The organism is Arthrobacter sp. TS-15 (assembly GCF_006964045.1).
Classification (GTDB): Bacteria; Actinomycetota; Actinomycetes; order Actinomycetales; family Micrococcaceae; genus Arthrobacter.
Genome location: NZ_SDXQ01000039.1, coordinates 1 through 57,671 on the forward strand (window position 1 = coordinate 1; position 57,671 = coordinate 57,671).

51 protein-coding genes and 1 pseudogene (1 of these 52 running past the window's edge) are annotated in these 57,671 nt (G+C 62.1%); 19 read left to right on the forward strand and 33 right to left on the reverse strand.

Annotation, left to right across the window (positions count from 1 at the left end; genetic code table 11):
• Positions 1 to 604: 604 nt before the first annotated feature.
• On the reverse strand, positions 605 to 1,162 hold the full coding sequence (locus EU811_RS15845) for a hypothetical protein (RefSeq protein WP_142939296.1): 558 nt from the start codon (positions 1,160 to 1,162) through the stop codon (positions 605 to 607).
• A gap of 201 nt (positions 1,163 to 1,363) precedes the next feature.
• Positions 1,364 to 2,314 carry a 5'-3' exonuclease gene (locus EU811_RS15850; protein ID WP_142939297.1) on the reverse strand — a complete coding sequence of 317 codons (951 nt, stop codon included), beginning with the start codon at positions 2,312 to 2,314 and terminating at the stop codon, positions 1,364 to 1,366.
• Positions 2,315 to 2,483: 169 nt separating this feature from the next.
• Here EU811_RS15850 and EU811_RS15855 point away from each other — a divergent pair, with 169 nt between their 5' ends.
• From EU811_RS15855 to EU811_RS15890, 8 genes are all read left to right on the forward strand, one after another.
• On the forward strand, positions 2,484 to 4,418 hold the full coding sequence (locus tag EU811_RS15855) for an FAD-binding monooxygenase (RefSeq protein ID WP_142939298.1): 1,935 nt from the start codon (positions 2,484 to 2,486) through the stop codon (positions 4,416 to 4,418).
• A gap of 108 nt (positions 4,419 to 4,526) precedes the next feature.
• The gene (locus EU811_RS15860; RefSeq protein WP_142939299.1) at positions 4,527 to 5,825 is read left to right on the forward strand and encodes an SWIM zinc finger family protein; all 1,299 of its coding nucleotides are present in this window, start codon (positions 4,527 to 4,529) and stop codon (positions 5,823 to 5,825) included.
• Positions 5,822 to 7,264, forward strand: a complete 1,443-nt coding sequence (locus EU811_RS15865) for a DUF5691 domain-containing protein (RefSeq protein ID WP_142939300.1) — start codon at positions 5,822 to 5,824, stop codon at positions 7,262 to 7,264. Before EU811_RS15860 ends, EU811_RS15865 begins: the two co-directional genes overlap by 4 nt.
• Positions 7,261 to 8,367: an ATP-binding protein gene (locus EU811_RS15870; RefSeq protein WP_142939301.1), complete on the forward strand. Its 1,107-nt coding sequence runs from the start codon at positions 7,261 to 7,263 to the stop codon at positions 8,365 to 8,367. Before EU811_RS15865 ends, EU811_RS15870 begins: the two co-directional genes overlap by 4 nt.
• A 3-nt stretch (positions 8,368 to 8,370) precedes the next feature.
• Positions 8,371 to 10,776: a DUF5682 family protein gene (locus EU811_RS15875; RefSeq protein WP_142939302.1), complete on the forward strand. Its 2,406-nt coding sequence runs from the start codon at positions 8,371 to 8,373 to the stop codon at positions 10,774 to 10,776.
• Positions 10,773 to 11,999 (forward strand): VWA domain-containing protein, encoded by a 1,227-nt coding sequence (locus EU811_RS15880; RefSeq protein ID WP_165450202.1) that lies wholly within the window; start codon positions 10,773 to 10,775, stop codon positions 11,997 to 11,999. Before EU811_RS15875 ends, EU811_RS15880 begins: the two co-directional genes overlap by 4 nt.
• 55 nt (positions 12,000 to 12,054) lie before the next feature.
• Complete coding sequence (locus EU811_RS15885) at positions 12,055 to 13,362, forward strand: MFS transporter (protein WP_142939304.1); 1,308 nt, start codon at positions 12,055 to 12,057, stop codon at positions 13,360 to 13,362.
• 99 nt (positions 13,363 to 13,461) lie between these two features.
• Entirely contained in the window at positions 13,462 to 13,722 is a 261-nt protein-coding gene (locus tag EU811_RS15890; RefSeq protein WP_142939305.1) for a hypothetical protein, read from the forward strand.
• Positions 13,723 to 13,739: 17 nt separating this feature from the next.
• Here the strand turns inward: EU811_RS15890 and EU811_RS15895 are convergent, their stop codons facing one another.
• Together EU811_RS15895 and EU811_RS15900 are read right to left on the reverse strand one after the other, a co-directional pair.
• Complete coding sequence (locus EU811_RS15895) at positions 13,740 to 14,096, reverse strand: TraR/DksA family transcriptional regulator (protein WP_142939306.1); 357 nt, start codon at positions 14,094 to 14,096, stop codon at positions 13,740 to 13,742.
• A 6-nt stretch (positions 14,097 to 14,102) separates the two neighbouring features.
• Positions 14,103 to 14,585, reverse strand: coding sequence for a pyridoxamine 5'-phosphate oxidase family protein (locus EU811_RS15900; RefSeq protein ID WP_142939307.1), 483 nt, complete (start codon positions 14,583 to 14,585; stop codon positions 14,103 to 14,105).
• 248 nt (positions 14,586 to 14,833) lie between these two features.
• On the opposite strand from EU811_RS15900, the gene EU811_RS15905 reads away from it, so the two are divergent.
• Positions 14,834 to 15,274, forward strand: coding sequence for a hypothetical protein (locus EU811_RS15905; RefSeq protein WP_223942541.1), 441 nt, complete (start codon positions 14,834 to 14,836; stop codon positions 15,272 to 15,274).
• A 67-nt stretch (positions 15,275 to 15,341) separates the two neighbouring features.
• Here EU811_RS15905 and EU811_RS15910 read toward each other — a convergent pair whose 3' ends face one another.
• Both EU811_RS15910 and EU811_RS15915 read right to left on the reverse strand, forming a co-directional pair.
• Positions 15,342 to 15,962: a dihydrofolate reductase family protein gene (locus tag EU811_RS15910; protein ID WP_142939308.1), complete on the reverse strand. Its 621-nt coding sequence runs from the start codon at positions 15,960 to 15,962 to the stop codon at positions 15,342 to 15,344.
• Between the two features lie 96 nt (positions 15,963 to 16,058).
• Complete coding sequence (locus tag EU811_RS15915; protein ID WP_142939309.1) at positions 16,059 to 16,454, reverse strand: hypothetical protein; 396 nt, start codon at positions 16,452 to 16,454, stop codon at positions 16,059 to 16,061.
• 161 nt (positions 16,455 to 16,615) lie between these two features.
• Between EU811_RS15915 and arfB the strand changes: the two genes are divergently transcribed.
• Positions 16,616 to 17,035: an alternative ribosome rescue aminoacyl-tRNA hydrolase ArfB gene (gene arfB / locus EU811_RS15920; protein WP_142939310.1), complete on the forward strand. Its 420-nt coding sequence runs from the start codon at positions 16,616 to 16,618 to the stop codon at positions 17,033 to 17,035.
• Positions 17,036 to 17,147: 112 nt separating this feature from the next.
• Here the strand turns inward: arfB and EU811_RS15925 are convergent, their stop codons facing one another.
• Positions 17,148 to 17,582 (reverse strand): nuclear transport factor 2 family protein, encoded by a 435-nt coding sequence (locus EU811_RS15925; protein ID WP_223942540.1) that lies wholly within the window; start codon positions 17,580 to 17,582, stop codon positions 17,148 to 17,150.
• Between the two features lie 92 nt (positions 17,583 to 17,674).
• On the opposite strand from EU811_RS15925, the gene EU811_RS15930 reads away from it, so the two are divergent.
• The gene (locus tag EU811_RS15930) at positions 17,675 to 20,263 is read left to right on the forward strand and encodes an ATP-binding cassette domain-containing protein (protein ID WP_238703434.1); all 2,589 of its coding nucleotides are present in this window, start codon (positions 17,675 to 17,677) and stop codon (positions 20,261 to 20,263) included.
• A 1-nt stretch (position 20,264) separates the two neighbouring features.
• On the opposite strand, the gene EU811_RS15935 is transcribed toward EU811_RS15930, so the two are convergent.
• Both EU811_RS15935 and EU811_RS15940 read right to left on the reverse strand, forming a co-directional pair.
• Entirely contained in the window at positions 20,265 to 22,013 is a 1,749-nt protein-coding gene (locus EU811_RS15935; RefSeq protein WP_142939313.1) for a pyruvate dehydrogenase, read from the reverse strand.
• A gap of 87 nt (positions 22,014 to 22,100) precedes the next feature.
• The gene (locus EU811_RS15940; RefSeq protein ID WP_142939314.1) at positions 22,101 to 22,451 is read right to left on the reverse strand and encodes a DUF3846 domain-containing protein; all 351 of its coding nucleotides are present in this window, start codon (positions 22,449 to 22,451) and stop codon (positions 22,101 to 22,103) included.
• A 423-nt stretch (positions 22,452 to 22,874) separates the two neighbouring features.
• On the opposite strand from EU811_RS15940, the gene ligD reads away from it, so the two are divergent.
• From ligD to EU811_RS15955, 3 genes are all read left to right on the forward strand, one after another.
• Positions 22,875 to 24,116 (forward strand): non-homologous end-joining DNA ligase, encoded by a 1,242-nt coding sequence (gene ligD / locus EU811_RS15945; protein ID WP_142939315.1) that lies wholly within the window; start codon positions 22,875 to 22,877, stop codon positions 24,114 to 24,116.
• Positions 24,117 to 24,197: 81 nt separating this feature from the next.
• Positions 24,198 to 25,400 (forward strand): cation:proton antiporter, encoded by a 1,203-nt coding sequence (locus EU811_RS15950; protein ID WP_142939316.1) that lies wholly within the window; start codon positions 24,198 to 24,200, stop codon positions 25,398 to 25,400.
• Positions 25,401 to 25,611: 211 nt separating this feature from the next.
• Complete coding sequence (locus EU811_RS15955; protein WP_014921815.1) at positions 25,612 to 25,815, forward strand: cold-shock protein; 204 nt, start codon at positions 25,612 to 25,614, stop codon at positions 25,813 to 25,815.
• 68 nt (positions 25,816 to 25,883) lie between these two features.
• Here the strand turns inward: EU811_RS15955 and EU811_RS15960 are convergent, their stop codons facing one another.
• The 7 genes from EU811_RS15960 to EU811_RS15990 form a co-directional block, all read right to left on the reverse strand.
• Positions 25,884 to 27,080 carry an NAD(P)/FAD-dependent oxidoreductase gene (locus EU811_RS15960; RefSeq protein ID WP_142939317.1) on the reverse strand — a complete coding sequence of 399 codons (1,197 nt, stop codon included), beginning with the start codon at positions 27,078 to 27,080 and terminating at the stop codon, positions 25,884 to 25,886.
• A 4-nt stretch (positions 27,081 to 27,084) separates the two neighbouring features.
• On the reverse strand, positions 27,085 to 27,291 hold the full coding sequence (locus tag EU811_RS15965) for a DUF2945 domain-containing protein (protein WP_043470236.1): 207 nt from the start codon (positions 27,289 to 27,291) through the stop codon (positions 27,085 to 27,087).
• A 93-nt stretch (positions 27,292 to 27,384) separates the two neighbouring features.
• The gene (locus tag EU811_RS15970) at positions 27,385 to 28,866 is read right to left on the reverse strand and encodes an APC family permease (protein WP_142939318.1); all 1,482 of its coding nucleotides are present in this window, start codon (positions 28,864 to 28,866) and stop codon (positions 27,385 to 27,387) included.
• A 115-nt stretch (positions 28,867 to 28,981) separates the two neighbouring features.
• Positions 28,982 to 29,986, reverse strand: coding sequence for an NAD-dependent epimerase/dehydratase family protein (locus EU811_RS15975; protein WP_142939319.1), 1,005 nt, complete (start codon positions 29,984 to 29,986; stop codon positions 28,982 to 28,984).
• The gene (locus EU811_RS15980; protein WP_142939320.1) at positions 29,983 to 32,703 is read right to left on the reverse strand and encodes an alpha/beta fold hydrolase; all 2,721 of its coding nucleotides are present in this window, start codon (positions 32,701 to 32,703) and stop codon (positions 29,983 to 29,985) included. The genes EU811_RS15975 and EU811_RS15980 overlap by 4 nt, the downstream gene beginning before the upstream one ends.
• Positions 32,697 to 33,719, reverse strand: a complete 1,023-nt coding sequence (locus tag EU811_RS15985) for a 3-oxoacyl-ACP synthase III (protein ID WP_142939321.1) — start codon at positions 33,717 to 33,719, stop codon at positions 32,697 to 32,699. The genes EU811_RS15980 and EU811_RS15985 overlap by 7 nt, the downstream gene beginning before the upstream one ends.
• 148 nt (positions 33,720 to 33,867) lie before the next feature.
• The gene (locus EU811_RS15990; protein ID WP_142939450.1) at positions 33,868 to 34,293 is read right to left on the reverse strand and encodes a ChaB family protein; all 426 of its coding nucleotides are present in this window, start codon (positions 34,291 to 34,293) and stop codon (positions 33,868 to 33,870) included.
• Positions 34,294 to 34,484: 191 nt separating this feature from the next.
• On the opposite strand from EU811_RS15990, the gene EU811_RS15995 reads away from it, so the two are divergent.
• Together EU811_RS15995 and iolB are read left to right on the forward strand one after the other, a co-directional pair.
• A complete protein-coding gene (locus EU811_RS15995) occupies positions 34,485 to 35,225 on the forward strand; it encodes a GntR family transcriptional regulator (RefSeq protein ID WP_062065541.1) in 741 nt (246 codons plus the stop codon).
• Between the two features lie 28 nt (positions 35,226 to 35,253).
• Positions 35,254 to 36,147 (forward strand): 5-deoxy-glucuronate isomerase, encoded by an 894-nt coding sequence (gene iolB, locus EU811_RS16000; RefSeq protein WP_142939322.1) that lies wholly within the window; start codon positions 35,254 to 35,256, stop codon positions 36,145 to 36,147.
• Between the two features lie 67 nt (positions 36,148 to 36,214).
• Here iolB and EU811_RS16005 read toward each other — a convergent pair whose 3' ends face one another.
• The 7 genes from EU811_RS16005 to EU811_RS16035 form a co-directional block, all read right to left on the reverse strand.
• Positions 36,215 to 37,249, reverse strand: a complete 1,035-nt coding sequence (locus EU811_RS16005) for a Gfo/Idh/MocA family oxidoreductase (RefSeq protein WP_142939323.1) — start codon at positions 37,247 to 37,249, stop codon at positions 36,215 to 36,217.
• The gene (locus EU811_RS16010; RefSeq protein ID WP_142939324.1) at positions 37,246 to 38,301 is read right to left on the reverse strand and encodes a Gfo/Idh/MocA family protein; all 1,056 of its coding nucleotides are present in this window, start codon (positions 38,299 to 38,301) and stop codon (positions 37,246 to 37,248) included. The genes EU811_RS16005 and EU811_RS16010 overlap by 4 nt, the downstream gene beginning before the upstream one ends.
• Entirely contained in the window at positions 38,298 to 39,296 is a 999-nt protein-coding gene (locus EU811_RS16015; RefSeq protein ID WP_142939325.1) for a Gfo/Idh/MocA family oxidoreductase, read from the reverse strand. Before EU811_RS16015 ends, EU811_RS16010 begins: the two co-directional genes overlap by 4 nt.
• A gap of 92 nt (positions 39,297 to 39,388) precedes the next feature.
• Positions 39,389 to 40,312, reverse strand: a complete 924-nt coding sequence (locus EU811_RS16020; RefSeq protein ID WP_142939326.1) for an ATP-binding cassette domain-containing protein — start codon at positions 40,310 to 40,312, stop codon at positions 39,389 to 39,391.
• Between the two features lie 10 nt (positions 40,313 to 40,322).
• The gene (locus EU811_RS16025; RefSeq protein WP_142939327.1) at positions 40,323 to 41,372 is read right to left on the reverse strand and encodes an ABC transporter permease; all 1,050 of its coding nucleotides are present in this window, start codon (positions 41,370 to 41,372) and stop codon (positions 40,323 to 40,325) included.
• A gap of 52 nt (positions 41,373 to 41,424) precedes the next feature.
• The gene (locus EU811_RS16030; protein ID WP_187697224.1) at positions 41,425 to 42,420 is read right to left on the reverse strand and encodes a substrate-binding domain-containing protein; all 996 of its coding nucleotides are present in this window, start codon (positions 42,418 to 42,420) and stop codon (positions 41,425 to 41,427) included.
• 145 nt (positions 42,421 to 42,565) lie between these two features.
• A complete protein-coding gene (locus EU811_RS16035) occupies positions 42,566 to 43,579 on the reverse strand; it encodes a LacI family DNA-binding transcriptional regulator (protein ID WP_142939329.1) in 1,014 nt (337 codons plus the stop codon).
• 150 nt (positions 43,580 to 43,729) lie between these two features.
• Here EU811_RS16035 and EU811_RS16040 point away from each other — a divergent pair, with 150 nt between their 5' ends.
• The 3 genes and pseudogenes from EU811_RS16040 to EU811_RS24665 form a co-directional block, all read left to right on the forward strand.
• Complete coding sequence (locus EU811_RS16040) at positions 43,730 to 44,908, forward strand: Gfo/Idh/MocA family protein (RefSeq protein ID WP_187697226.1); 1,179 nt, start codon at positions 43,730 to 43,732, stop codon at positions 44,906 to 44,908.
• Positions 44,905 to 45,924 carry a sugar phosphate isomerase/epimerase family protein gene (locus EU811_RS16045; RefSeq protein WP_142939331.1) on the forward strand — a complete coding sequence of 340 codons (1,020 nt, stop codon included), beginning with the start codon at positions 44,905 to 44,907 and terminating at the stop codon, positions 45,922 to 45,924. The genes EU811_RS16040 and EU811_RS16045 overlap by 4 nt, the downstream gene beginning before the upstream one ends.
• Before the next feature lie 227 nt (positions 45,925 to 46,151).
• A pseudogene (locus EU811_RS24665) lies at positions 46,152 to 46,463 on the forward strand (Gfo/Idh/MocA family oxidoreductase); the annotation flags it as partial.
• Here the strand turns inward: EU811_RS24665 and EU811_RS16055 are convergent.
• The 10 genes from EU811_RS16055 to EU811_RS16100 form a co-directional block, all read right to left on the reverse strand.
• Positions 46,410 to 47,915 carry a sugar porter family MFS transporter gene (locus EU811_RS16055; RefSeq protein WP_446698055.1) on the reverse strand — a complete coding sequence of 502 codons (1,506 nt, stop codon included), beginning with the start codon at positions 47,913 to 47,915 and terminating at the stop codon, positions 46,410 to 46,412. The pseudogene EU811_RS24665 and the gene EU811_RS16055 overlap by 54 nt on opposite strands.
• Complete coding sequence (locus EU811_RS16060) at positions 47,860 to 48,732, reverse strand: sugar phosphate isomerase/epimerase family protein (RefSeq protein WP_142939332.1); 873 nt, start codon at positions 48,730 to 48,732, stop codon at positions 47,860 to 47,862. Before EU811_RS16060 ends, EU811_RS16055 begins: the two co-directional genes overlap by 56 nt.
• Positions 48,733 to 48,744: 12 nt before the next feature.
• Positions 48,745 to 49,758, reverse strand: coding sequence for a Gfo/Idh/MocA family protein (locus EU811_RS16065; RefSeq protein ID WP_142939333.1), 1,014 nt, complete (start codon positions 49,756 to 49,758; stop codon positions 48,745 to 48,747).
• 62 nt (positions 49,759 to 49,820) lie between these two features.
• Positions 49,821 to 50,738, reverse strand: a complete 918-nt coding sequence (locus tag EU811_RS16070; protein ID WP_142939334.1) for a sugar phosphate isomerase/epimerase family protein — start codon at positions 50,736 to 50,738, stop codon at positions 49,821 to 49,823.
• Positions 50,739 to 50,771: 33 nt separating this feature from the next.
• A complete protein-coding gene (locus EU811_RS16075; RefSeq protein ID WP_142939335.1) occupies positions 50,772 to 52,283 on the reverse strand; it encodes a CoA-acylating methylmalonate-semialdehyde dehydrogenase in 1,512 nt (503 codons plus the stop codon).
• A 45-nt stretch (positions 52,284 to 52,328) separates the two neighbouring features.
• Positions 52,329 to 54,275, reverse strand: a complete 1,947-nt coding sequence (gene iolD / locus EU811_RS16080; protein WP_187697228.1) for a 3D-(3,5/4)-trihydroxycyclohexane-1,2-dione acylhydrolase (decyclizing) — start codon at positions 54,273 to 54,275, stop codon at positions 52,329 to 52,331.
• Between the two features lie 6 nt (positions 54,276 to 54,281).
• The gene (locus EU811_RS16085; protein ID WP_142939336.1) at positions 54,282 to 55,244 is read right to left on the reverse strand and encodes a Cgl0159 family (beta/alpha)8-fold protein; all 963 of its coding nucleotides are present in this window, start codon (positions 55,242 to 55,244) and stop codon (positions 54,282 to 54,284) included.
• Positions 55,241 to 56,275 carry a 5-dehydro-2-deoxygluconokinase gene (gene iolC / locus EU811_RS16090; protein WP_142939337.1) on the reverse strand — a complete coding sequence of 345 codons (1,035 nt, stop codon included), beginning with the start codon at positions 56,273 to 56,275 and terminating at the stop codon, positions 55,241 to 55,243. The genes EU811_RS16085 and iolC overlap by 4 nt, the downstream gene beginning before the upstream one ends.
• Positions 56,276 to 56,437: 162 nt before the next feature.
• A complete protein-coding gene (locus EU811_RS16095; RefSeq protein WP_142939338.1) occupies positions 56,438 to 56,842 on the reverse strand; it encodes a tautomerase family protein in 405 nt (134 codons plus the stop codon).
• Positions 56,843 to 57,117: 275 nt separating this feature from the next.
• A protein-coding gene (locus tag EU811_RS16100; RefSeq protein ID WP_142939339.1) for a LysR family transcriptional regulator crosses the window boundary here: on the reverse strand, positions 57,118 to 57,671 show its 3' portion. The gene runs 385 nt beyond the window's last position; the window shows 554 of its 939 coding nt (coding positions 386-939); the start codon falls outside the window, past its right edge; its stop codon occupies positions 57,118 to 57,120.

A 57,671-nucleotide genomic window follows, 5' to 3' on the forward strand; every position in this document is an offset into this window, starting at 1 on the left:
CATAAACCCAACCCACAACAGCCCCACGCCAGCGACACAGTCCCGCGCCCGTGGACACATTCCCGCGCTGCGTCGCAGCCCGGCGCCCGTCGGCAGAACCGGGCGTTGGGCGACACATCCGGCGCTGCACACCCCGGCGGTCACTGCACAGCTCCGCGCCCGTTGGTACATACCCGCGCTGGCGGCGCAGCCCGACAAAACTCGGCGTCGGGTCCACCCGGTTCCGCGCGCAGTGCGTGCCCCTGCCCCGTCGTTACAGGGGCCAGAGCAAAGGGCCGGCCGTACTAGTGTGAGGCCTCGTTCAACATGCCGTCTCCGTCGGGGTCGGAAAGGGAGGTTCACCAGTACCGAAACAGCTTTGCTGCCTCTTATGCGCCAGTGCGGAACTGCCAGGTTGAGGTCCGCTCAGACACCACGACCGCATCTTGTAAAAGAATAAGGGCCTGAGCACGGCTCAATACCGTGTCCAGGCCCTCGCTTCCTGGTATCCCTGCCTACTGGGCAAGTCCTGCTTTCGGGGTCCAGTTCATATCCGAATCCAGTTCATATCCGAGTCCGGTTCATATCCTGGGACCCCTTGGCCGAGATCTCCTTCTCTGTGACGTTAGCGGCCACCTCCTCCGATAACCCCGGCTTCGACTGCTTTGGTTACTGCGTCAGCTTCGGCTTGCGTCAGCTTGCCGTCAGTGACCGCTTTGTCGAGCTTGGTCTTCAGGGCGGCGGAACGTTCTGCCTGGCCTGCTGCGCGGATCTCTTCCAGGGCTGTGGTGACCTTGGATTCGTCAACAGCCAGCGATTCGGCGAGCGACTTCGCCAGCGCGGCGTCCTGTGCTGCGCGGTCCGGCTTGGTTCCTTCCGCTCCTTCTGCAGGAGGCGTGGTGGGCTTGTTCGCCTCACGGAACGCTTTCAAGGCTTCAGTGACTTTGGCTTCGTCCACGCCGAGCTTTGTGGCCAGTTCCGCGGCGATCTGGCCGCCGTCCCGCCCGTGTCCGTGACCGCCGGGCCTACCACCGCGATCTGACGGGGTGGTGGCGTCCGCGGATGACGTGGCACTGGGCGATGGTGTGGTGGCAGCTGTAGCGATGCTGGTTGCACCCAATCCTGCCCCCAGCGCCAGAGCTCCGGCCGCAAGTCCCAGTGTGATTCTCTTGGTTTTCGACATATGCCTCTCCTCAATGAGCCGTTGGTACGGCTTGTGTCTGAGGGACGGTCAATGGTTCCGTCCTCTTAACACGATGGGAGACCCACCACAGTCCAGGCTGTTCTGAACCTGTCATTCGGCTGTGAAAGTGAACGGGAGTCTGTGAGGGTTGCACCCAACGGACTTGCCCCTATCGGACGTTGCTCCTATGGGATATTGCCCTTATCGGAAACGGTCCAGAGCGTCCAGCAGTCTCTTGACCGATCCACCCAGGTTCCATTCTGTGGCCAACTGCTCAAGTTCTGTCCGCGCGTCTCCTGTGACGGGGCGCAGCTCAGCGCCAGCGTCTCGAAGTGTCGGGACGTCCAAATCACGCACAACATTCACGACGGCGGGCGCCACCTTGAGATAGTCAGCCGCCGCGGACAGCTTGGCCCGCACGGTAGCCGACAAACCGCCGTCGGGAGCTTCCGCAGCCTCAAGCAGTCCCTCCAGCGACCCATGGGCAGCAAGCAGCGACGCAGCCGTCTTTTCGCCGATGCCTGCGACGCCGGGGAGGCCGTCGGAGGCATCGCCGCGAAGTGTTGCGAAGTCGGCGTACTGCTGGGGCAGGACACGGTACTTGCCCACCACGACGACTTCGGTGAGAACTTCCAGGTTCTTCATACCGCGTGCTGTGTAAATGACGCGGACCTCTCGGTCATCATCGACAAGCTGGAAGAGGTCCCGGTCACCGGTGACCACGTCCGTCGGGATGGTTGCGTGGCTCGCGTAGGTTCCCATGACGTCGTCGGCCTCGTGTTGGTCGACGCCCACAACGGCGATCCCGGCGAGGTCCAGGACGTGTCGGATCATCGGGATTTGTGCCTCAAGAGGGTCCGGAACAACCTCCACATCCGGACCGTTGGGCACAATCTCCGCCACCCTGTGCTGCTTGTAGCTGGGGATGAGGTCCACGCGCCATTGCGGACGCCAATCATTGTCCCAACAGGCCACCAAGTGCGTGGCTTCGTAGTCGGTAGTGAGGCGGGCAATCATGTCCATCAATCCCCGCACTGCGTTCACAGGCGTCCCATCGGCTCGGCGAATGGAATCTGGCACGCCGTAGAAGGCACGGAAATACAAAGAGGCAGTGTCCAAGAGCATCAGTCGCGGCATACCTGATCCTGACATGCCCGTGACCTGATGCGCAGGAGGCAGCACGAGGTTCTGGCAGAAGAGACGCCAGGGACTTGAACCGGGATGTGAGCCGCATTACGATTATGTGAGCGATAATAGAACAGGTTGTTCTATTATCGAACACCATGCTCTGTTATTGCCCACAAAGAAGTGAGGAAAGCCCGTGCAGTTTCATCACCACGGTTACGTATCCGGTGACCCGCGAGTTGAGCCGGCCGCCGGCGTAGGGATCGATCGTCCCGCCGAGCTTCCTGACGAGGTGGATGTTTTGATTGTGGGCACTGGCCCCGCGGGTATGCTCACGGCGGCGCAGCTCTCCCAGTTCCCGAACATCACTACGCGCATTATTGAGCGCCGTCCAGGGCGTTTGGCCATCGGTCAGGCGGACGGCATCCAGGCCCGCAGCGTAGAGACGTTCCAAGCGTTCGGATTTGCCGAGCGAATTATCGCGGAGGCCTACCGCATCACGGAGATGGCGTTCTGGAAACCGGACCCGGCCGATCACTCCCGCATTGTCCGGGCTGCCCGGGCCGTGGATGACCCGGCAGGGATCAGCGAGTTCCCGCACTTGATCGTGAACCAAGCCCGTGTCCTGGATTACTTCGCGGAGTTCATGGCCAACTCCCCCACACGAATGAAGCCCGACTATGGCTATGAGTTTCAGGGCCTCAACGTCACCAGCAAAGGTGATCACCCGGTTGAGGTGACCTTGGGTCACACCTCAGGACCCAATGAAGGCCAGGAACGGGTCATCCGTGCCAAGTATGTTGTGGGTGCTGACGGTGCCCGCAGCAAGGTCCGTGAGTCGATCGGATGTCACCTGGCCGGCGATCAGGCGAACCATGCATGGGGTGTCATGGATGTGCTGGCAGTGACGGATTTCCCGGACATCCGCACCAAGTGCGCCATCCAGTCCGGCTCCGGTGGCAGCATCCTGCTGATCCCGCGCGAGGGCGGGCACCTGTTCCGCATGTATGTGGACCTGGGCGAAGTCAACCCTGAGGACAAGGGTGCAGTGCGAAAGACCACCATTGAGCAGATCATTCAGAAAGCTAATGACATCCTCCACCCGTACACTCTTGACGTCCGTAACGTCGCTTGGCATAGCGTTTACGAGGTAGGTCATCGGCTCACGGACAGGTTCGACGACGTTCTGCCGGAGGACCGCGGTACCCGCACCCCGAGGGTGTTCATCACCGGAGATGCGTGTCACACCCACAGTGCCAAAGCCGGGCAAGGCATGAACGTGTCCATGCAGGACGGCTTCAACATCGGCTGGAAACTCGGCCACGTCCTGGAAGGCCGCAGCCCCGAATCTCTTTTGGACACCTACTCGGCTGAACGGCAAGTGGTGGCGAAGAACCTCATTGACTTCGACAAGCAGTGGTCAACGCTGATGGCCAAGAAACCCGAGGAATTCGAAGACCCGGCGGAACTGGAAACCTTTTACACCAGCACTGCCGAGTTCCCTGCCGGTTTCATGACCCAATACGCGCCCTCGATGGTGGTTGCCGACGCACGGTACCAGGACCTTGCCACCGGCTTCCCCGTAGGAAAGCGCTTCAAATCAGCGCCCGTCCTTCGGGTCTGCGACACCAACCCCATGCACCTGGGCCACCACGCCAAAGCGGACGGCCGGTGGCGCATCTACGTTTTCGCCGACACCGCAGAGGCAGGAGCGCCGGGCCCGGTCGCTGACTTTGCCGAGTGGATCGCGAACTCGCCTGCTTCGCCGCTGGCCGCGACGCCGTCGGACGCTGACCGCGACGCCTGGTTCGACGTGAAGGTGGTCTACCAGCAGGACCACACCAAGGTGGACATCAATGCGGTACCCGCGGCCTTTAAGCCTACTGTTGGACCCTTCAGGCTGACCTACCTCGAAAAGGTGTTCGGCACCGACCCCAACAACGACATCTTCGAGCTGCGTGGCCTCAGCCGTGACGGAGTGGTGGTTGTGGTCCGCCCTGATCAGTACGTCGCCAACGTCCTGCCCCTGACCGCGACCAGCGAACTCGGTGAATTCTTCGCATCGCTTTTAGCCGTGGAGCGGAGTAAAGGTGTCCGAACCGAGCCGGGTTTGGTCAGTAACCAGGCCTAGCGAGCGAAGGGCAGTGCCGGGGAGCCGAGTGCCGGCTTCCCGGCAGTTCCAACGCCACACCCTCACCGCTGTTCTATAGTGTCGGAGCCGTCGGGCAGAATGTGAGGCATGGGGCGTTGGAGCGAAGAGACAGTCATTAACGCGGCCCCGGACTCCTCCTCACTGGCAGCAGCACGGAAGCTTGCGCATCCGGGTCCGTGGACGGACTGCGGCAGCAACGACGACCTTGTGTGGGGTAAGTGCCAAGGCAGCGGAAAAACGCCATACCAAGTGAGCGTAGACATTGTGGCGCCCGCCTACCGGTGCTCGTGTCCCAGCCGAAAATTCCCGTGCAAACATGCCTTGGCTCTGCTCCTGCTCTGGGCACGGGGCGAGGCGGCAGAGGCGGGAGCCGAGACCGCTGATTTCGCTAAGGAGTGGGCAGACCAACGGGCTGTTCGCGCCACGGTCAAAGAACGCCGGAATGCGGTGCAGCCCGCCGATCCGGAAGCGCAGGCAAAGCGTCTCACCGCCAGACTCGCCCTGATGGACGCGGGGGTCGACGATTTTTCGCGCTGGCTGACGGACCTTGTCCGCACTGGACTTGCCGCTGCCCGCAACCAGCCCTATTCATGGTGGGATGCCGTTGCAGCACGTTTGGTGGACTCCCAGCTTCCTGGTCTGGCCGAACAGGTACGGGACATGGCTTCCCAAGTCCACGGCAGGACCGACTGGGCTGACCATCTTCTACGCCACGCGGGCCGTTGGTGGGCCTTAACCAAGGCATGGTCAGGCAGGGACAACCTCACGCCGGAAGAATTCGCGGACGTCAAGGCTGCCCTCGGGTGGGCCACGGCGTCTGCCGATGTACAGGGCACTGAATCGCTGCCGGGTCCTTGGCTGGTTCTGGGAGCGCACCGGAGCGATGACGGACGCCTGCAGCAACAACGAACGTGGATACAAGGCCCGGACGGAACGGTAGTAGTGCTCCTCGATTTCGCCGCGCAGGGCCAAGGTTTGGCGGCGCCGCAACTTGCCGGGGCTCTGCTTGATGTCACAGTTGCCCGTTACCCCGGAACAACACCGCAGCGCGGGATGTTCACGGGCCCTGTCACTCCCTTGGACGTGGCTTCAAGCCTCGGCACGGGGCACAGTATTGTGCAAGCCCTTGAGCACGAGTCTGCCGCTGTTGCCCGTTCACCGTGGCGGACCAGGATTCCCGTGCTTTTGGAGGAAGTCACGGTCAATTCCGAGGGAACCGGGTGGCTGCACGATCCGCACGGCGACGCACTCCCATTGGTGGACGCCCCGCTCGACTCGTTGCTGGCACTGACCGGTGGCCATGCTGCCAGTATTTTTGGTGAACTGGAAGATGGTCGAGTGCGTCCCCTGACCGTGGTGGTTGACGGAAGGGTGGTGACCCCATGATGTGGTTGGCGGAGCTGCGAACAGCAGCGCTGGTGGGTACCGGACGGCACGACGCCCCCCAACCGCCCGCCGAGCTGGGATTTCAAGCACCCGATGGACTGAGCCGGGAGGAATCCCTGTTGGATCAGGCCGCGCTGGCTGACATTGTGACCCGGGCGACGCGGACAGCCTCTGCCGCCTCCAGTGCAGGATTTCCTTCACCGGCGCCTGCTGACGCAGTGCCACAAGCCAGCGGAGAGGCCGCACGGCTGTTGGAACTTTTGCTGACCCAGGCACCTGTGGGTCCTGGCCTGAGGACCCAGCTGGTAGTGGATTGGCTGACGTTGGCTGAAGAAGCACGACGACGGGTCCCCCACCGGCTGCTGCCGGCGTTACTGACGTTGGCTGAGACTCAGTCCATTGTCTTCAGGCGTATGGAACCGGCAATTGGAACCCGCGGCCGGTGGATGCAGGAGATCAAAGGCCAGCCTTCTCAAGAGCCCGCAACCCAAAGTACTGGCCTCCGCGGCTCTGATGCTGCGGCAGGCTACGGACCGCTGAGAGGCCGTGATCCAGCAGCTGCACGCATACAACTTAGCGAGTGTTGGACGTCGCTCAGCGCCCGGGAACGGGCAGGCAATCTGGCGTTGTTCGCCGGAAACCTCCATGACAACGACGAAGCTCTGCTGGAGAAGGCCTTGGACGACAAAGCAAAAGGCGTACGGGACGTGGCACTCCGGCTCCTGGACCAGCTTCCCGGAAGTGCGCGTGCTGCTCGGATGGCCGCCAGGCTGAAGCCTTTGCTGCAGCTCAAAGGGCTCCTGAGCAAACGGCTGGAGATAGACCTCCCCCCGGACCCTGACAAGGAGGCTCTGCGGGACGGCGTTCCAGCGGACCCACGCAAGGGCGAACCGGACCGGATGGCACGGTTGGAGGCCATCGTCAGAGGGGCACCGCTGGACGTGTGGACGTCGGTAACAGGCCGTAACCGCCCGGCTACCGTTGCGCTGCTGCAGGACGAGCCCCGCGTCCTGAACGCGATGATCGCTGCAACTGCCGCCCGCAACGATGTTGAATGGGCCCGTGCGCTTCTTGGGGTCCTGACAGACAGGAGGCTGCTCGATTGCCTCCCTCCCGATGAGCGGGCACATTGGCTCGAGCGCCACGTCCGGGAAAGCAGTGACGAGCCACTGACACTGGCTCCACTCCTGCAAGACCTGCCGCAGCCGTGGTCCGTGCCGTTGGCAGAGGCGGTATTGACAGTGATTTCCGGCAAGGATGGGGGCCGTCTGGCCGTCATCCTGTCCGAAGGCCTGCCTACCGCGCTTCCACCGGAGGTCACCGAGCGTTGCCGGCAGCTTTTGGCACAGACTGACAAAGACGCTTCCCGGCGCCGTGTGCTGCGCGACGCTGTCCAATACCAATCATTCAAACAATCCCTGACGGAGGCTTTCCGATGACCGATACCCAGAACGCCACGGAGGTTCTTCGCGCGCACGCCGAAAACGCGTACGCCGATGAACTCAGCGCTTTGGACGCTGTTGACGACCGCCCCCGCCCACCCAGCTGGCGGCTCTCTCCCTGGGCTGTCACCACCTATATCCTGGGGGGTACGTTGGCCAACGGTGTTCAGATCAGCCCAAAGTATCTTGGCTCGGAACGCCTGGTGGAAATCGCCGTGGCGTCACTGGCCACAGACCGGGCCCTGCTGTTGCTGGGTGTGCCGGGAACCGCGAAGACCTGGCTTGGTGAACACCTCGCCGCAGCCATCTCCGGTTCATCCACGCTGGTAGTGCAGGGCACTGCGGGTACCCCTGAAGAGGCTCTGCGGTACGGCTGGAACTATGCCCGGTTGCTGGCCGATGGCCCGTCCCGCGCCGCCATGGTTGCCGGCCCGGTGATGCGCGCCATGGAGACCGGAAGCCTTGTGCGGGTTGAAGAACTGACCCGTATTCCTTCCGACGTGCAGGACTCCCTCATCACTATTCTCAGCGAGAAAACGTTGCCCATTCCTGAGCTCAACGAGGAAGTCCAGGCACGGAAGGGCTTCAACGTGATCGCCACCGCGAACAACCGCGATAAAGGCGTCAACGATCTCTCGTCCGCCCTTCGCCGCCGGTTCAACACGGTGATCCTGCCGCTCCCGGACAGCATCGACCAGGAGGTGGAGATCGTGACCACCCGTGTTCGTAGCTTGGGAGAGTCATTGGAGCTGCCCGCCGATTTGGCTGCACTTTCCGAGATCCGCCGAGTGGTTACCGTCATGCGCGAACTTCGGTCGGGGGTGACCCAGGACCAGCGGACCACCATCAAGTCCCCATCTGCCACATTGTCTACAGCAGAGGCCATTTCCGTGATGACCAATGGGTTGTCCCTGGCAGCACACTTCGGTGATGGCACGGTCCGGGCAGAGGATGTAGCCGCCAGTCTGGTGGGCGCGGTGATCAAGGACCCTGTGCAGGACCGTGTGATCTGGCAGGAATATCTGGAGACCGTTGTGCGGAACCGGCCTGACTGGAAAGACCTGTACCGGGCCTGCCGCGACCTCGAATCGTCCAACTGAAAGATGACAGACGTCCACGTTCTGGGGATCCGGCACCATGGTCCGGGCTCGGCCCATTCCGTCGCGGAAGCCCTTGCGACCCTTCGGCCTGATGTGGTGCTGGTGGAAGGGCCACCGGAGCTTGACCAGGTCATCCCGCTGATCACGGACCCGGACATGCTTCCCCCGGTCGCAGGCCTGATCTATGCGGTGGATGAGCCTCGCCTGGCGTCCTTCTACCCCATGGCCGCGTTCTCGCCCGAGTGGGTGGCAATCCGCTGGGCCTTGTCCACGGGTAAGCCCGTGCGTGCCATTGACCTGCCCGCCGCCCACACGTTCGCGCTCCGAGCAGCAGAGGAACGAGCAGCAGAGGAAGGAGCCGCACAGGAACGAACCGCACAGGAACGAACCGCACAGGAGCCAGCCTCGGCGGCTTCGGAGAAGGAAAAACCATTAGTTGCCACTTCCGACGACGGCGGCGAATATGCCGCCGTCGACGGTAAGCCTTCGGATGACATGGAGAACCCCCCGGCCGCCCCGCAGCAGGCGTACAGACCCGATGCGATTGGCATGTTGGCCGAAGCTGCGGGCTACAGCGACGCGGAACGATGGTGGGAAGACTCCGTGGAGCACCGCAACACGGACCCCGTTGAGCGCTTTGAAGCTCTCATCGAGGCGATCACGGAAATCCGGGCCATGGATCAGCGTCCCGCGGACCATCCTGACGTGCTGGAGAATAACCGCCGGGAAGCTGCCATGCGACGCTTCCTGCGGGCAGCCATGCGCGAAGGGCATGAACGCATCGCCGTGGTGTGCGGCGCCTATCACGCACCGGCCTTAGTGCCGTCGGGGTTCCCTTCGGTTTCCGCCGACAACAAAGTCCTCGCCGGTTTGCCGAAGGCCAAAGTGGCTGTCACGTGGGTTCCCTGGACATCGAACAGGCTTAGCTTGGCCAGCGGATACGGAGCAGGGGTCACTGCCCCGGGCTGGTACCAACACCTGTTCGCGCATTGGATGGCCAAGGACCCCGGGCAGGATGTTGCCACCACGTGGCTGGTCCGGGTAGCCCATGCGCTGCGTAAAGAGAATCTGGATGCATCCACGGCGTCCGTGGTGGAGGCCAGCAGGATGGCTACTGCGTTGGCAGCTGTTCGTGGGCGGCCCACCCCTGGCTTGCCGGAGCTGGACGATGCCGCGCAGACAGTCCTGTGCGATGGTTCGCCGCTGCCGCTGGCCTTGGTTCATCGCGAATTGACTGTTGGTCGCGAGCTAGGGAACGTCCCGGACTCCGTGCCCACCCTACCGTTGGCAGCGGACCTCGCCGCTACCCAGCGAAAGCTGCGCATGAAACCCAGTGCCATGGAAGAGGTCATGGTCCTGGACCTGCGCAAGCCGAACCAGTTGGCCCGTTCGGTCCTCCTGCACCGCCTGGAACTGCTGGGTGTGGCCTGGGGTCAGCTGACGGACGCCGGCAGGACTTCCGGCACCTTCAAAGAAGCATGGACCTTGCTGTGGAAACCAGAGTTGGCTGTCTCCTTGGTGGAAGCGAGCCGTTATGGCACCACTGTCGCCTCAGCCGCTGCTGCTTTTGTCTCTGAACAGGCGCAGGCAGCCGAAGGCCTGCCGGTTCTCAGCAGCTTGCTGGAAAGCTGTCTGCTGGCCGAGCTACCCGACGGAATTGCCGGCGTCGTGTCCGCTTTGGCTGAACGCACCGCCCTGCAGCAGGACGTTGCTCCCCTCTTGGAAACCATCGCGCCGTTGGCCCGCACATGCCGGTACGGCAACGTCCGTGGAGTAGACGTCAGTGATGTGGGGAAAATTCTGCAAGCCACGGTGATTCGCTCGTGCGTTGGACTGCCCACCGCCTGCGCCGGCCTTGATGATGAGGCCGCGGGTGTGATGCGCCGCGCGATCGACTCTGCACAGAATGGCTTGAGCTTACTGCCGGAACTGCCACTGGATGACTGGCATACGGCCCTCTCATCCGTGGCCAACTCTGACTCGATCCATGGCTCGGTGGCGGGCCGGGCCACCAGGCTCCTGTTGGATGCGGGCCTGGTGGAAGGAGACGACGTAGCATCACGCCTTAGCCGGCGCTTATCGATCGCTACCCCAGCCTCGGAAGCCGCAGCCTGGTTGGACGGCCTGCTGTCCGGCGACGCCACCTTGCTCATCCATGATCGGCGGCTTCTGCAGATCGTTGATGAGTGGGTGGAAGGAGTGCACGATGACGTTTTCGAGGACGTCTTGCCCTTGATCCGGCGGACTTTTTCCGCCTTCAGCAGGCCTGAGCGGCGCGAAATCGGCGAACAGTTAAGCCGGGTCGGTTCTACCGGCTACGCAGCAGACTCCTCTCCCATTGACCTGTTCGACGCCGGCCCTGCGCTGCAAACCATGGCAAGAATTCTGGGATGGAAGGCAATCGCATGAGCAACGATGCAGCTGTGACAGGTGACTCTGGCGCGCTGGAGGATTCCGCCGGGCCCGGGCGTGACCGGTTGAGCCGTTGGCGTTTGGTGCTGGGCGGGCATGATGCTGACGGCATCTCAACCGAGGAAGGGGTGCCGGTTCAACTGTCGGACGATGATGTCCGCCGTGATGAGGCCTTGGAAGAGCTCTATGGTGGCGGGTCGGCCCGGCGCGGAGGTCTAGGCTCGTCCAGTCCGCGGGTGGCCCGATGGCTTGGCGACATCCGCGGCTATTTTCCCTCCTCGGTGGTCCAGGTGATGCAGGCCGATGCCATGGACAGACTCGGCTTGAGGCAGTTGCTTCTGGAACCGGAAATGTTGCGAACTGTCCAACCGGACATCGGTTTGGTGAGCACCTTGGTGGGCCTGGGGCGGGTGATTCCGGAGGAGTCCCGGGAGACAGCCAGATCGGTCATTCGGCAGGTCACCAAAGAGCTGGAAGAACGGCTGCGCGCCAAAACAATTCAGGCAGTCTCCGGGGCGCTCAACCGTTCAGCACGGACCCGCCGTCCACGGCATAGGGATATCGACTGGAACAGGACCATTGCCGCCAACCTTAAGCACTATCAACCCGAGTACCGGACGGTGGTGCCCGAGCGGCTCCATGGACACGCACGGCGCAGCACCGAAATTCAGCGCGAGATCATTCTGTGCATTGACCAATCAGGCTCCATGGCCGAATCAGTGGTGTACTCCAGCGTCTTTGGAGCGGTCCTCAGTTCACTTAAGTCAGTAAGCACCCGGTTGGTGGTCTTTGACACCGAAGTGGTGGATCTGACCGAAGACCTGGACGATCCAGTGGACGTGCTGTTCGGCGTGCAACTGGGCGGTGGCACGGACATCAACCGGGCCCTCGCCTATTGCCAGGACCAGATCACCAAACCCGCCGAGACCATCCTTGTGCTCATCAGCGACCTCTACGAAGGTGGAATAGCGGAAGAGATGCTGCGTCGTGCCGCTTCCATTGTGGGTGGCGGGACCACCATGATCGCCCTGCTGGCTTTGAGCGACAGCGGTCACCCATCCTTCGACTCCAGCCACGCCGCAGCACTTGCGGGGATCGGTGTTCCTGCCTTCGCGTGCACGCCGGATCTGTTCCCGGACATGATGGCGGCAGCCATTGAGCGCCGGGATGTCAGCGAATGGGCAGCCTCCCAGGGCATCCCTACGAGTCACGAAAAGTAGCCCGCAACCACTGGTTTCTCTGGCGGCGTGAGGGCAACGGGACGAGAATTAGCTGGTGGTCCTTCCTGGCACGGGTGAGGGCGGCGACACCCTCAATGACGCCGCCCGAAAGATCCAGCGCGTCTACCTGACCTTGACGCTGGGCAATACCGTTGCGGCGTCCTTCATCTGGGGCATCAACACCCTTTTCCTGCTGGATGCGGGCCTGAGCAACCTGGAGGCGTTTGCCGCCAACGCCTTCTTCACTGCAGGCATGGTTCTTTTCGAAGTTCCCACGGGCGTGATTGCCGATGGGTGGGGGCGGCGCGTCTCATTCCTCCTGGGCACGGTGACGTTGGGCGTCTCCACCTATTTGTACTTCGTGATGTGGCAGATCTCCGCGCCGTTCTGGATGTGGGCCGTGGTTTCGGTTCTCCTGGGCCTGGGCTTTACGTTCTTCTCCGGCGCTGTTGAGGCATGGCTCGTCGATGCACTGCGCTTCTCCGGCTACGAAGGCGGGTTGGAATCCGTACTTGGCCGAGGGCAAATGGTTCAGGGCGTAGCGATGCTGGTGGGCTCGGTGGCGGGCGGGGTAATAGCCCAAGCCACCAACCTTGGCGTTCCGTTCCTCCTGCGCGTGCTGGTGCTGCTCGCCATGTTTGCTGTTGCGTTTGGGCTCATGCACGACGTCGGCTTCTCGCCGGAGCGTTCGACGCACCCTCTCCGCGCGACCAGAGCGGTTCTGTCCGCATCAATCGAGAACGGTTTGAAGAACCCGCCCGTCCGGTACGTGATGTTGGCAGCCCCGTTTACGGCCGGCGTCAGTTTCTACGTCTTCTACGCACTGCAGCCGTACCTTCTGGACTTGTTTGGCGACCCCAAGGCCTATTCAATAGCCGGTCTGGCCGCTGCGATCGTTGCGGGATCACAGATCCTGGGCGGCTGGCTGGCCCCACACGCGAGGCGGCTGTTCCATAAGCGCACCACTGTGCTGATCGTCGGTTGCCTGGCAGGCTGCGTCATCCTTCTGGTCCTGGGATTGACGCGTGTCTTCTGGGTGGCTCTGGTCCTGCTCGCCATCTGGGCCGTTGTGGGCTCGGCAGCCATGCCCGTCCGGCAGGCGTACGTGAACGATATGATCCCGTCGAAGCAACGGGCCACCGTCCTGAGCTTTGATTCGCTGATGGGATCCAGCGGCGGCGTCGTCATCCAGCCAGTGCTGGGCCGGGGCGCAGACCTCTACGGCTACCCGGCATCATTAGCCATGGGCGGCGTCCTTGAACTCATTGCCCTACCGTTCCTGCTGGCCAGCCGGAAGCAAGGATCACCAGCCGACAACGCCAGCACCGCGGAAACCACCCCAAACCCTGAACCGCTTCCGTAAGGACGGCGACCAGAAGCTTTGGGGGCAGCGGCCCGTTGCTGCTATTGGGGCCCAAGTACGCCAAACTGGTGGTAACACTACTGAAAGCGCGGTTGCCACGTGATCTCCCTACACCAGGACGCCCAAGGATTCATCCGGATGAAGAGGCACTTTCCCGCCACCGCTGCGGTGTCCGTGGTTTTTTCCGACGGGACCGAGGAAATCTTCACGGCGCAGCGGCTCAACCAGATCTACGACGACGCGCTGGCCGCCTACCGTGCGGCGAACCATCTGGATGCCAAGGGCTTTGACCGGGGCCCCAGGAAGAAGGTCCAGCAGGGCATTGAATTCGTCCCGGTGTCACCGGGCATGTCCAGCTGAACCACCTTCCTGGTACGTCAAGCCCGCTTGCCCGAGGCATGGTGGACGCAGAACGGTGTCCATGGCCTGACCTCGAGTCTTTCTTCGGGAATGTCTACGCCGCACACCGCGCACTGCCCATACGTTCCCTCCTCGATCCTCGCCAGGGCCTCCTCGATCTGTTCCAAGCCCACCCGGCTTTGTCCCATGAGGGCGGATGCCTGGGAAAGCTCGAAGGCGATGGTGCTGCCCTCGGGATCGTGCTCGTCGTCCACATTGGAATCCTGACGGGCAAGACTCACCGAGGTGATGTCGCTTCGCAGCGCCTTCAGCAGCTCGAGTTTACGGTTCCGTTCACTCTCCAAAAGAACCCGAAACCGTTGGATGTCAACCACGGCGGGTCATAGGTCCACGGTGCCGCTCTCGCCCACGCTGAACCGGGAGTTTGTGACCTTGGACTTGACCCACTGTAGGACCGTAGCGGCCGTTCCGCCCGGGCTGGTCCAATACTCTGCCGAGTCCGAGTCAACCCGAAGCAGGCAAACCTCCGGAGTGTCGGGGCCATCGGGGTACCACGCCTCAACTACCTGGTTCCACAGCTCATGGATCTTTTCCCGATCGGTGACGACCTCTGCAGTCCCGGCCACAGAGACCCATTCCGTGTTTTTGCCAAAGGAAACGTTAACCCGTGGGTCCTGGCGAACGTGGGCAACCTGTGAGGTTCCCAGGCCCGTAAAGAACCACATGTCGCCGTCGTCCTTGACTTCCTGAACGGCAAGCGGCCTGCTGACCAGCGCCCCTGTCTCGTTCACAGTGGTTAGCATCCCGATCTTCGAATCGTTGATGATGTCGGTGACCTTCTTAATGGATTGTTCGTCAGTCATAGGGTCCTCACTTCTCCTTTGAGACTCGACTCATCGCCGTGCCCGGGGTACTTCCCATAGCCACCCTATTAGTAAGGCTACTGATTTGCTAGGCGATCGAGAAATGTCGCTGTTGGACTTGGAAACAGGATGCGATTGATGAGGGAATCATGCTGGGGCTTCATCCGTTCACTTCATAGTGACATGCCGACGGCGGTCAGGCTTGCTCCCGGGGGCAAGCGAAAACGACGGGAAGTTTGGGGACTACCATGACGTTGAGTGAAACCATTGACCGCTTGGAAACGGCGCACCTTATGGTCCGCGACGCCGAAGAATGGGACGGACTAACCGCCGCCCTCGCGGACGCGTATCGCACCCGTGATGATGACCTCGTAGAACAGCTGCTGCCGCCTTTTCTTCAGTCCTGGCGTACCGTGACCCACTATGTCCTCCGCGATACCTTCGACTCAGCAGGCATCTCAGTGACTGAACCCAGCCACCCCTGGGGAATTGCCACGTTGACCGCCTTCGGCGTTAGACGCGAACCGGTACTCTGCCAGATGGACCAGGTGGATTCGGCGGATCAGGTAGGTGCAGCTGTCGGAGCACCCACGTTGCTCACTTTTGCCGAAGCCATGAGGTACTACGCCGGGTGCCTGGCATCTCTGCTGGAACACGCTAACGGTCAGCAGGAGCAGTACAGGAACTAGCCTGATCAGCGCGTGTATGGATAAGTACTGCGTAGGAGCCATTGTCCCAGCCCGCGCCTCCATGATCTCAACCCCGTCTTGCTGTTGGCGGCCCGTCAATCACAGTAGGAATGTACTCCAGCAACTGCGACCTGCCGTCGAACGTCCGGCTGTCCACCAGCTCCAGAGAAACATCCGGGTATCCGTCGTAGATCCGCTCCCTGCCGGTCTTGCCCGTGATCACGGGAAAGACAACCAGCCGGTACCTGTCCACCAACCCGGCCGTCAGGAGGGAACGGCAGAGGCTCAGGCTGCCCAGCGTACTGAAGGTTCCGGACCTGCTCCTTTTTAGCTCTCTGACATTCTCCACGGCGTCACCGGAGATGAGCTCACAGTTGGGCCAGGCCAAGGGCCCCTTCAACGTGGACGAGAAGACAATCTTGGGCATGTCCGCCAAACCGCCCAGACTGGCGCCCTCTTCCTCCGAAAACCCGGAACTGTCTGCGGCGGCCTGCTCCGACATACTGGACATCAGTCGATACGTGGTGGCCCCCATGAGCGTAGTGAATTCCTTCTTTCCCTCTTGCTCGAGCCACGCGAGGTATTCCGGGCCTTCCAAACCCCACCAACCTGGCCAACCATCCGCTGAAGCGTAGCCGTCCAGTGAAATGATCAGGTCCACCATCAAGGTTGCGGGGGTCTCACTCATAGCAGTCTCCTCGTTTGACCGCGGGCTTTAGCCGCGCTCATTGCCCGTGCGCGGGAAACGCTAGTCCTGAGCAAGCCTTCATTCAAGAGGTCGGCACTAGAAGAGGAGTAGGACGAATCCCCCGAGCGTGCTGAGTATCCCGACCCCGGTGAGGATCCAGCCCAGAATGAGCACCGTGTTGTCGTGACGCGGTGGCCTGAGCGAGCATCGCGACGGATGGCAGAGGTCATAGTGGACCACCACTGCACCTGAAACAACGTTGTTGTCGTGAGCCGGAATATCCAGCAGGACTTTTTGTTCCTCGTTCGATTGATCGTGCCACCGCAGCCCCAGGAATCCACCTGCGGCGAACTGTTCTCCGTCCGCGGTGGCCCACACGCAACGACGCTTGGCTATGATCCATGCGCTGATCAACAGTGGCACGCCCGGAACGAACCCCACCCACGTCATCATTTCCAGGATGGGGCCAAGGACATCGAGGGAACCGGCCATGACATGATCCTAAGCGCAAGGAATGAAAACGATGTGGGGGGTGACAACTGCAGGGCGACAATGTTGCTTGGCACCAGGCCTACCTGGAAACTGGAACCGTGCCGGCGAACGTCACTGCAATCGCGCCGGACTGGACGACCGTGACGTGCAAAGCTTGATCCATGGACCTGGATATCCCGCCGTCGCTGACTATCCCCGCCGCGGAACTTAGCTGGCGGTTCTCCCGCTCGTCCGGACCAGGCGGCCAACACGTCAACACTACGGATAGCCGGGCGGAATTGACGTGGAATGTTGCCGGATCCACAACCCTGACTGATGAGCAGCGGCAGTTGCTCCTTAAGCGCCTGGGACGCAAACTCATCGGCGGTTCCATCACCGTGACGGCATCAGAGGAGCGGTCCCAGCTTCGCAATCGGGAGATCGCCATGGCCAAGCTCGCTGAGATCATCAGGGTGGGACTCGTCCCGGAATCAATCCGTCGCGCGTCCAAGCCGACGCGAGGTTCTGCCCGGCGTCACCGTGCAGCAAAAGAAATCAGATCTGCCACCAAACAACAACGACGCCGACCCGCCGCGGAATGAGGTTTCTTCCCCTGTGACTGGAGGACTACTGGCGGGATCATACAGTCATAGCACCCGTCCAACTCACCTGTCCGGACGGGCCAGTGACCGGTGAGGCCCTGGAGCGCCACTCCTATCTGCTACTGATCTCCACCCACTGTGAACGCCATTCCGGAGCCGGAAAGGCCTCACTCCAGTAGGCAGTTTCCCTGGCGATCCTGCCGTCCCGGAACTCGAAGATGAAGACTGTCTGGTACTGAGGTCCGTCGTAGTCAAGCAACGCCTCAGCTACTACCAGATTGCCGCCGCTGAGCAGTCGTCGGGGCGTGATGGTGGGCAACTGCGGAAAGGCATTGTAAATACCCCTGCGGTTCCCGGCCCCGCGCACAACTTCCCCGGACTGCGGCCAATGCATGACGGCATCATCATGGAACAGCTCATCCATGACTTCAATATGGCGTTCGTTGATGCACTCGATCAGCCGCCTGACCACGTTCTCGTTGACGTCCTGTGGTTCGCCGCCCTGTTCCCCGAGGCCGCCCGGGTTCCCGGCGATTTGTTCAGCCATGAACCGCATTGTCCTCCCGGGGACCGGAAAGCACCATGCCTTGCGTCCTCAACGTGACCTTGCCGGGACTGCGGGCCGATAGAGTCATGTCAATGGACAGTAAACTGACAATCCCCGGGCACCCCGCTTCCAAGCAGCCGAAACCACAGTCTGCCGACTCTGAAGATGGCTTCGTCAGAGTCCGTGGAGCGCGCGAAAACAACCTCCACAACGTGGACGTGGACGTACCCCGCGATGCAATTGTCGCGTTCACCGGGGTTTCCGGCTCGGGAAAGTCGTCCCTGGCATTCGGCACCATTTTTGCCGAAGCCCAACGCCGCTACTTCGAATCCGTGGCCCCCTATGCCCGGCGCCTCATCCAACAGGGCCACAACCCCAAGGTTGAATCGATCACCGGGCTGCCGCCCGCCGTCGCACTCCAACAGCGCCGCGGCACGGCAACCGCCCGCTCCAGCGTTGGCACGGTGACCACGTTATCCAACTCAGTCCGCATGCTTTTCTCCCGGGCCGGCAGCTATCCCGAAGGGGCCAGCCAGCTGGACTCAGACGCCTTCTCCCCCAACACTGCTGCTGGAGCTTGCCCCCAATGCCACGGACTGGGTGTTGCCCACACGGTCACGGAAGAGACCTTGGTTCCTGATCCCTCGCTCAGTATCAGGGATGGTGCGATCGCCGCATGGCCCGGCGCCTGGCAAGGAAAGAATCTCCGCGACATCCTGACTCACCTGGGCTACGACGTGGACACACCCTGGCGGAAGCTGCCCAGGAAGGATCGTGACTGGATCCTCTTCACGGAAGAGCAGCCCGTGGTGGAGGTTACGCCCCAACGAGACCGCGTCGCCAAGCCCTACAAGGGCCGCTTCTGGAGCGCCAAAAGCTACGTGCTCCACACTCTGGCCGACTCAAAAAGTTCCACAATGCGTGAGAGGGTGCTGCGATTCATGGAAACCGGCCGGTGCCCCCAATGCAGTGGCAGCGGGCTTCGCCCGGAGGCACTAGCGGTCACCTTCGCCGGAAAAACCATCGCCGAACTCAACTCCCTGCCCATGACCGAACTGGCCGACATCATCCGCCCCACCACTCAAGTGACGGCGGCCAGTACTGCCTCACGGACCCAGACTTCCGGTGAAGTCAACGAAGTAGCCCTCGCCATCACCCGCGACCTCCTGAGCCGGGTCACGGTACTCCTGGACCTGGGGCTTGGCTACCTGGCGCTGGGTCGCCCAACACCAACGCTCTCCCCCGGCGAGATGCAACGACTCCGGATAGCCACGCAGCTGCGATCCGGGCTTTTCGGTGTCATCTACGTCCTTGATGAACCTTCTGCCGGACTTCATCCTGCCGATGCCGAGCCGCTTCTGGAGGTGCTGGACCAGCTTAAGCGCTCCGGAAACTCTGTGTTCGTGGTGGAACACAACATGGACCTGGTCAGGGCGGCCGACTGGTTGGTCGATGTTGGCCCGCACGCTGGCGAGGGTGGAGGACATATCCTCTACAGCGGCCCAGTAGCCGGACTGGCGGATGTACAGGACTCCGTGACGCGGCCGTTCCTCTTCCCTGAGCGCGGCGACGGCTTCGCTGGCGTTGAAGCAACCCACGACGCCGGTCTGGTCGCCTCCGGGACCAGGCCCGCGTCTCCCCGGCCACCAAAAGAGTGGCTCACGCTCCAGAACATCAACAGGCACAACCTTCGCGACGTCCAGGTTGAGTTCCCGCTTGGCGTGCTGACAGCGGTGACAGGCGTCTCCGGCTCGGGCAAGTCAACCCTGGTCAGCCACGTTCTGGCCGAGGTGGTGGGGGCAGCGCTACATCCGGAAGCCCCTGACACAAACGCCCCAAGCGCAGACACCCGGCCTATGCAGGACGCTGTGGGTTTGGTGTCCGGACTCCACCAGCTCGATCGCCTGGTGAAAGTCGATCAGAAGCCCATCGGCCGGACCCCCCGTTCCAACCTGGCCACTTACACGGGGCTCTTCGACGGAGTCCGGAAAGAATTCGCGGCCACTCAAGGCGCGCGTTCCCGAGGCTTCGGAGCTGGACGGTTCTCCTTCAACGTGGCCGGAGGCCGCTGCGAAACCTGCCAGGGAGAAGGGTTTGTTGCCGTGGAGCTGCTGTTCCTGCCAGGCAGTTACGGCCCCTGCCCCGAATGCCAGGGTTCGCGATTCAATCCAGAAACCTTGGAGGTTACCTATCGTGGACGCAATATTGCCGAGGTCCTGGGCATGACCGTAAACGCAGCGTCCGACTTCCTGGCTGATCTCCCCGGCGTTGCCCGCAGCCTGCAAACCCTGCGCGAAGTGGGCCTGGGCTACCTCCGGCTAGGCCAGCCCGCCACAGAGCTTTCCGGCGGCGAAGCCCAGCGCATCAAACTCGCCACCGAACTGCAACGCGTCCAACGAGGCCACACCCTGTACTTGCTGGACGAACCAACCACCGGACTGCACCCTGCCGACGTCCAGCTGCTCATGGCCCAATTGCACAAGCTGGTTGACGCCGGCAACACTGTCATCGTGGTGGAGCATGAGATGGACGTCGTGGCCGGCGCCGACTGGGTGATCGACCTGGGTCCAGGTGGTGGCGACGCCGGCGGCGAGATCATGGTCGCAGGCCCGCCGGCCGTCGTCGCGGGTTCGCGAACAAGCCGGACAGCACCCTACCTCGCCGCCGCCCACGGGCGGTAGCCTACCGCCGGGGAATGTTGCGCAGGTTGCTTCGTGCCATGCTGACAGCCTCCCCGGCACCACGGTTCAGGACCACTTTGGACATTGCGGTAGCGAATCCAATGACCTGCGAACCCGAAATCTTCGGCGGAATGGACAGGGCGTTGGGGTCGGTGATGAGTTCCACCAAGGACGGACCTGGATGGGCAAACGCCGCCCGGTACGCCGCCTCGATGTCAGCGGGATCCGTGACCCGGACTGCGTGGAACCCCAAGGCCTTGGCCACCGCCGCATAGTTGGCGTCCGGAACGTCCACGCCGAAGTCGGGTAGCCCGTCCACCAGCATCTCCAGCTTGACCATGCCCAGGGTGGAATTGTTGAAGACCACCACATTCACCGGCAGCTGGTGCGCGGCCACGGTGATCAGCTCGCCCAACAACATGGACAGTCCGCCATCTCCGGACACGGAAATTACCTGGCGTCCGGGATAAGCCACCTGCGCGCCAATAGCGTGCGGGAGTGCGTTGGCCATGGACCCGTGGAGGAAGGAGCCGATCAGCCGACGCGTGCCTAACGGGTTGATGTAGCGCGCGGTCCAGACGTTGCACATGCCGGTATCGGCCGTGAAAATTGCATCCTCGGCCGCAACCTGGTCAAGGAGCGACGCCGCGTATTCGGGGTGGATGGGCTGTTTTTTCTCCACCTTGCGCGTGTAGGCGCCCACGGCTTTGTTCATCAGGCGGTCATGCTTCTTTAGCATCTGGTCAAGAAAGCGCCGGTTCTTCTTAGGCGTCACCAGGGGCAGCAGGGCCGTCAAGGTTGGCAACACGTCGCCATGAACTGCAATGTCGACGTCGGTCCGCCGCCCCAGCCGCTGTGCCGCCCGGTCAACCTGGGCCGTCCGAGTGTCCGGCAGGAATTGGTCATAGGGAAAGTCTGTGCCCAGTAGGATCAGCAGGTCCGCGTCCTCAATGCCCTCAGCCGCTGCGCCGTAGCCGAGCAGCCCGGTCATGCCGATGTCGAAGGGGTTGTTGTACTGGACAAAGTCCTTGCCTCGCAAGGAATGGCCGATGGGTGCGTTGACCAGCTCTGCCAGGGCAATGAGCTCGTCATGGGCACCTTCGACGCCAGCGCCGGCGAAAATGGCAACCTTCCCGGCGTCGTTGATGGCGTCAGCAAGTTCCCGGACGCTGGCTGGATGGGGAACCAAAGCGGCCGGACGGAACGTTGCCGGCAGCGGGGTGGGCGCCGTTGCCTCAAGCCCGGCGATGTCACCCGGGAGCGTCACAACAGCCACTCCCCCAAGACCCACTGCATTTTGGATGGCGCTGTGCATGACCCGGGGCGCTTGCTCAGCGGTACTGATCATCTCCGAGTACACCGAGCACTCGTTGAACAGTCGGTCCGGATGGGTCTCCTGGAAAAAGCCACTACCAATCTGCTTACTGGGAATGTGCGATGCGATGGCGAGCACCGGGGCCCCGGTACGGTTGGCGTCGTACAGTCCATTGATCAGGTGGAGATTGCCGGGACCGCAAGAACCCGCGCAAACAGCCAACTTTCCTGTCAATTGGGCCTCTGCAGCAGCAGCAAAAGCGGCAGCTTCCTCGTGGCGGACATGGATCCAGTCGATGCCGCCCTTCGAGGAGCCTCCTGTTTGCCGAACAGCATCCACGATCGGATTAAGGCTGTCGCCAACGATTCCGTAGATCCGCTGCACACCGGCAGCTTGGAGTTGTTCGATGAGTTGGGTGGCAAGTTCCTTGGCCATAGTGTGCAGGCTCCCTCAATGGTGGTGGTGGGCTGACAGGGCCAATATAGTCGGCCCGGCCGGACGTCACCTCCGAATGCCCCCCGCTTAAGCTGCCAGCCGAGCCTCAAACAGGCGCTCCGCCAGCGTCAGCAGATGGCTCGGCACATCCTGGTCATCACCGCTTGTTCCGTGACCGAGGAAAACCGCAGTCCCGCTGACGGTGTCTTCGACCGGAGTGCCTGCTTCACGAATCAAGACCTCAGCCCGAGGGTTCAAAGGCAAAGGAACATGAATTGCCTGGTCATTGACCAGAACGTGCCATCCACGGCCGGTTATTGCTTCAACATTCCCCTCCACCAAGGATTGCTGCATTTCCATGACCGGCTCAATCCTTTCCACACGGATACACTCGTGGATACGTGCCGGGATAATGAGTACCGTGATGAGATACCGCATCGCTTTAATTTCCGTTTCTCTACCCTTACCGCCTTTCCAATTCGCAACTGGTGATGCCGGGCGGCGGTACTAGGTGGCCGGCATCACCGAACAGCATCACCGAACGGCGGCAGCAATTCGGCCCTTCCGATGGTTATCGCTGGTTTTTCCTGGGTTTTGAAAAGAGATTCTCACTACCCTCAGCCTTTGCCCTCTTTTCGGCTCTCTTTTCCAGAATAGTCTTGCCGGACTTTTTCGACCTGGCACTATTGGGTGACTTACCGGACATTTTAGGCTCCTTCAATATTTTGGATATGACAACACCATACCCACTTATTTTTTTAAAGCCAGTTACGGAATTTTGGGCTTCATGCCTACGAGGTTTCTCTGCCTTTCTCCACGACAACTCTGGCTGGGAGGGCTGTTCGTTGCTAGCGTGGCCGCATGAACCCGTCGAAGTCCCCGGCAGAGATCCTCGACATCGCCGGCAACGAGGTCCGCATCTCCAACCCGGACAAGGTGGTGTTCCCCGAGCCCGGGCTGACCAAGCTCGATCTCGTGAACTATTACCTCGCAGTCGCGGACGGTGCGCTGCGCGGCGCGGGAGGGCGCCCCATGGTGCTCAAGCGCTTCCCCAAGGGGATCGATGCTGAACCGTTCTTTCAGAAACGCGTGCCCGAGAACCATCCCGACTTCATTGACACGGCAACACTCCACTACTCGTCCGGAACTTCCGCCGAGGAAGCGGTCATCCGTGATGCGGCAGGCCTCGCGTGGGTGGTGAATCTGGGATGTCTGGACCTCAACCCGCACCCCGTACGCGCGGAGGACCTCGACCATCCGGATGAGCTTCGGGTGGACCTGGACCCCATGCCCGGCGTTGACTGGTCCCGGATCGTGGACACCGCGTATGTAGCACAGGAAGTGCTGGACGACGTCGGACTGGTGGGGTGGCCAAAGACGAGTGGCTCCCGCGGCCTTCACATCCTGGTGCGCATCACGCCGCAGTGGTCCTACCGGGATGTGCGCCTTGCCGCCGAGACCCTGGCCCGCGAAGTGGAGAACCGTGCTCCGGGGCTGGCAACGGCCAAATGGTGGAAGGAGGAGCGGGGCGAGAGCGTCTTCGTCGACTTTAACCAGAACGCCAAGGACCGCACCGTAGCCTCCGCGTACTCGGTCCGCTCCCGGCCCGACGCCCGGGTCTCGACGCCGCTCACGTGGGACGAGGTGCGCTCCGCCCGGCCGGAGCAGTTCACTGTCCGCACAGTGCCCGCGCGCTTCTCGGATGTGGGCGACCCGCACGCAGGAATCGATGAAGCTCCCGGCTCGCTCGATGCCCTTCTGGCTTTGGCTGCCGAGCTCGGCCCCGCCGAGAAGGCCCCCAGAGCAGGCGATGGCTCGGGTCGCCGGGTGTCAATGATGCCACTCATCGAGGTAGCCCGGACCAAGACCAAGCCCGAAGCCGAAGAAGCACTCGATGCGTGGAAGGAACGCCACGCAGACGTTGTTTCCCTGCTTCGCCCGGCCGACGTCCTGGTGGACGGGATGCGGGGATCGAGCTCGCTCTGGTACCGGGTACGGGTGAATCTTCAACACATCCCGGAAGAGCGACGACCGGCCCAGGAGGTGCTGATCGCAGACTACGACCCGTGGGCGGGCAAGGAGTGGCCGGCATCCGGAGGCTGAGAGTTCTGGCGCGGGCGGTGGCGTGGCGGTAACTTTGGAGTACTTTTCCTTGAAGCAGCCGAGGTACCGGAGGCACTGCCGATGCAAGGCTTGTCCGCGTCACTGGTCCTCATCGCCGTGTTGGCTGTGGTGGCCCCCCTTGCTGCACGGCTCCTGGATCGTTGGGTCAAAGTGCCCATTGTGGTCTTTGAAATTGTTCTTGGCATCCTGTTCGGACCAAGCCTCCTGGGATGGGTCCAGTCCACTCCCTTCACGGACACGCTGGCTGATTTCGGGCTGGCCATGCTGTTCTTCGTTGCCGGCAACGAGATTGACTTCGCGGCAATCCGCGGCCGTCCCCTTTACCGTGCCTCTGCAGGGTGGGCCATCTCCTTGGCCGCAGGCATCGGGGCAGGTTTTGTCCTGGGGCCCTCACCGGAAGCCGCCGTGATCATTGGTGTTGCTTTGTGCTCCACCGCTTTGGGCGCATTGCTGCCGATCCTCCGGGATGCCGGTGCCTCCAAGTCGCCGATCGGTGTCGCCGCTACCGCACTGGGCGCGGCCGGCGAGTTTGGGCCGCTCATAGCCATCTCCTTGTTCTTCAGCGGCAAGCAACTCGGTGTGGCATCAGGAGTGCTTCTGGGCTTTGTCCTGCTGACCGGCGTGGCAATCTACCTTGCCTCGCAGGCACGGCACACGCTGTTCCACGCCCAGGTCACTGCCACCCTGCACACCAGCAGTCAGTTTGCCATGCGGTCCATCCTGTTGATTCTTAGCTCGCTGGTGGTGCTCAGCATGGTCTTGGGACTCGACATGCTGCTGGGAGCCTTCGCCGCAGGGGTCCTCTGGAAGGTCACCATTGCACGCGCTCCTGTTGCAGACCGGAAAGTCATCGAGACCAAGATCGACGCCGTCGCCTTTGGCTTCCTGGTGCCCATCTTCTTCATAGATACCGGCATCGACTTCGATTTGGGCGCACTGACCTCCAGCCCCCTGACGTTGGCCATGGTCCCGCTGTTCCTGGCGCTTCTGCTGCTCATCCGTGGCGTGCCGTCCTTGCTCGCCACGCCCCCGGGCTCCTCGCGGGCGGACAAACAGGCCCTTCTGCTGTTCGGAGCCACGGCTTTGCCCATCATCGTGGCAGTGACAACCATTGGCCGGGAGCACGGGTACATCACCAGCGGAATATCCTCGGCCCTCGTAGGGGCAGGGATGCTCTCGGTACTCCTGTTTCCGTTGCTGGCGCTTCGCCGGCTGCGCCGCACGGCGGCGCCGGAGGCAACGCTTCGCACGCCAAAAGCCTGATGCTTCGCGGCTGCTCTGAAGCAGCCCCTGCAAACGCAACAAGCGCACGACGGCGGCATCCCGCCGTCGTGCACTCCTCTTACTTAGGTGTACGCGACTCCGCCAAGGTGTTGCCCCCAGCCGAAGCGGCCCATAGGCTCGTAGCGTGAGTGGCAGGGACGGCAAACCGACCAGCGGGACCGACCGGCGACCGGGTGAAGGAAATTAAGGCATGGCAACAGGAACAGTTAAGTGGTTTAACGCTGAAAAGGGTTTCGGATTCATCGCCCCGGACGATGGAGGCCCTGACGTGTTTGCTCACTACTCAGCAATTACGTCGAGCGGATACCGTTCGCTGGAGGAAAACCAGAAGGTCCAATTCGACATCACGCAGGGTCCCAAGGGTCCGCAGGCGGAGAATATTCAGCCCGCCTAAGTTCAGTACATAAATGTCACACCAGGAGACCGGCGGGGCCTAGCGGCCTCACCGGTCTCCTGGTGTTTTTACGCCCGGCCTTTGAGGATCAGGTGCCAGTAGACCTGCGGGAACATATCTCGGTCCACCCACCAGGAGAGCCGGCTTTCCTTCCACGTGGCTACCTTTGGAATGGTCGGCATGGGTTGGTAGTGGTGGTCAAACTCGGCAAAGACCACCGTGTTCCGCGAAACGGTGAACGGGCATACGGAGTAACCGTTGTACTTTTGACTCAGCGGCTCGCCCTTGCGGGCCGAAAGCAGGTTCTTCGCCAGGACCTTGGCCTGCTTGCGCAGCGCACCGCCGGCTTTCGAATTGGCGGTCCCTGCGGCGTCGCCCAGCGACCAGACATTCGGGTACCTGGGGTGCCGCAACGTCCGGGTGTCCACCTCCACGAAGCCGTGCTCGTCCCCTACCGCCGGCAAGTCAGTGGCTTTGAGCCAATCCGGCGCGGACTGGGGCGGGACGGCGTTGAGGACGTCATAGGAGAGGTCCTCAGACGTGTTGTCAGCATTATTCCGGATGGTTGCCGTACGGCTGGCAGGGTTTACCGCCACCAGCTCGCTGTTTGTCCGCAGTTCTATTCCGTACTCGGCAATCTTGCGGTCCAGCTCCCGGTCAACCTCGGGAATGCCGAACACTGTGGGATAGGGCTGGACCATGACAACCCGGATGTTGTCCAGGACGCCCTGTTCCTTCCAGTAGTCACAGGCCAGATACATCGGCTTCTGACTGGCCCCGGCACACTTAACCGGACCCGAAGGCATGGTGAAGATGACGGTGCCCGACCTCATGGAGCTCAACAGCGTCCAGAGCTTGGGCGCGAGCTCGAACTCGTAATGACAGGAGCCATAGGGTGAGTGCACTGCCTCGGCCAGCCCCGGCACGGCGTCCCAGTTGTACTGCAGCCCCGGGCAGAGAACAAGGTGCTCGTAGGTTACCTCGGAGCCGGAAGCCAGCGTCACCGAGTTGGCCTTCGCGTCCACATTCGCTGCCTTGTCCTTGATCCAGGCGACGCCCATTGGGGTTACGGATTCCTGGCTCCGGACGGCTTCCTTGACTTGCGCACGGCCACCGGCGATGTGGGAGAACAAGGGCTGGTATAAATGGTGCTCCTTGGGTTCGATGATGGCGATGTCCTGGACGCCGTACCGCTTCAACCTGGCGGCCAGGGACAGGCCTCCATTGCCGCCGCCGATGATGACGACCTCGTGCCGGCGCGCCATTCCGCTAGCTCTTCTCGGTCAAAGCGGAGCCCTTGTGCGCTGCCCTGGCTCCGGTCTTAGCTGACTCCACCACATACTGCGGCTCGTCTTCGCTGGCCACGTGCTTGTTGCCGTCCAGCACAAAGTCGCTGGTCTTCTTCTCCACGATCTTTCCGTGCGTCTTGCCCTGCGGGGTGTTCCACTCCACGCGTGTTCCCTTGCTCAGTGCCATGTCCGCTCCTAGTGTGGTCTCGGCCGGGGGTGACCCTGGTCAACGTCGACTTCTCCACAATAGTAAGCATGATGATCATCTATGTCTCAAGGTTCACTGCTGTTGTCCCTGGCCATCGGCGTCAACTGCTGCTCCACCTGGTCCTCTCCCCCCGGTGTTGGTCTTCCGGGTGATCAACCAGGTAATGAACCACAGCACCACGCCGATGGCCATCAGCCCGCCCGCCACCTGGTACTGGATGAGGTTCCTTCCCACCCACGGACCAGCGAGGAAGGCACACAAGAGTGCGGCCACCAAAGGCAGCTGACCGGGCGAGGTGAAGAAGACCTTCCGGTGCGGATCGCGCTTTCGGCGGAGAACAACACATGCCACATTAACCAGGGTGAACACGCACAGCAGCAGGAAGGCCGTGGTTCCGGAAAGATTCGCCACGATGTTGCTTGAGGGGTCGCTGCTGACGTACCAGATCAGCCCCAAGGCAAGGACGGTGGAGAACAGGATACCGGCCCATGGCGACCGGCGACCGGGCAATACCCGCCCCAAAGACCGCGGCAGAACGTGTTGGCGCGCCATGCCGTAAATCAGCCGGCTCGCCATCAACATGTTGATCAATGCTGTGTTCGCTACGGCGAAGACCGCGAGGAAGGGAAAGATCTTGTCGATGGGAAAATCAGGGGAACCTTTGTGCACCACTTCAAGGAGTGCCGCTCCTTCGGCTTCCCTGATCTCTCCGAGCTCGGCCGGGGTGAGCACACTGACCACAGACACAGCTACAAGCATGTAGAGGATCACTGCGATACCAAGGCCAGTCAGCATGGTGCGGGGAAAGATCCGCTCCGGGTTCCTGGTCTCTTCAACCATGTTGACGGAGTCCTCGAAGCCGACCATGGCGAAAAAGGCAATGGACGTGGCGGCAGTGACCGCCAGGAACAGCCCCTTGTCCTGGTAGTCGGTGAACACGAAGATTTCCTGAACGTTGCCGGTTCCCTGTGCCATGACGAAGAAGCCAACCGCAATGACGATGCAAAGGGCGACTACCTCCACTGCCGTGAGGATGACGTTGAACTTCACGCTCTCCCCCACGCCACGCAGGTTGATCGCTGCCAGCAGCAGCATGAATCCCAAAGCCACCGCGGTGATCACGCCGCGGTCAGGAACCTCCATCCAGCCGTTGATTTGAAGGCCACCAAAGAAGTTCTGGGCAAGGACGTTGGCAGAGGTCGAGGCACTGGTGATGCCGGAGCAGACAACGGCGAACGCCACGAGGAAGGTCACGAAATGGATCCCGAAGGCCTTATGCGTGTAGAGCGCTGCGCCGGCGGCCTGGGGGTACTGCGTCACCAGCTCAAGATAGGAAAACGCGGTAAGAGTGGCCACCACAAAGGCCAGCAGGAACGGCAACCAAACGATCCCACCCACTGTCCCTGCCATTGTGCCGGTGACCGCATAGACCCCGGCCCCCAGAATGTCGCCCACAATAAAGAGGAGGAGCAGTTTGGGTCCAAGCACGCGTTTAAGCTCCGGCTCCTCACCTGCTGGCGTTGCTTCCAAGGCGTCGTCTGACGTGGTGCTCATGGTCCACCCCCGGCCCGTACACGGTCCCTCGAACCGTGTCAGTGATCTGATTTATCTCACTGTGATCCCGAGGCCCGGGTTTGGCAACACCGTCCGGTGAAAAGCCGGAACAGCCCTAGCGAAGTTGCCCTGAGTCCCCGGTCACCGAAGTACGCGAACCGTAATACTCAGTCAGCCTGGCCAGTCCTTCATCAACGGATACATCAGGTGTCCAGTTGAGGAGTTCACGGGTTAAGCGTTGGTCAAACCAGTGGGCGGTGGAGAGCTGCTCGGCCAGGAACCGGGTCATGGGCGGCTCCTCTTTGCGTCCGGCCCAGGTCCACACCCTTTCCACTACTGCCCCGGCAGCCCGTGCCAGCCCACCAGGCACAGACCACGACGGCGGGGCCACGCCGCCAGCTGCACAAATGCCTGACAATAGCTCCCCGATGGGCCGGGGCTCGCCATTACTCACCACCACAGCCTTGCCATGAACGTGCTCCATGCGGTGCAGCGCTGCGACGATGGCCGATGCCGCATTGTCCACGTATGTTGTGTCGATCAGGGCAGCGCCGGAGTCCAACAACGGTAAGCGGCCGTGGCTGGCGCGAGCCAGGACGCGCTCAACCAACTGGGTGTCGCCGGGGCCCCACACAATGTGGGGCCGCACTCCTGCTACCCGCAAGTGGGATCCATCCGCTGCGAGGGCCAGTAATTCAGCCTCAGCCTTGGTGCGGGCATAATCTCCGCGTGCATGCCGCGGGTCAGCCTTCTCCGCACCCGCTCCCATAATGGCTGCTCCGGAATGGGCCACAGATGGCGACGAGACGTAGACAACGTCCCGCACACCGGCCGCCTTGGCATGGTGGAGCAAGCTGCGGGTTCCTTCAACATTTACTGCTTGGAACTGAGCGGGGCGCCCGGTGATGGAAACTTTGGCGGCAAGGTGTATGAGTCCCTCCGCACCGTCCACTGCCCGGCGGAGGGCAGCGTCGTCGTTGATGGATCCGCGGAAATCTTCCACGCCATCCACCCCTGACGAGCGGCGCTGAAACGAAGCCACATCATGGCCTTGATGCACCAACTGCCGGGCCACCTCGCCGCCGAGGAGTCCGCTGGCACCAGTGACGAGGACCCTCACGGCTTCCCCGTGCGGCCGCCGGCCAGCACCTGCGAAGCCCAACGTGCCAGACGCGTCCTGTCGATCTTGGCGTTATGCCTGATATCTGTGGGCTGCGCAGGGACTACGAGCACAGCGCTGACATCAACGCCGGCCTCGGCAGCTGCTCGACGGACGCTCCCTGCGAGTTGCGGCTCAGCCGGGCCGGCTTTGGGAACCGCAGGCACGGTCTCCACCACGGCCACCACAGCCTGTGTGCCTCTCGGACCGACTCCGGCGATGGCGGCCATTCGCACGGCGTCCAGGCGTTCGATGGATTGTTCGGCACCAACTGGAGTCACCGCACCCCCGGGCGCCGTCACCACATGGGCAAGGCGCCCCTCCACCCACAGTCGGCCTGCGGCGTCGAAGTGACCTACATCGCCCGTGGCATGCCACCCGGTCAGGCTGGTGCTCTTCCGTTGCGTCATCCAGAGCCTGTCATAGGCTTCTTTGACGTGCGGCGCGCTGACCAGGATCTCTCCGGTCACCCCGGCCTCAGTGCCACGGTGCTCTCCCGATGCGGTCCCATCGGCCGCCAGCGGAACGATCGCCAACCGGGCTCCGTGGACGGGCACGCCCACACAGACTCCGTTGCCGGCGCCCGGGACGGTCCCGGCGGCAGCATCAGCGCTTGCCGCCTGAATCTCTTCAAAGCTGATGTCAGTGACCGGCAACGCCTCAGTCATCCCATAAGGGGTATGGAGGGAAGCTCCGGGCATCAACACTTGTACCTCCGCAAGGAGGGACTCAGGGACGGGCGCGCCGGCGGATAGAAGCATCTTCACGTTACCAAGAGCCAACGCCTGGGAGCCACTGAGGTTATCCCGGGTGGCAACCACGTTACGCAAAGCCGCCGGGGACGCGAAGACCACGGTGGCGTCAATGGCAGCAACGGCAACCGCCAGTGCCCGGGCTGTCAAAGTCCGGGGGGCTGTAACGTCCATGGCGGGGGTCACCGAGACGGCTCCGAGCGCCGGCCCCAGCAACGCAAAGGGGGCGAAACCAGCCACCAGCCGTGCACCGGCACCGATCCCGAAAGTAGCGGCAACCGTGTCCCGCATCGCGGCAAGCTGCCGGTGCGTGTAGAGGACGCCTTTGGCTGGTCCGGTGGAACCGGAGGTGAAGAGCACGGCAGATGGCGCATCCGGGTCCACGGCTACCACGTGGTGGCCTTCCACACGCTTCGCACCGCTGGTTGCGCGGCTTAGTGCCCCGGTCTTTGCCAGGGCATCCAGCGACGTCTCGACACCCAGGATTCGACGACGGACCCGCGGGAGGTCCCGAACGCTGATCCGGCGTCCCGGCCACCCAAGCACCGAAGCGGCCGCCAGTGCCTTATCGATGCCGATCAGGAAGTCTGCGGTAGCGCCCTTCACGGCGCGGCTCATGCCCTTGGTACCGAGTCCGGCGTCGGCGACGACCACCACCGCCCCCAATCTCAGGCAGGAGTAGAGGGCAACTGTGAGGTCGGTTCCGGGCGGAACCATCAAGCTCACGCGGCTCCCTTGACCCACGCCGGCTTCCCTCAGGCCCTCCACCATGTCCAGAATGCGCTGGTCCAGCTGACGCCAGCTCAGTGTTCGGCTCATGCTTCCATCGGGTGCCATTTCAACGACGGCGACGTCGTCCTTCGATGGTCCAGCGGCCAGTTCGCCGAGCGAGTCCCAGAGGGGTCGGAATGTTGTGGCCCCTCCTTCGGCCGGATCCCTGGGCGGGAGGCCGCGGGTAGCAGAGGGCACCACGTGAGAGCTATCGCCGCTTATGGAGCCACTGTGCGCAGCAAGCCAGTCAAACACCGGCGTGGCGATGTCCCTGTCTTCCGCCACGAGATGTCCGGCACCTTCGAAGCGATGCACATCCGTGTGCGGAAGGCGGCTGATGAGGTCTTTGAGGTACCGGTCGGAGAAGATCGGATCCTTCGGGCCCCAGAGCATCAGGGCCGGCACGTTCAGCCCGCGCAAGCCTTCCGCCACGCGTGTGAGCGCGGGGAAGCTGGGATGGGAGGCGTTTGCGGGAATGTCCGCGACGAAATTCCCCACTCCGGCCCGCCGGCCGGCTCCGCGGTAAGGCGCCATAAATGCCCTGCCCACATCGGAGGGAAGCGGCGGATTGGCCAGTGAATGCGTCACACGCAGGAAGGCGTCGGAGGTCATAGTGCCCCACCGGTGCACGGCAGGGTGCAGGGCCAGCCGAAGAGCCGATGGGATGGGAGTATCGGAAGGATGGTGGACAGCGGTGTTGGTCAGTACCATTCCTGCAAGGAGCTGCGGGTGTTCCAGCGCCCAGCCCGCGCTGATCACTCCACCCCAGTCATGGCCCACCGTAACCACTGGCCCTTCCAGGCCCAGTGCATCCGTGAGGTCACCGAGATCGTTGATCCGGTCCGCCAAGCGCCGGAAGGTGCCGGTGCGTTCTGAGTAGCCCATGTCAAGTTGGTCTACGGCAATTACGCGCCATGGATGGGCCGGGCTTGCTCCCGCACTGACCAGTGTCCGCCACAGATACGACCAAGTGGGGTTGCCGTGTACGCACAGCAAGGTTCCGATCGGTGTCAGTTCACTGCGCGTGAGCTGGTCGCCGTTATCGAGCACATGCCAGCGGCGAATTGCGCCCGGATCGTCCACCTCCGATGTGGACCTTACCCGGATTGTCCGGGACCATTGCGGGTCTACGCCGGGCCACTTGGCGGCTACCAAACGATTTCCACCATTCCTGCGTTCAGTCCGGAACCCACACCCATGCACAGGACCCGGTCGCCGGTCGTCAGAGACTGCGCCTGGGCCGCGAGTGTCATGGGAAGCGATGCAGGACCCACGTTGCCCCAATGCGGGAAGGTGATGGGAACCTTGTCCGCGTCCAGGTCTATGGCGTTGATGATTGCCTGGGTATAGGCGTTGCTGACTTGATGGGTGACGTAGCGGTCCATGCTTGCCCAATCCCACTCGGGCTGCGCCTCATGCCAGGCATCCACCACAAGCTGCAGGCCGCCGTCGAGCAGTCCCTTGGTGTCCGTGGACATGCCATCGATGCCTCCAACGCACAGTTCGTGGTGTTCCGTTCCTGCACGCATGACTCCTCCCACAAGCCGGTGCGCGCCCGGGTGCTCATCGGCAGGGCCCAGCACCGCAGCGGCAGCACCCGATCCCAGCGTCAACGTGGCAAACTCGCGGTTGAAGTCTTCCCGAGTGGTTTCAGGACGCTGGAGCCGGGCCAAGGTGGCTTCCTGAGTACCCTGCGCGTCTTCTCCATTGACGATGACGGCGTACTTGATCTGCCCCGAATCAATCATGTTGGCCGCCAGTATCAAGCCATTCACGAAACCGAGGCAGGCGTTGGCCAGGTCAAAATTCATGGCCGACGACGGCAAGCCAAGCTCGTGGTGGATCTTGACCGCCACAGAGGGTTCGAGGTTGCGCCTCGTCACTGACGTGTTGATCAGCAAGCCGATTTCCGAAGCTTCAACGCCGGCCTCAGCCAGTGCCTTGGCGCCCGCTTCCACTGCAGCATCATCAAACGACGTTCCGGCGGCCCACCAACGGCGGTGGGTGATACCCGCAACCCGCTCAAGCAATCGCGGTGGAAACTTCAGCCTCTGCAGGGTCGAAGCCAATCTCCGGTCGAAATCCGTAGAGCTCACTATCCTCGGAGCCTCTACACTGCTCACCGAGAGCAGCGCGGTGTTGCTGTGCCGGAAGGTCGCATTCCCTGCCAAGTTAAGCCCCTGTTCGTTTCTGTCCTGCCTTCATGCGGTGACTGTACCCATAAAGTGCAACCCCAAGACGTTAACTATGCCGGTGACAACCCGTTCCTGCATATTTGGGCCACCTCGGATCACCTCAAGACCCGGCGTGATGATGGGGCTAGCCTTCCCGGGCCTTCCTGGTTGCGGCGTCGTTGGCCTTCTGCAGCGCTTCCACCAACTCCTTTTTGTTCATGGTTGAACGACCCTTGATGTCCATTTCCTTCGCCCGCCTGTAGAGGTGCTCCTTGGAGGCGTTGGCATCCACTCCGCCGGCCGTGGGCTTGGTGGAGTCCACCCCTTCCTCCGCATGGTTGTCGGAAGGTCCGCGCTCCTCTTTGGGCTCCCAGTGGTCGCCCACTTTCTCGTAACTGTGCTTCAGAGCCGCGAAAGCAGTCCGGGCCGCCCGGCCGGAATCGTTGTCATAGCTTTCCATTGCCGAATCGTAGGTCTTGGCAAAAGTGTCCTGGGCTTTCTGTTCCGAGCGCTGCAGGGTGGATGGCACTTCGTCTTTGCGGGCGTGGTCGTTTTTTCCGGTCTTGGGCATGATCTCCAACTCCCTGCACTCGTAGATGTCTTCGGTTGATTCAAGTCTGATGTGAAGCGCGGCCATTTGACCACCGAAAGTTGGCTGCTACCATCAAGAGAGACAGTATGTCCTATCAAGCGAACAAATGGCTACAATCCTCTGCCACCCGCACTGGGGCAAGGGGCGGAGCCTGAAAACCGGGGTATCCAGTGGTGACTAAACTTGGTCTCAACATCGACCGCTCCTCTCCCGTGCCCCTCTATCACCAGGTAGTACAGGGTATCGAGGCCGCCATCCACAGCGGGGTCTTGGAGCCTGGCAGCCGCCTTGAGAACGAGATCGACCTCGCGGCCCAGCTCAACCTTTCCAGGCCCACCATGCGCAAGGCCATGGACGAACTGGTTCGTTCCGGCCTGCTGGTCCGCAAACGCGGCGTCGGAACACAAGTGGTATCCAGTCAGGTTCGCCGCCCCCTGGAACTCTCCAGCCTCTTTGACGATCTGACCAACAACGGCAAGAAGCCCACCACCACCGTGCTGAGCTTTTCCCATGAAGAAGCCGACGCCGCCACCCTCGCGGCGCTTGAGCTGCCTGCCGGTTCCAAGGTGTACCACTTCACCCGACTGCGCAAAGTAGGTGGCAAACCACTGGCCTTGATGGAGAACTGGGTGCGCGATGACATCGCCACCATGGACGAAGCCATGCTGGGAGCAGAGGGCCTGTACTCGATCCTGCGCAGAGGTGGCGTCAACTTCCGCCTAGCGACTCAACGCATCGGTGCCATGATCGCCAATGATTACCAAGCACCTCTCCTGGAGACCGACGTAAATTCCGCTTTGGTCACCATGGAGCGCACCGCGGTGGACGATACCGGCCGCCATGTGGAAACCGGCCACCACGTTTACCGCGCCGATTCCTACAGTTTCGAAATGACACTCGTACAGCGCTAGTACACCTCATACAAAGGATTCAGCTTCCATGACCAATTGGGTTTACCCCTTGGGTTCCGCCGCGCACGGCGTGTGGGACATCTCGCTCGGCACTTCCGATTCCGCCATTGCTGTAGACGGCTGGGCACATACCGGCCTCAAGGTCGCCACCATCGCGTCAGGCGCCGCCGTCGACCTCCCTGGGGTTGCTGAGGAGCGCATTGTGGTGCCGCTCAACGGCGCCTTCACCGTTACTGTCGACGGCGTCGACCACGCCCTTGGAGGCAGGTCCTCCGTGTTCCACGGACCCAGCGACGTCCTGTACTCAGGCACCGGAAAGTCCGTCACCATCAGCTCGTCCGACGGCGGCCGCGTCGCCATCGCAACGGCCCCTGCCGATGTCTCGTACCCCACCCGACTGGTGACCGCTGCTGAGACACCCGTGGAATTGAGGGGCGCCGGCAACTGTTCGCGCCAAGTGCACAACTTCGGCACACCGGCTGCACTGGAGGCGGACCGCTTTATTGTGTGCGAGGTCATTACCCCCGCTGGTAACTGGTCCTCCTATCCCCCTCACAAGCACGATGAGGAAAAGGACGGCGAGACCCACCTCGAGGAGATCTACTACTTCGAAACGCAGGTGGCCGCAGGTTCCGGCGCACCGACCGACGCCGACGCGATCGGATACCAGCGGGTGTACGCCTCCGACGAGCGGCCCATTGACGTTTCAGCTGAAGTACGTACCGGTGACGTTGTTTTGGTCCCCTACGGCTGGCATGGTCCCGCGATGGCAGCACCGGGCTATGACATGTACTACCTCAACGTCATGGCAGGCCCGGGTCCCGTCCGTGAATGGCTGATCAGCGACGACCCCCATCATGGTTGGGTGCGGCAGAGCTGGGAAGGCCAGGACATCGACCCCCGGTTACCCTTCGGCGCCTAGCTATCGTCATAGGAAGGCCCTCCCCGCGTCCACCGGATGCGGGGAGGGCCTTTTTTGGTCAGTGATGTTAGCTGGACACTTTGAGGGCGACTTTCACGGGAACACCTGTTGCCAGTGATTCCTGGGCGGCGTCTGCCACACGGGAGGCTGCCACCGCGTCCTCCGGGGTGCACGGGTTCTCACGCTCACCCATCACCAGCTCCACAAATGCGACCATCTCGGAACGGTACGCCTGGTCAAAGCGCTCTGCGAACGTCTGGTGCGGATCCCCGTCGGGGAAAGCGACCGCGGCCTCAGCCGAAGCCACAGCGGACTTCTCGTCCAAGCCCACCATGACCGTCCTGCGTGAGCCTTGAATCTCCAACCGCACATCATGGCCGGCCCCGTTGTAGCGGCTGGCAGAAACCGTTCCCACCGTGCCGTCGTCGAACGTAATGAGCGCCAAAGCCGTGTCCACGTCGCCTACTTCCCCAATGGCTGGATCACCGTTGTTGGATCCCTTGGCATAGACCTCCACGATTTCGCGGCCCGTCAGCCAGCGAAGAATGTCGAAGTCATGGACGGAACAGTCCCGGAACAACCCACCGGACGTTGCCAGGAAATCGACCGGTGGCGGCGTCATATCGCACGTGACGGCGCGCAGCGAGTGGATCCAACCCAATTCGCCGGCCTGGTACGCGCGCTTGGCTTCCAGATAGCCGGAGTCGAAGCGTCGTTGATGGCCGATTTGCACCACGCCGTTGTTGTCCCTGATGTAATCCAGCACAGGCAGTGCGTCCGAAACGTTCATGGCCACAGGCTTTTCGCAGAAGACCGGGATTCCTGCGTCCACTCCGGCACGGATCAGCTCCGGGTGGGTCGCCGTACCCGTGGCAATGACCAGGCCGTCCACACCGGAGCCCAACAGTTCGGCCACGGAGGGGAAGAACTCAGCGCCCAATCCGACTGCGACTGAGCGGGCATGGTCCGTGGCAACGTCCGTGAGCTTCAGGCGGACATTGACGCCCCTGTCCCGGAGCGTTTCATTGAGAGCGACCATGTTGTTGGCATGCATGACGCCGATGCGTCCCACACCAACGAGACCAAGAATGACATCTTTCATATTTTTCCTTCAAAGGTAGGAGTTTCCGGAGTCGTGAACACCACGCCCAGTTGGCGGCGAATCTCATCGGCCACGTCCAGGGTGCGGATGGAGGCCGCCAGCGTCCGTTGGCTGATCTGCGTGCTGCCCGCCACAACTGCCCGGGCCACCGCTGCGGCCTCAAAGTGAAGGCCCTCGAAGTGTCCGCCGGCTGGTTCTTCGTGACGCAGGCGGGTCCCGTCAGGAAACCTGACCTCGAACGGGCCGGGCATGTTGAACGGGCCCTCGATCGCCAGGGTGGCCTTGGAGCCAACAATCGTGGCTGTGGTGGGCGTGAAGTTGTGCAGGTGAGTGTTCACCACAGCCTGCCCGCCGCCGTCGAACGTCATGACGGCCGATAGTTGGGCGTTGACCCCGGACTCATGTGCCTGACCAATGGCATGGAGCCGGTGCGGACTTCCCAGCACCTCCGTGATCAGGGCCAGGGGGTACGTGCCCAGATCAAGAAGAGGACCACCAGCCAGTTCCGCATCAAAAATGCGGTGCGAGCGATCAAAATGCTCGCCATACTCGGCAACCACGGTGGTGATGGTGCCCAGCGTTCCGGCATCAAGTATCTGCCGGATCACATCGAATTTTGGAAGGAAGAACGTCCACATGGCCTCGGCGGCGAAGACGCCGGCAGCCTCGGCCCGCGCAGCGATATCACGCGCCTGGCCGGCGTCGAGTCCGATCGGCTTTTCAACCAGGACGTGCTTGCCGGCCTCGATGGCCATGACGGCGGCCGCGTGATGGCCGGTATGGGGCGTACACACATAGACGATGTCCACGTCCGGGGCTGCGGCGAGTTCCTGGTAGCTTCCGTAGGCGGCGGGGACGCTAAAGGCCTCCGCGAAGGCCTTGGACCGGTTCAGGGATCGGGATCCGACGGCGGCTATCACCTGCCCGGTATGCGATTGGATGGATTCGGTGAACCGTTCGGCAATCCATCCCGGGCCCATGATGCCCCATCGCAGGCCGGGAGCATCACGGGATTCGGGCACGCGTGAGTGCGGAAGCGTGGGTTGGGTCACGAGTAACTGACTTTGGTCGACGACCCGTCGCTGTGCAGCGACTGGATCATGGCTTGGGCAACCAGGGCAGCGTTGAGTCCGTCCTGTGCACCGGCGAGGGGCGGCGCTTCTCCGCCTGCAAGTGCTGAGACCCACGCTTGCAGCTGGATCCGGTACGCGTCGGCGAAGCGGGGTCGCCAGTCCGCAGGGATGGAGGCCTGCCGGACTCCATCTTGTTCGATGCCCAGCAAGGACGATTCCTGAAGTGACGTGGTGCCTAGCTCGGAAACCACCTCACAGCGGGTGGTGTACCCGTACTGCGCATTCAGGTAGAGCTCCAGCGTTGTTAGGGTCCCGTCAGCTGTTCGGAGGATCATGAATGACGGGTCTTGCAGTCCGGCTTCGGCACGTCGCGTGCTTTTTCCGGCCTGCCACGAGACTTCCGTGACCGGAGAATCCAGGAGCCAGGGAACGATGTCCAGCTCGTGAATGGCCGAGTTGGTGATGGCCGATTCTGCGGTTGTTCCGGGCCCCGCTGCGGCATTGCGGCTGACGCAGTGAACCATGAGGGGCTCGCCCTGCGCCCGGCCTTGCACGGCGCGCCGAAGTGCCACATAGCCCGGGTCGAAGCGCCGCATGAAGCCGAGGGAAAGCAACGAAGCGCCGGTCGCGGCCACGATGTCGGCATCGGCCGCCACCACTTCGAGGCTTTCAAGAAGCGTGGGCGCCAACGGCTTCTCGCAGAGTACCGGGGTCATTGCTTCGAAGCATTCCAAGATAAGGCCCGCGTGTGTCGAGTCGTGCGAGGCGACGACTACCGCGTCAACGTCGCTGGAGTTGATCAATTCCGTCGGGTCCGTGGTGATGCGTGCCAACGGTGGCGCAGCAGCCGCTGCCCGGCCGGCGTCGAGATCTGCCACGAAGGTGACTTCGGCACCCCCAATACTGGTGGAAAGATTCCTGATGTGGTCTGCGCCCATGATTCCGGCGCCAATAACACCCACCCTGATCGGCATGGTGTTCCCTTCTATTGACGATATGAATGGGCCGTGTGCACAGCTGGCGGGGTCCTTCGAAGAGTTCTCCGGAGGACCCCGCCAGTGCACTTTTACGCGTGCTTCGGGCTTCCGGCGTTTACGCTGTCAACGTCCGCTACTTCGGCCTTGACCTCTTTTACGACGTCGCCATGGCCTCCCAGCTGTTCCAGCTCATGGGCGAGTTCAGCAAGCTCAGCGCCACCAGCCATCTGGGCCGTGAGTTCGTCCAGGGTGATGTCCTTCTTGTCGTAGTACCCAATGGACTTGCCGCGCTTGAGCAGAAGGAACCGATCCCCCACCGGGAAAGCATGGTGCGGGTTGTGGGTGATGAAGATGACGCCGAGGCCGCGGTCGCGGGCCTGGAGGATGTAGCGCAGGACCACACCCGACTGCTTCACGCCCAGGGCCGCCGTGGGTTCGTCCAGAATGAGGACCTTGGCGCCGAAGTACACGGCGCGGGCAATCGCGACGCACTGGCGTTCACCTCCGGAGAGCTGTCCGATGGGTTGCTCAACATCACGAAGGTCGATGCCCATCTCCGCCAGTTCCTTGAGCGTGATGGCCTTCATCTGTTCGACGTCCATGTACTTGAACGGGCCGAAGCCTTTGGTGATCTCGGATCCGAGGAAGAAGTTCCGCCAAATAGGCATGAGCGGCACCACTGCAAGGTCCTGGTACACGGTGGCGATGCCGGCGTCCAGGGCATCGCGGGGGGAACCGAACTTTCGTTCCTCACCCATGATGTTCAAGACGCCGTCGTCGTGCTGGTGGAGACCGGCGATGATTTTGATCAGCGTGGACTTGCCCGCGCCGTTATCGCCCAGCACACAGGTAACGCGGCCGTTGTCCACGGCCATGGTGACCTCACTCAGCGCGATGATGTTGCCGTAGTGCTTGCCCACTCCTTCCAAGGAAAGAAGATGGACGGGTGTGTGGGTGAGGGGATCACGCTCATTCTGCAACAGCGTTTCCTGGTCGATCGCTTTGGCATTCATTTCCGGCCCCTTACTTGAGTTCCGCGCGGCGCTTGACGATGAGGTTGACGATGGTGGCGAGCAGCAGCATCAGCCCCAGGAAGAACTTGAACCAGTCCGGGTTCCACTGCGCGTACACAATGCCCTTGTTGGCCATGCCGAAGATGAACGCGCCGATCGCGCCGCCCACTGCTGAACCGTAACCACCCGTCAAAAGGCAACCACCGATCACAGCAGCGATGATGTAGAGGAATTCGTTGCCCACGCCCTCGCCCGACTGCACAGTGTCGAAAGCGAAAAGGTTGTGCATGCCCAGGATCCAACCGCAGAAGCCCACACCCATGAACAGCCCGATCTTTGTGGCTTTGACCGGGACTCCCACAGCCCGGGCCGCATTCGCGTCGCCTCCTACTGCGAAGATCCAGTTACCCACACGCGTCCGCATGAGCACCCACGTGGCGACGGCCACGAGGGCAATCCAGATGAAGACGGTGATCTTGACGTCGATGCCTGCAATGTTCACCGAGGATGCGAAGACACCGCGAGCGGTGTCGAAGCCGTCCATGTTGGAGATGGAAGGTGAGGAGACAGACCCGCCGATCAACCGGGTCAACCCCAGGTTCAAACCGGTCAGCATCAGGAAGGTGGCCAAGGTGACGATGAAACTGGGCAGCTTGGTCTTCATCAAAATCCATCCGTTGATGAATCCAATGGCCAAGGACACCAACAAAGCCAGGATGACTCCCACCCAGACGTTTGTGCTGAAGTACCAGCTGAACATTGAGGCCGTCAGCGCCGATGAAATCACGGCAACGCCGGTGGAAAGATCAAATTCTCCACCGATCATCAGCAGTGACACACCCACCGCCATGATCCCGATGGTGGAGCTTCCGTACAGCACAGTGGCCAAAGCGTTGGGTTGGGTAAACGTGGGCGAAACCACTGCGAAGAAGATGAAAAGGACGATCGCGCCCACCAGGGCGCCCACCTCGGGCCGGCCAAGGAGCTTCTGCAAAGGACTGCGCTGGGCCACCCGTTCATCTATTGCAGCTTTGGTGAATTTATTCTGGGTAATAGTCATGATGTTCCTCCTTGCTGCCGGGCTGGACTCGACCAGCCCGGCCAGCGGGCTGTTAGCGGATACCCTGTTCAGCGAACGTCAGGACTTCGGCGGCATTGGACTGGTCAACGATTGCCGGACCAGTGAGCACGGACTGTCCGCCGCCCACCTTGAATCCGCCACGCTTGTTCTGCCACAGCGCATCCACTGCTCCGTAACCCTGGAGCCACGGCTGCTGGTCCACGGTAAACAGGACGCTGCCGTCAGCTACCTTCTGAGCCAGTTCTTTGTTGAGGTCGAAGCTGGCGACCTTGGCCGAACTGCCGGCGGTGGTCACGGACTTCAGGAGGGTCAAGGTGATGGGAGCGCCCAGGCCGATGATCACATCAGCATCCTTGGAGGCCTGCAACTTGGCCGTGGCGGTGGACTCTACTGACGTCATGTCCGCCCCGTTGACGTACAGGATTTCCGTACCGGGTACCTTTGCCTTTACACCGGCGCAACGGGCCTCAAGACCCACGTGTCCTTGGGCTTGGATCACGCAAACCGGGTGCTTGTAGCCACCTTCTGCGAGCCTTGTGCCCACGGCCTCACCCGCTAGCTTTTCATTCGACCCAAAGTGCGTGAAAGCTCCGAGTTGGGCTGACGCTGCTTCGCCGGCATTGAAGCTGACGATCGGTATGCCGGCGTCCGACGCCTTCTTCAGTGCGTCTTTCAGCGCATCCGGCGTAGCCAGTGTCACGGCAATGCCATCCACTTTCTGATCCACGGCCTGCTCGATCAATTGCGCCTGCCGGCCCGCCTCCGGATCAGAGGTGTACAGCAGCTCTACGTTGTCCTTCGCTGCTGCTTCTTCGGCACCCTTGCGTACGGTGTCCCAGAAAGTGTCACCTGCGGGGGCGTGGGCGATCAACGCAATCTTCATCCGTTCGGTGGCGGCCACCTGGCCTCCGCCGCCTCCGGAGCCTGCCTCCGGCTCCCTGCCGCCAGTGCTTGAACAGGCGCTCAGAGCCACCAAGGGCACGACCGCCGCAACAAGCGCCGCTTTACGCCACGAAAAAACAGTCACCATAATCTCCTTTGATTCCCAAGTGCGGGCTGCCACTTTGCAGCCTCGGATGCACCGCCTACCTCGATCATGGTGACCTACCTCACGAATGTCAAGAGTTTGTCCTGACATTAGTATGTTTGTACGTAACAGTTCTCGCCAAAGCTCAGGATCGGGGCGCCGCAGTAGTACGCCGAACCACCAGCGCGGGCTCGATCAGCTTGCGCTGCGTTCCCACGGCGGAGCCTTGAATGCGCGCCAACAGCCACTTTGCGACATCCATCCCCACCGCGTCGCTGCGGTTGTCCACGGACGTCAGCTCGAGATACCGGGATTTCGCCAGCGCTGAATTGTCATACCCAATGACCGAAATATCCGACGGCGCCGCCAAACCGCGCGCCTTGACCGCACCGAACGCGCCAAGCGCCATAGTGTCGTTGGCAGCGAAAATCGCAGTGGTGTCCGGATAATGCTCAAGGAGCCAGCAGGCGGACGCGTAACCGTCTTCTTCCGTGGTACCTCCGCCCTCCCCCACAATCAATGGTTCGACGCCCGATTGCCGGGCTCGCTCCTGGAAGCCGGCCCTGCGGTGGGCTGCGGCACCGCCGGAACCGGAGAGGTGGCCGATTCTTCTGTGTCCGAGGTCCAAGAGGTGGCCTGCTGCCATCGCGCCGCCACCGGCGTCGTCGTTGGTTATCAGATAAGCGTCATCGGGCACCCCGTTCCGCCACCCTGCCACCACAGTGGGAACTTCCGTGCCGCTGAGCACCGTGGCCCCTGGTTCGGCTGCGATCACGAGTCCGTCCACATGCATGGCAAGCAACCCGTCCGCGGCCTCCTTGATGCGGTTCTCCCCGGGGCGGGAATCGGCGAGCATGACCTGGTAGCCATGTTCTGCCAGCACCGACTCCAGCCCCCGCAGCAGATCAACGAACCATAGGTTTCGGTAGTCGTCAATGACGAGCCCGATGCTTTTGGTCCGACTGCTCGCGAGCGTGGTGGCCGCACGACTGGGGCGGTATCCCAGCTCGGTGATCGCGGCTTTTACAGCCTCACGGCGCTTGTCACTGACCTTCCCCGGGTTCTGAAGAACCAGCGAAACGAGCGACGGCGAGACGCCGGCCAGCTTGGCGACATCGTAAATTGTTGGGCGCCGGCGATGCGGCTTATTCGTGCTCATGGCATAACCGTCCGAGAGCAGCAGCCACCTTGGCATGAATGATTGACAGGACATATAGACATGGCTACTCTCGAATTCAGCATACAAAATTGTAGCGCTACAAAATGCCGTCGAGTGTCCCCGCCGCGGCAGTATTTCAAAGGAGAAATCATGGCTGAAAGCCTTGGCGTCGCTGTCATCGGCGCAGGTATGGCCGGAAAGGCCCATGCAGCGGCCTACCGGACAGCATCTACCCTCTACAGCCCGGTGCTCCCTCAGATCCGGCTGGTCTCCATTGGTGACGTGAACGCCGAATTCGGCTCGCTGGCAGCCCGCCGCTTCGGTTACGAGCGGAATGACACCTCATGGCAGGCCATCGCAGAAGCCGATGATATTGATGTTGTGAGCGTGGTCATCGCAAACTCACTGCACCGCGAAGTGGTGGAGGGGCTTCTGGCCGCCGGCAAGCACGTGTTGTGCGAGAAGCCGTTGAGCGATTCGCTGGAAGACGCCCACGCCATGGCCGAAGCAGCACGCAACGCCAGCTCCATCGCACGCATCGGCTTCACCTTCCGCCGCACCCCGGGCATTGCCTACATCCGTGAACTCATCCAGAACGGCACTCTCGGAAATGTCCTGCACTTCAGCGGCCGTTACTGGACCGACTACGGCTTCAGCCCCGAGGCTCCCATGAGCTGGCGCTACAAAGGCGGCCCCGGCTCCGGTGCCCTGGCCGACGTCGGAAGCCACCTGACCTATGTCTCCGAATTCCTCTGCGGTGACATAAGGTTAATCAGCGGTGGGCGGCTCACCACAGCGATCAGCAAGCGACCACTGCCGCTCAGCGCCGTCATGGGTCACGACCATGTGGCTGTCAGCGACACTTTCGAAGCCGTCGAGAACGACGACTACGCTGCATTCAACGCGGAATTCGCAAACGGTGCCGGCAGCTTCGAGGTCTCACGCGTAGCGGCGGGACATGCCAACAGCCTCCAGTTCGAGGTCTTCTGCGAAAAGGGTGCGGCCAAATTCGACCAGCGCCGCCCCTCGGAAATCCAGCTGTTCCTCAACGATGGCTCAGGCAACGAGAACGGTTACCGTCAGGTCATCCTCGGCCCGGGACACCCGTACATTGCCGGGGGCCTTGCCATGGACGCTCCCGAAGTCGGCTTCGGCCAGAACGACGCCTTCGGCTATCAAGCCCGGGCGTTCCTCGAGGAAGTTGCAGGCCTCAGCGAAAGTGCTTCACTGCCGCGCTGCGCCACCTTCGACGAGGGCGTACGCAATATGGAACTGCTCGGGGCCGTCACTGAGTCAGCCCTCAACAACGGGAAGAGAATCACGCTATGAAACTCGGCGTCTACAACGCGATCCTGCACGACCGCCCGCTCCCCGATGCCCTGAAGGTCATTGCTGATCTTGGATTGACCGGTATCGAGATCAATACCGGTGGTTTCCTCCCCGCCGTCCACGTACCAACCATGGATCAGATTCTGGAAAGCGACGCCGCCCGCGACGACTATCTGGCGATTTTCGAAGGCACCGGCGTTTCCATCGCCGGGCTGAACTGCAATGGCAATCCCCTGCACCCGAAACGTGAAATCGGCCAGAAGCATGCCGAAGACATCCGGCGCTCCATCCGGCTGGCACATCGACTGGGACAGAAGCGCGTGGTCACCATGTCAGGGCTGCCCGGGGGCGAACCAGGGGCCACCACTGTCAACTGGGTGGTCAACGCCTGGAACTCAGCGGCACTGGACGTCCTTGATTACCAGTGGGGCATTGCCGCGGATTTCTGGAAGGAAACTGACCGGCTCGCTGCCGATCACGGCGTCAAGGTGGCGTTGGAGCTGCACCCGCAGAACATCGTGTTCAATACCGCTGATGTCCGCAAGCTCATCGAGCTCACCGGCGCCACGCATGTTGGGGTGGAACTGGATGCCTCGCACCTCTTCTGGCAGCAGATGGACCCGGTTGCCGTTGTCCGGGAACTCGGTCCCCTGGTATTTCAGGCCGCCGCCAAGGATGTTCGTGTGAATACAGAGAACGCGGCTCTCTACGGGGTGCTGGACAACAGCTTCCGCCGGCTCTCGCCGGAGGAGAGTCGGACAAACCTTGGCGGGGACGAGTGGGCCAACGAATGGCCCAAGAACTCCGCGTGGGACTTTGTGGCCCTCGGCCGCGGCCACGACACTGCCTTCTGGACGGAGTTCCTGCGGGCTTTGCATGAGGTGGACCCGGACATGCTGGTCAACATCGAGCACGAGGACGTTTCCTTGGGCCGCATTGAAGGGCTGCAGGTGGCAGCCCAGGTCCTGCTGGATGCCGATGCGGCACTCGCAGCATCATTGAACCCAACGGCCTGAGGCCAAATGGCCCGGAACCTTTGTGACTAAACACCGGGCCCGGATGGGGACGGCGCTCAGGCGCCGTCCCCATCTTTTTGTACTCCGACTTTTTTGTACTCCGACTTTCCGCAGGCTGCCTACATACGGCAGCCTGAGCCTGCTCCTTGCCGCCGGTGTGGATGCCGGGAGAATTGGGGAACGCTCCCCCGCAGGGGCGGGCGTGAGCTTGTCCCGTCCGCGAGCTTGTCCCTTCCGAACAAGGAAACTACACCGGCTTCTACACAGAGTTCGCCAAGGCTGTCCGTGACGAAGGCCCCGAACCAGTGCCGGCAACAGAAGGGATCCAAACCCTTGACGTCCTGGACGCGGCCCGACGCAGCGCGCTGGAAAAAGTTGTGGTTGCGCTCTCAAGAGTCCCTGTTCCATGGCGCAGAAAACGCCCGAAGCCTGCCGGCGTCGGGCGTTTTCTGCGTGGTTATGGGCAGGAAAACAGTTCTGCTGAGTCAGCCGGTTACTCCAGCCTTCTCTTTGAAAAGGTGCTCCAGTTCCTCAAGTGATTTGCCTTTGGTCTCCGGCACCGTGCGCTTGACCCACACTATGGCGCACAACTGCAGCGCAACGAAGATGAAGAATGTTGCCGAGACCCCCATGAGCGAGACCAACTGCGGGAAGAAAAAGCCGATCAGGAAGTTGATCATCCACAACACAAAAACGCAGATACCCATGCCAATGCCCCTGACGTGCATGGGGAAGATCTCGGACATGGTCAGCCACGTCACCGTTCCAATACATCCCTGCATGGAAGCAAGGAACATCACCATGAACAGCAACACCAGGTAGCCACGCAGCGTACTTTCCGGCAGGGCAAGGGAAATGAGCGCAATGGCCGTCAGTGATGACGCCGTCCCAATCAAACCGACAATGAGCATGGGTTTCCGGCGCACCCGCGTCATCAAGTACATGCCGACGATGACGGCTGCCACAGACGTCATGCCGTTGAGGACGTTGGCAATCAGGGCCCCTTGGTCCCCGAAACCGGAGGAGGACAAAATAGTGGTCCCGTAATACATGATGGCGTTAACGCCGCTGATCTGGTTGATGATGGCCATGCCAAGACCGACTACAAAGATCCTGCGTATCCACGGCACCGTGAGGTCCTTGAACGTCCCGAGCTTGGACTGATAGTCCTCCCTGGCCGCCTGGCGCACTTCGTCGAATTCGGCCCCCACATCCCCTGCACTCCGCGTGGAGCGGAGCACTTCAAGGACTTCGCCGAACCGACCGGCTGATGCGAGCCAGCGTGGGCTTTCCGGCAGGACGAGCATGCCGAACCACAGGATCACGGCAGGAAGCGTGGCGATCACCAGCATCCAGCGCCACACGTGCATCTCTTCCGGGAAGAGATTTCCCAGTACCGCGTTGAAGGTAAAGGCCAGAAACTGGCCGGTCACGATCATCAGCTCGTTCTGGGTGACGATCCTGCCCCGCTGGGCGGCCGGGGACATCTCGGCCAGATATACAGGAACAATCACCGAGGCACCGCCAACGGCGAGACCCAGGACTGTGCGGGCAAGGACCAGGAGCTCCGTGCTGGGCGCCAGGGAACAACCCACGGTGGCAAAGGCGAAGATCAAGGCCAGGCCCATGATCGTCTTGCGCCGTCCGAAACGGTCAGATAACCGTCCCGCACTGATGGCACCGAATGCTGCGCCGAAAAGCAGGGTGGAGGTGACCAGTCCTTCGGTCAACGGTGTCAGTCCAAGGTCTTTCTGCATGAAGGGAAGGGCGCCGTTGATCACGCCGGTGTCGTAGCCGAAAAGCAGCCCGCCGAAGGTCGAGAACAAGGCCACTTTGCGGAGGAATTTCTTGGGGTTCTCCGGCTTGCTGGTCTTCCCGGATACTGCTGGAAGAGTTTCAAGCCGGCTGGTAGAAGTCCTGATTCTCCCTACCGCCTTACTTTGTGCGGGCGACGTAGTCGACCATCGTCTTGAGCTGGTAGCGGGAAACATCCTCCGCGTTCTCATCCTCGGCGAATACCGAAGAGACCATTACGGTGTTCTCCTTGTCCAGGAAGCCGATCTCCTTCAAACCGCCAAAGAACTCGTCCCAGTTCACGTCGCCGTCGCCGATTTTCAGGTGCTGGTGGACGCGGACGGCGTTGCCGGGAGGGTTGGTGATGTAGCGAAGGCCGTGGGAGGCGTGGTGGTTCATGGTGTCCGAAACATGCACCAGACGGAGCTTGTCCCCCGCGGCCCGCATGATCTCCAACGGCTTGTTGCCCATGTGGAAGCTGTGCGAAGCGACGTAGACCATGCCGATGTTCGGCGAGTTGACGCCCCTGATGACGCGGATCGCGGCCAGGCCGTCCTCCACGAAGTCGTCCGGGTGCGGATCAATCAGGACGTCCAGACCCTCGCGTTCGATGATCGGGAGCAGCTCCTCCATGGAGCGGTAGAACGCCCGCTCGGACTCCTCGGCCTTCTCCGGACGGCCGCTGAACTCCGTGTTCATCGTCTGGACGCCGAGGTCTACTGCAATCTGGATGGCGCGCTTCCAGTAACGGACTGCAGCTTCCCGGGCGTCCTCGTCCGGACCCGACCAGCGCAGGACGGGTAGGACCGAGGCTATTTCGACGCCGGCGTCCTTACAGGCTGCCTTAAGTTTCCCGACGAGTTCGTCATCGGCCTTGGGGTGGTTGAAGAACGGGATGAGGTCCGCATGGGGGGTCATCTGCAGGTACTTGTAGCCAAGATCTGCCGCCACCCTCGGGAATTCCAGGAGTGTGTGGCTGTGATGGAATGGCGTGGGATCCAGTGCAATTTTCATGGTGGCTATCCCCTACTTGTAGAGATCCGGCTTGGTGTTCAGCTGGACCTTGACCTTCTCGCCGGACTTCTGGGCCTCGACGCCTGCCTCGCAGCAGGCTGCGGTGGCGTAACCGTCCCAGGCAGTGGGACCGCCGATTTCACTGCGAAGGGCGGCGTCCACCCAAGCCTGCACCTCGACGTCGTACGCCGCTCCAAAACGCTCTTCAAAACCGGGGGTGACGTTGCCGCCCCATTTGCCCGCTGACTGGACGTACGGGCCGTTGTCCCCGCCAATGCTCACAATGCCATCCTCGAAGGACGCCTGCGTGGCCACCTGGTATCCGAACTTGGCGTTGACGTAGATTTCGACGTCGGCCAGCACACCGGATTCGGTTTCCAGCAAAACGTGCTGGGGGTCATGCTGGCCGCTGGGCGCAGTGCGGGTGGGCTTGCCCAGGCGGACCTGGACTGAGGTGATTTCTTCACCGGTGAAGTAGCGGATGGCATCGAACTCGTGGACAACGGAGTCGTTGATCAGCATCTCGTTGGTGAAGCCCTCGGGCGTGCTCGGGTTGCGGTGCTGGTGGTGAAGCATCAAAAGCTCCCCCAATTCGCTGTTGCGGATGATGGCGCCCAAGGCCGAGTACTCGGCATCGAAGCGGCGCATGAACCCCACCTGAATGCGCTTGTGGCCCAAAGCCTGCTCAGCCTGGACCACTTTCCAAGCGCTCTCGGCATCCGGCGTCAGCGGCTTCTCGCAAAGAATCGGGAAGTCCTTCTTCAGTGCCTTATAGAGGATTTCCTCGTGGAGGAAGCCCGGGGTGGCGATCAAGACGGCGTTCACGTCACCGTTGTTGAGCGCTTCGTCGGCACTGGCAAGAGCGACGGCACCGTCGATGCCTTCAATTGCGGCTTGCGCGCGGGCCAGGTCAACGTCGACGACGGCGGCTACTTCAGCGCCGTGGATGCGCGTGCTGAGACGCTTGATGTGGTCCGCACCCATGCGGCCCGCGCCGATGACGGCAACGCGGAGGTTCTGTGTCACTGTATCTGTCCTTCGTGAGGTTTTTCTGGGGTGCTGCTGGCAGCCGTTAGTGGACCGCGTTACTACTGAATGCGCGTACGGGAGCCGCAGGAGAGCAGGTAGTTACGGGTTCGTTTAGCGATGGGCATCGGTACATCGAACGCTACCGGGTACATGTCCTGTTCAACGATGCCGAAGATCGGCCGGTTGAGCCCTTCCACCGCTTCGATCACCGCGCGCAGGTCCGGAAGGCCGTTGGGCGGTTCGGTCATGACGCCTGCCAGGTTGGCAGCTGCCCAGGTCATGTTCTTCTCGTTGACCTCGGCAAGGACCTCGGGGTTGATCTGCTTGAGGTGCAGGTAGCCGATGCGGTCCGGGTAGTTCTTGATGAGTTCCAGGCTGGATGCACCACAGTATTCAGCGTGCCCGGTGTCCAGGCACAGGTTCAAGTATTGCGGATCCGTCGCTGCCAGCAGGGTTTCGATGTCCTTCTGCGCACCGACGTGCGAGTCAGCGTGCGAGTGGAACTGCTGGTTCAATCCAAAGTCCTCCAGCAGCACCTTGCCCATGCGGTTGTGGCCGGCGAACAAGTCAGCCCACTGCTCGTCGGTAAGTTCACCGCTCTCCACGGCTTCGCCGGTAACGTCATCGCGCCACATCGCGGGAATGACCACAATGTGTTCGCCGCCCATGGCTGCCGTCAGTTCAGCAACCTTACGGGCCGGCTCCCATGCTTCGTCGTATTGCTTCGCGCCACGGTGGAAAGCAGTGAAGACCGTTCCTGCGGTGACCTTGAGGTCGCGCTGCTTGAGCTCCTCTGCCAAGCGCGTTGGGTCGTTTGGCAGGTAGCCGTACGGACCCAGTTCAATCCACTTGTAACCGGATTCGGCAACCTCATCCAGGAAACGCTCCCACGGTGTTTGCTGGGGATCATCGGCAAACCACACACCCCAGGAGTCGGGGGCGGTGCCGATGATCAGCTTGTTCTCGACATCAGTCATGACGGCTTTGTCTTCCTTTGTGGCGGCGGGGATCTAGTTGGAGGGGAAGTTGTAGGAGGCGCCGGAGGCATGGGTGGGTTCGGGCCAGCGGGAGGTGATGACTTTGCCTCGGGTGTAGAAGGAGACGCCTTCGGGGCCGTAGATGTGTTTGTCGCCGAAGAGGGAGTTCTTCCACCCGCCGAAGGAGTGGTAGGCCACCGGGACGGGCAGCGGCACGTTGATGCCCACCATGCCCACGGTCACCGAGCGCTGGAACTTACGAGCGTTCGCTCCCGAGGAGGTGAAGATCGCGGTGCCGTTGCCGTACGGGTTGGAGTTAATAAGCTTGATGCCCTCTTCGAGGTCGGCCACGCGGACCACTACCAGGACGGGTCCGAAGATTTCCTCGGTGTACGCGGTCATTTCGGTCTTGACGTGATCGATCACCGTGGGGCCCACCCAGAAGCCGTCTTCGTGGCCCGGGACCACCAAGTCCCGGCCGTCCACCACCATCGCGGCGCCGGCGGTTTCGGCTTCGGTGACGATCTTGACGATGCGTTCTTTGGAGGCCGGGGTGATGACCGGGCCCATGTCGGCGTCGGGTTCGGTGCCGTTGCTCACCTTGATGGCCAAGGCGCGTTCCTGGACCTTTTTCACGATCAGGTCCGCTGCGTCACCCACAGCAACGGCGACGGAGATCGCCATGCAACGCTCACCGGCGGAACCGAACGCGGCGGCGGCGAGGTGATCGGCAGCGTTGTCGAGGTCAGCGTCGGGCATCACGATGGCGTGGTTCTTCGCCCCGCCCAGGGCCTGCACGCGCTTGCCGTGCTTGGTAGCTGTCTCGTGGACGTACTGCGCGATCGGGGTGGAGCCGACAAACGAGATGCCGTCCACGTCCGGGTGGGTCAGCAGGCCGTCGACGGTTTCCTTGCCACCGTGCAGGACCTGGAACACGCCATCGGGCAGGCCGGCCTGCTTCCAGAGCTTGGCCAGCAGCATCGGGGCGGACGGATCACGCTCGGAGGGCTTGAGGATGAACGCGTTACCGGTAGCGATGGCCATCGGCGCCATCCACAACGGCACCATGACCGGGAAATTGAACGGGGTAATGCCTGCAACCACACCCAGCGGCTCGCGGAAGGAGAAAACATCGATGCCCGTGGAGACCTGGTCCGAGTAGTCGCCCTTGAGCAGCTGCGGGATGCCACAGGCGAACTCGATGACTTCCAGGCCGCGGCCGATCTCGCCCTTAGCGTCGGAGAGGACCTTGCCGTGCTCCGCGGTGATCAGCTCGGCCAAGTCATCGACATGTGCGGCGACGAGTTCACGGAACTTGAACAACACCGCGGTGCGCTTGGCAAGGGAAATATCGCCCCAGGACTCCGCGGCCTTCTTCGCGGCAGCCACCGTGGTGTTCAGATCGGCTTCGTTGGCCAGACGCAGCTCCGCGGAAACCTGTCCGGTGGCCGGATTGTAGACGGGCTGGGTGCGGTCGCCTTCGCCGGTGGTTTCAGCGCCGTTGATGAAGTGGTGGATGGTGGTCAGTGTGGTCGTCGTCGACATGTGCGGACTTCCTTGTGGTCTGTGGCTTTTAGGGCGGGGCTGTGACTAGCCGAGCAGCTTACGCTGGCGGTTCTTGTGGTCTGTATACGTCTTGTAGGCCTGCTGGGTGGATTCGAGGTCTGAGACCTGCGAGACGGGAACATCCCACCAGGACTCGGAGCTCGGGGCATCCAGCAAAGGATCGGACTCAACGTGGATCACGATGGGGCCTGTTTCCGGGGCCGCTTTGGCTTCCTTGATGGCGGCGCCGAGGGCCTCAATGAGGTTCTCACCAGGTTCGATCCGGATGACCTTGGCTCCCAGAGATTCTGCGTTGGTGGCGAGGTCGATGGGAAGGTTCTCGCCGGCGTCGAAGCTGTGCTGTTCCTTGTCCAGGACCCGGTACTGCGTACCGAAGCGCTGGGAACCGAGTGATTCGGAGAGAGAGCCGATGGAGGCGTAGCCGTGGTTCTGGATGAGGACCACGATGAGCTTGATGCGTTCGGCGACGGCGGTGACCAGTTCGGTGTGCATCATCAGGTAGGAGCCGTCCCCCACCATGACCACCACATCCCTGTCCGGGCCACCTGCGGCGGCTTCGGCCAGTGCCGCGCGCTTCACGCCCAGCCCTCCCGGAATTTCGTACCCCATGCAGGAGTAGGCGTATTCCACGTGGTAGCCGAAGGGGTCGCGGACGCGCCACATCTTGTGCAGGTCACCGGGCAGGGAACCGGCGGCGCAGATGACAACGTCCTGGTCATCCATGGCCTTGTTGGTGGCCCCGATGATCTCGTTCTGGGCCGGCAGCGGCGTGTAGCGTGTCTCGAAAGCTTCGTCCACGGTTGCGTTCCAGCGCTTCTTCTCCGCTGCGACCTTCTCTTCGAGATCGGCACCCACCCGGTACCCGCCTAAGGCCTGGTTGAGCTTCACCAAGGCCTTGCGGGCATCGGCGACGATCGGCAACGTGGTCCCGTGCTTGTAGGCGTCGATCGGTGCGACGTTGATGTTCACGAACTTCACGTCCGGGTTCTGGAACGCGGTCCGGGAAGCGGTGGTGAAGTCCTCGTAGCGGGTCCCGATGCCAATGATGAGGTCCGCTTCGGCAGCGATGGCGTTGGCCGCCGTCGTGCCCGTTGAACCGATGGCACCGAGCGAGTGCTGGTGGTCCCACGGCAGGACGCCCACGCCGGCCTGCGTGTTGCCCACCGGGATGCCGGTCAGCTCAGCAAATGTGGCGAGTTCGGCGTTGGCGTAGGCGTAGAGGACTCCGCCGCCGGCGATGATCAGCGGGCGTTTAGCGGCGCGGATGGCCTCCACGGCGCGGCGGATGTCGTCATCCTCAACCTCGGGACGGCGGATCCGCCACTCCCGCTCGGCCAGGAACTCTTCGGGAACGTCGAAAGCCTCGGCCTGGACATCTTGCGGCAGCGAAATCGTGACCGCGCCGGTCTCCGCGGGGTCCGTGAGAACGCGGAGTCCGTGGTGGAACGCTGAGAAGAGCTGTTCCGGGCGGGAGACCCGGTCGAAGAACTTGGACAGCGGACGGAAGGCATCGTTGACCGTGATGTCATACGCGTACGGGAGCTCCAGCTGCTGCAGTACGGGATCAGCGGCGCGCGTGGCGAACGTGTCACTGGGCAGCAGGAGTACAGGCAAACGGTTGGTGGTGGCCAATGCGGCGCCGGTCAGCAGGTTCGAGGAACCCGGGCCAATGGAAGTGCTGATGGCGAACGTCTGGCGGCGGCGGGTGTGGCGTGCGTAGCCCACGGCCTGGTGGACCTGGGCCTGCTCATTGCGGCCCTGGTAGTACGGCATGATCGTGGGGTCCGCGGCCTGGTACTGCTTCAACGCCTGGCCCACGCCGGCCACGTTGCCGTGTCCGAAGATGCCGAACGTGCCCGGAATCAGCCGCTCACGGTACTCCACACCATTAATGGAATCCACCGTGTACTGCTTGGAAAGGAACTCGACCACAGCCTGGGCCACGGTCATCCGACGGGTTGCTGTACCCATTACTAGCTACTCCGATACTTTCACTGGAATACGGTCTGCCAAGGTGCGCTTGTCCGCAGCGGCGGCCACGGGCGCAGTGTTGTTCAGCAGCGAGGCCGCAGTCGCAACGGCACCCGCCACATCGCCGTCGTGCGGGTAAAGCAACGTCCTGCCCACCGTGAGGCCGCGGACGCCTGGCAATGCCAGAGCTGCCTGCCAGCTGGCGAACACCTCGTCCTGACTTCCGTCAGGGTCACCACCCAACAACACAGTGGGCATGGTGGTGGACGCCATGACGCGTTCCATCTCAGCCACCACCGGGAGCTTCATCCAGGTATAGGCGCTAGTGGAACCAAGGCCCTCGGCAATACCCACAGACTTGATCACGGCATCTGCACGGAGGTCGTTGCGGACCTTTCCGTGCGCATCACGGACAGAGAGGAACGGCTCAACCATAGCGATGAGCTTGCGCTCGGCCAGCGAATCGATGGCTTTCGCCGTGGCTTCAAGAGTGGCCACAGTGTCCGGGTCGCCGAGGCAGATGCGTGTGAGCATTTTGCCGCCATCGGCACCGAGCGCTTCCAGCGCAGCGGCAGTATGGCCGGTGAAACGGTCATCGAACTCGTTGACCAGGCCGGCCAGTCCACCACGGTTCATGGAACCGAAGACGAGTTTGCCTTCCAAGGCCCCCAGCAACAGGAGGTCGTCCATGATGTCCGGCGAGGCGAGGATGCCATCAACGGCAGGGTTCGCCAAGGCAATCTGCAGACGGTCCAGGAGGTCCCTGCGATCCGCCATGGCCATGGGCTGTGGACCAACGGCGAGGGCGCCGCGGGCAGGATGGTCTGCAGCGACGATGAAGTTCTGCGTGTTGTGTTTCAGGCCGGGGTGACGGCGGCGGGTGGCTGCAGCGCGGGCCACGGCCTCGGGGTCCTCCAACCTGATACGGCTCAAATGCTCGTAACGGCGGGGGTCATCGTTGGCGCTCAACGAACTGCTCCTTCTGCAAGGGTGGAGGCTCCGACTGTGGCAGCTGCCGAAGCCGCACCGGGGATGGGGCGGCCTCGTTCAGTGAGCAGCGAGGTGACCTCGTCCGGCGTCGGCATGGCATCAGCGCAGGAGAGGCGTGAGGCGACGATCGCACCGGAGGCGTTCGCGTAGTCCAGGACCTCGGACAGCGGCCAACCGGACAGCAGCCCGTGACAGAAGGCGCCGCCAAAGGAGTCGCCGGCACCCAGGCCATTGACGGTTTCCACCGGGACAGGGGCGGAGACCACGCGCTCGGTGCGGGTTTTGGCCATCACGCCTTCCGCGCCAAGCTTCACGACGGCAATTTCGACGCCGGCATCCAGTAGGCGGTCCGCCTGCTCGTCAGGGGTGCCCTCACCTACGGCAACTGCACATTCCTTATCGTTTCCAATGGCAACAGTGACGTGAGGGAGGACCTTGGCAACTTCGGTGCGGGCTTCGGCTTCGGAGGCCCAGAACATGGGACGGTAGTCCAGATCCAAGATGGTGAACTGACCTTGCTTCAGTCCGGCACGGGGCCGGGCCTGATGGGCTTTGATGTGGGCTTCGCGGCTGGGTTCCTGGCACAGGCCGGTGACGGTGGACCAGAAAATGCCAGCGTCACGGATGGCCGCCAGGTCCAGCTCTGCAGCCTTGATCTGCAGGTCCGGTGCCGAGGGAAAACGGCCGTAAAAGTAGAGTGGGAATTCGTCCGTGGCCGGTTTGATCGCGCAGAAGGTCACCGCCGTGGGGTATTCCTTGACCGCGGAGACGAAAGAATCGTCCACATTGAACTTGTGCAGTTCCCGGTGCAGGTAGTTTCCGAAGGCGTCATCGCCGGTACGGGTGATGACGCCCGCGCGTCGGCCGTGACGCGCCGCGGCGACGGCTACGTTGGAGGGCGAACCTCCAAGGTATTTCCCAAAGGACGTTACGTCCTCAAGGTCCACTCCGATGTCGTTCGGGTAGATATCAACGCTGATGCGCCCGATCGTAAGCAGTTCGTGGGTCACGATGATCGTTGACCTTTCTCTTGTGAACTCTAAACCTTTGAGCGCTGGGCCCCAATGCCTTGCCACCCCTCAGTGAGCGGGGCCACAGGACTACTTTGCACCAGATTCAATGTCCTGTCAAAGGTTTGTACTGACATATTTACAACATGACACTGGGTGCCATTATTTGCTCGGCACGGCCAGTTCGCCTGTGACATACTGACTGCGGCCAAAGCCGAACGACCAGTCACCTGGCGAGTTCTCCACATAGCCCACAAAGACGTCCTCACCCGCCACTCCCACCTCAGCCAGACTGCTGGCGATTGCCGCAAATAACGAACTCTTGGCATCCTGGCTGCGGCCACCCTGCGTAAAGATCTGGATCATCACCATCCCGGAAGTGCGCTCAAACCCGAGGCCGGCGTCCTGGGCAATAATCTGACCCTGGGGATGCTCGGTGAGAATGTGGAAGTAATCGCGCTCCGGTATCCCATATTCCGCAAGGATGGCATCGTGAACAGCGCGGCTCAGCGCGGTCAATTCCTCCGGGGTGCGGCCTTGATTGACGTCGATTCGAACAAGCGGCATGTTTTTCTCTCCTAGTTTGTCCTGTCATACTAACAAATTGCATCTTCGAAATTCAAGGGTGCCGTGATTCCCTTGGTGCCAACAACAAACAACCCCCCGGCCGCGGGGCGGCAAGGGGGGTGGCGGTAATCGAAGGTGGGTGGACGACTGCCACCCAATGGCACATGCGCCTCACCAAGGCCACGTGATAGGTGATAACCACCAGGGTCAGCGAACGCTACGCCTGTACCAAGGGTCGACCCACTGCCCTAGCGCGTCCGATGCCATGCACCACCTCAGAGATACTCGTTGCCTCGTTCACGGGCTATTTCCAACAGGGTGGAGTGGAACGCCACCTCCGCAGGCGCATAGACCTTGTCCTGGCGTTGGGCCAAGAGAACCCGGCGCAGGGGTGCCTCGGCCCCCAGGCTGAGGACCCTGACATCCGGATGCTGCAAGGCCACCGCTGTCTTGGGGACCATCGCCACCCCCATGCCGACGCTGACCATGGCTTGAGCCTCTTGGTAATCGTTGGCAAGGAATCCGATGTTTGGTTCAAAGCCGGCGTCGTGGGCGGAGCGTTGAAGTACCTCCACTACCGGGTGCGCCTCTGCGCGGACTATCCACGATTCCTTTCGGAGGTCTTTCATGGTCACCTCGTCGCGATCGGCCAAAGGGTGCCCCTTGGCCACAAGGATCACCGTGCTCTCTTGGAAGACTTCCGTGACCCGAATGGATTCGTCGTTGAAGCGGTTCCAGGGGTAGTCCCAGAGCAAGCACAACCCGGTCACTCCGGATTCGAGGTCCGAGACCAATTCATCGAAGCGGGCGCTGCGCACTGAGAGACCAA

Excerpts from the sequence above, each read along its gene's own strand:
- EU811_RS16005 (WP_142939323.1), bottom strand. The coding sequence starts at position 37,249 with ATGAAAGATGTCATTCTTGGTCTCGTTGGTGTGGGACGCATCGGCGTC.
- arfB (WP_142939310.1), top strand. The coding sequence starts at position 16,616 with ATGGACCTGGATATCCCGCCGTCGCTGACTATCCCCGCCGCGGAACTT.
- EU811_RS15910 (WP_142939308.1), bottom strand. The coding sequence starts at position 15,962 with ATGAGTGAGACCCCCGCAACCTTGATGGTGGACCTGATCATTTCACTG.
- EU811_RS15940 (WP_142939314.1), bottom strand. The coding sequence starts at position 22,451 with ATGCGGTATCTCATCACGGTACTCATTATCCCGGCACGTATCCACGAG.
- EU811_RS16095 (WP_142939338.1), bottom strand. The coding sequence starts at position 56,842 with ATGCCGCTTGTTCGAATCGACGTCAATCAAGGCCGCACCCCGGAGGAA.
- EU811_RS16060 (WP_142939332.1), bottom strand. The coding sequence starts at position 48,732 with ATGAAAATTGCACTGGATCCCACGCCATTCCATCACAGCCACACACTC.
- EU811_RS15905 (WP_223942541.1), top strand. The coding sequence starts at position 14,834 with ATGACGTTGAGTGAAACCATTGACCGCTTGGAAACGGCGCACCTTATG.
- EU811_RS15930 (WP_238703434.1), top strand. The coding sequence starts at position 17,675 with ATGGACAGTAAACTGACAATCCCCGGGCACCCCGCTTCCAAGCAGCCG.
- EU811_RS15860 (WP_142939299.1), top strand. The coding sequence starts at position 4,527 with ATGGGGCGTTGGAGCGAAGAGACAGTCATTAACGCGGCCCCGGACTCC.
- EU811_RS15950 (WP_142939316.1), top strand. The coding sequence starts at position 24,198 with ATGCAAGGCTTGTCCGCGTCACTGGTCCTCATCGCCGTGTTGGCTGTG.
- EU811_RS16070 (WP_142939334.1), bottom strand. The coding sequence starts at position 50,738 with ATGACTGATGTCGAGAACAAGCTGATCATCGGCACCGCCCCCGACTCC.
- EU811_RS15925 (WP_223942540.1), bottom strand. The coding sequence starts at position 17,582 with ATGGCTGAACAAATCGCCGGGAACCCGGGCGGCCTCGGGGAACAGGGC.
- EU811_RS16045 (WP_142939331.1), top strand. The coding sequence starts at position 44,905 with ATGAAACTCGGCGTCTACAACGCGATCCTGCACGACCGCCCGCTCCCC.
- EU811_RS15870 (WP_142939301.1), top strand. The coding sequence starts at position 7,261 with ATGACCGATACCCAGAACGCCACGGAGGTTCTTCGCGCGCACGCCGAA.
- iolD (WP_187697228.1), bottom strand. The coding sequence starts at position 54,275 with ATGGGTACAGCAACCCGTCGGATGACCGTGGCCCAGGCTGTGGTCGAG.
- EU811_RS15865 (WP_142939300.1), top strand. The coding sequence starts at position 5,822 with ATGATGTGGTTGGCGGAGCTGCGAACAGCAGCGCTGGTGGGTACCGGA.
- EU811_RS16015 (WP_142939325.1), bottom strand. The coding sequence starts at position 39,296 with ATGCCGATCAGGGTGGGTGTTATTGGCGCCGGAATCATGGGCGCAGAC.
- EU811_RS15850 (WP_142939297.1), bottom strand. The coding sequence starts at position 2,314 with ATGTCAGGATCAGGTATGCCGCGACTGATGCTCTTGGACACTGCCTCT.
- EU811_RS15965 (WP_043470236.1), bottom strand. The coding sequence starts at position 27,291 with ATGGCACTGAGCAAGGGAACACGCGTGGAGTGGAACACCCCGCAGGGC.
- EU811_RS15990 (WP_142939450.1), bottom strand. The coding sequence starts at position 34,293 with ATGCCCAAGACCGGAAAAAACGACCACGCCCGCAAAGACGAAGTGCCA.
- EU811_RS16055 (WP_446698055.1), bottom strand. The coding sequence starts at position 47,915 with ATGTTTCCCGCTACCAGCTCAAGACGATGGTCGACTACGTCGCCCGCA.
- EU811_RS16075 (WP_142939335.1), bottom strand. The coding sequence starts at position 52,283 with ATGTCGACGACGACCACACTGACCACCATCCACCACTTCATCAACGGC.
- EU811_RS15970 (WP_142939318.1), bottom strand. The coding sequence starts at position 28,866 with ATGAGCACCACGTCAGACGACGCCTTGGAAGCAACGCCAGCAGGTGAG.
- EU811_RS15875 (WP_142939302.1), top strand. The coding sequence starts at position 8,371 with ATGACAGACGTCCACGTTCTGGGGATCCGGCACCATGGTCCGGGCTCG.
- EU811_RS16025 (WP_142939327.1), bottom strand. The coding sequence starts at position 41,372 with ATGACTATTACCCAGAATAAATTCACCAAAGCTGCAATAGATGAACGG.
- ligD (WP_142939315.1), top strand. The coding sequence starts at position 22,875 with ATGAACCCGTCGAAGTCCCCGGCAGAGATCCTCGACATCGCCGGCAAC.
- EU811_RS15880 (WP_165450202.1), top strand. The coding sequence starts at position 10,773 with ATGAGCAACGATGCAGCTGTGACAGGTGACTCTGGCGCGCTGGAGGAT.
- EU811_RS16035 (WP_142939329.1), bottom strand. The coding sequence starts at position 43,579 with ATGAGCACGAATAAGCCGCATCGCCGGCGCCCAACAATTTACGATGTC.
- EU811_RS15900 (WP_142939307.1), bottom strand. The coding sequence starts at position 14,585 with ATGACTGACGAACAATCCATTAAGAAGGTCACCGACATCATCAACGAT.
- EU811_RS15915 (WP_142939309.1), bottom strand. The coding sequence starts at position 16,454 with ATGGCCGGTTCCCTCGATGTCCTTGGCCCCATCCTGGAAATGATGACG.
- EU811_RS15960 (WP_142939317.1), bottom strand. The coding sequence starts at position 27,080 with ATGGCGCGCCGGCACGAGGTCGTCATCATCGGCGGCGGCAATGGAGGC.
- iolB (WP_142939322.1), top strand. The coding sequence starts at position 35,254 with ATGACCAATTGGGTTTACCCCTTGGGTTCCGCCGCGCACGGCGTGTGG.
- EU811_RS16040 (WP_187697226.1), top strand. The coding sequence starts at position 43,730 with ATGGCTGAAAGCCTTGGCGTCGCTGTCATCGGCGCAGGTATGGCCGGA.
- EU811_RS15845 (WP_142939296.1), bottom strand. The coding sequence starts at position 1,162 with ATGTCGAAAACCAAGAGAATCACACTGGGACTTGCGGCCGGAGCTCTG.
- EU811_RS15955 (WP_014921815.1), top strand. The coding sequence starts at position 25,612 with ATGGCAACAGGAACAGTTAAGTGGTTTAACGCTGAAAAGGGTTTCGGA.
- EU811_RS16020 (WP_142939326.1), bottom strand. The coding sequence starts at position 40,312 with ATGAATGCCAAAGCGATCGACCAGGAAACGCTGTTGCAGAATGAGCGT.
- EU811_RS15935 (WP_142939313.1), bottom strand. The coding sequence starts at position 22,013 with ATGGCCAAGGAACTTGCCACCCAACTCATCGAACAACTCCAAGCTGCC.